This window comes from Natronomonas sp. (assembly GCF_046483325.1).
Classification (GTDB): Archaea; Halobacteriota; Halobacteria; order Halobacteriales; family Haloarculaceae; genus Natronomonas.
The window spans coordinates 1-49,049 of the sequence record NZ_JAWODL010000027.1; the positions used below are offsets into that span (position 1 = coordinate 1).

Sequence of the window (49,049 nt, forward strand, 5' to 3'; positions counted from 1 at the left end):
GATGCCAGCGATGCTTCCAAGCGACCCCGAAATGGCGAACTCGGTGATCTGGATCCGCTTGACTGGATATCCGATGGCACCCGTTCGGTCCTCGTTCTCACGGACCGCCTTCATCACCTTACCGAACGGTGAGTTGAGGAGCCGATACATCGCGCCGGTGAGTACCGCAAGTAACACGAGCGCGATGTAGTAGACGTTCTCCGGACCGGTGACGTTCATTCCCATAACCTGCGGGAAGATCACGATGAGACCGTCGTCACCGCCAGTGAATTCGGTCCACCTGAATGCGATTTCGTACAGGAACTGCGCAAAGGCGAACGTGAGCAGGGAGAAATAGATACCTCGTCCGCGGAGTGAGGCGACTCCCATGAACAGGCTGAAGACCAGCGCAGCCAACAGAGCGACGAGGATGGGGAGTAGCAGGCCGCTAGGCTCGAGTTGATCGAACGTGATCGCGACGCCGTACGCGCCGAGTCCAAAAAACGCGGCGTGCCCGAACGATGGGAGGTCAGTGAAGCCAAAAGCGAGATTGAACGCCATCGCGAAGAACGCGAGAATGAACACTCTCGTCAGAAGGTTGACCTCGAACGCGCCGATGAACGAGGGAAGTGCGAGGAAGGCGACGAACACGACGATTCCGACGGCGAGTATCGGTAGATCACTGCCACCACTGCTGAATCTATCGCGCACGCTCATTCCTCCATCACCCCCTTCACACCGAACAATCCACGCGGCTGTATGATCAATACCACGAGAAGGACGGCGATGATGGTGATACCGCTCAGTCGGAACGAAATATATCGTGCGACGAGAATATCGAGCATGCCGAGTCCGATCCCGGCCACGACGCTTCCTCGGTAGCTACCGAGGCCCCCGACGACGACGACTATAAATGCTTGGAGAAGGATCGAAGCTCCAGTCTCGGGACCGATACCCCGAATCGGCGTCATCAGCGCACCCGCGAGGGCAGCGATAGCGACACCGCTGGCGAACACGAAGGTATAGATCGCGGGAATGTTGTTCCCGAACGCCCTAGCCATCTCCTTGTCAGTCAAGCTAGCCCGAATGACGAGCCCCATTCGGCTGCGTTCGAGGAATATCCAGACACCGACGATGATTACCGTTCCGACGACCATAAGCACCAGCCGGTAGATCGGATAAGTGCTTCCGAGCACGCTCACCGATCCGGCGAACAGTTCGGGGATGGGGACACCTTTTGCTTGTTCACCCCAAACGAGAATAACGGCACCTTCGATTCCGAGTGCGACACCAACCATGATCAGTAGCTGTGTGACCGGACCGAAGTCGTACGACGGTTTGAGAAGCAACCGCTCGGTCAGTACTCCGAGTATAGCGACGACGAGTATCGCTGCAACGACACCGACGAGAAATCCGTATCCGGCTGTGACGGAAGCGAACACCACGTAGCCGCCGATCATATAGTACCCACCGTGCGCGAAATTAACGACTTCGAGGAAGCCGAAAATGAGGGTCAACCCCATCGCGATGAGTACGAGCATGATCCCCCAACTGAGCCCGTCGAGCAATGGCGTGATGAACAGCGGGGTCGTAGGCGTCATCACTGTACCCCCAAGTACTTTTCTTGGAGTTCTTGATCCGAACCGATGCTGTCCGCGTCGTCTTCATGCACGATCTGGCCGTTCTCGATAATGTATGCGCGGTCGGCCAGTTCGAGTGCTTCGTCCGTTTTTTGATCGGCGAGTATCATTGCGATGTCTTTCTCGGAAAGTTTAGCGACTGCGTCAGCGACATCGTCGACCAGCGAGGGCATTAATCCCTCGAAGGGTTCGTCGACCAACAGGAGGTCCGGATCGGCGACGAGCGCCCGCCCGATCGCGAGCATCTGCTGTTCACCGCCGCTCATCGTCCCACCTTGTTGATCGAGCCGTTCTTCGAGACGAGGGAAGAGATCGAAGACCTCCTGAAATCGGGATTTCCGCTGGGATTGATCCGTCAGCCCCATCTCGAGGTTTTCTTCGACCGAGAGGTTCGCAAAGATACGACGCCGTTCGGGAATCCAGGCGATTCCGTTCTGGTATATTTTGTCCGGCGACTGGCCCGTAATATCCGTACCGTTCATCGTAATTTGCCCCTCGATACGCGGTAAAACGCCCATTATTCCCCGACACGTCGTCGTCTTTCCAGCACCGTTCCGACCGAGTAGTGCGACGATCTCGTCACTGCCGACTTCTAAGGAGACGTCCTTGAGGATGTGGCTTTTGTCGTAATATCCATTGACTGAACGTAGTTTTAACATTATTCACCACCCAAATATACTCGTTGTACTTGCTTGTCAGCGGAGATTTCATCCGGGGTCCCCTCAGTCAGTACCGAGCCCTGGTGTAGCACCGTGATCTCTTCAGCAAGGTTCATCACCAGATCGAAGTCGTGTTCGGTAATGACGATCGTCAGCGAGGGATCGTTCGATAGATTCTGGAGTACAGACAGCATCTCCTGGCGCCCATCCTCGGACATTCCAGCGATCGGTTCGTCGAACAGAATTATATCCGGATCAGTGGCGAGTGCGATTCCGATCTCTATTTTCCGTTGGAGTCCGTGCGGGAGTTCATCGGCGGTGCGATCCCGTTCCTCTGAGAGGCCCAAGCGTTCTAGAACGTCTTCGGTTCGCTGGTTGACCGACGTCAGATCGCTCGCCTTCGACCACATGTTGAACGTGGTTTCGTTCGTCTGTGCCGCGATTCGGATGTTGTCAAAGACCGTGCTCTCCCCGTAAATATTTGACTTTTGATATGTTTTGACCAATCCGAGACGAGCGATTTCGTGTTCTTTTTTTTTAGTTATCGGTTCGCCATTGAGCATCATCTCACCGCTCGTCGGTGGAAACACACCACTGATGACGTTGAAGAACGTGCTCTTTCCGGCTCCGTTGGGTCCGATAATCGCCTTCGTTTTCCCTGCCTCGACGCTCCACGTCACGTCGTCGACGGCAGTCAGACTCCCGAACCGCTTCGTGAGGTCACGCGTCTGCAAGACGACCGAATCAGTCGTTGTATCCGACATGGCACCAGTGTTTACATCTGACACTCGACGTCCTCACACGGCGTGGTGTAATCGGCGCTGTCGACCTGTTCGATGATCTCGTGCGTGCCGAGACCGAGGTCGTCGTCAGCGCCGGTAACGCGCGCGATATAAAACGGCGGGATCCCCTGGTGGTCACACTCACGGATCGTGTTCTCACCGCGGGCACTCTCGAAACTAAAGCCCTCGAGTGCGCTCCGCGCCTCCGCCGGATCGAGAGTCTGCGCCTCGTTGAGACCCTCACCGAGGAAACGGCCAACCATGTAGCCGGTTTCAGAACTGTAGTTCGGGGGGTGGCCGTATTCGTTCTGGAACGCCTCGACGTGCTGGGCGTTCTGTTCGGTGTCGATCTCCCGCGTGTAGAGACAGGGGGTCCGGTAGAGTTCGCTGAACTGACTCATGATGTCCGAACCGACTTCCCCGGTCGCATACGCCGGGAGGCTCTGATTCCCCATCGGCATGTCGAAACCGCGGTTTGCGGCCTGGGTCAAGAACGCCGTCGACCCGCTACCCGTAATGCCGAACAAGAGCCAGTCGGCATCGCTCGATTGGATCTGATCGATAACCGACTGGAACTGCTGGTTTCCGAGCGGAACCGCGGCTTCGTCGACGATCTCGCCGCCCGCTCGTTCGATGCCGATACCGACGCCATCGCGCGTGGCTTGACCGTAACTGTAGTCCTGATACAGTACGAACGCCTGGTCGCCGAACTGCTCGGTACACCACTCACCGGCGAGGATTCCGGCCTGGTGGGTGTGGGGGTTCGGACGGTACGTCGTCATTCGGCAGTCCTCGCCAGTGGTCAGCGCACGATCGGCTGCTTGGATCAGCGAAAAGAGCATGCCCTGGCTGGTCGCGTATTCACTGAGAACGGACGCAACCGAACTGCTCGTTGCGCCAGCCATCAGGTCGATATCCTCTTGTTGGACTAGCCGACGTGCCTCGGAGAGTCCGGTGTCCGGATCAGTTTCCGTGTCACCGTTTACGACCTCCAGCGTCGTGTCCGGGAGGACGTCGTCGGATTCGTTGATCTCGTTGAACGCCAGCCGAAGCCCCTGATCTTGGAACTCGCCGGCAAAGCCGTACGCGCCCGACAATGGAGCCAACAATCCGACGGTAACCGTATCGGGGAGTCCGCCGCCCCCATTTCCTCCTCCGTTACCGCCTCCATTACCACCGTTCCCGTTCCCGTTCCCGCCGTTCCCGTTTCCAGCACAGCCCGCCAGGAGGGACGCAGCACCGCCGACGCCAAGCGTTTTGAGTACGTTCCGCCTCTTCGGACACTCTAGTCTGTCATTCTCTGTCATCGGGTGAACATCAACCCATACAAATATCAGTTATATAAACGTATCTATAAAATATTTGAACAAAACCGACAGGAGAGACGGGGCCGTCGAATACCCTATATAAAAACGAGGTGTAAGCAAGGGGGAGGCCTCAGGGAGTGACGACCAGTTTCCCGAAGAGCGATCGGTCGTCCATGTCGGCGAACGCTTGATCGGCGTTCTCGAGCGCGTACGTCTCGTTCACGACCGGGGCGAGGTCGCCGGCCTCGACGAGATCGACGAGGCGTTCGAGATCCGCTTGGGTACCCATCGTGCTTCCGATGACCTGTTTGTGATTCAAGAACAGATCGCCGAGCGTCAACTCCGAAGTCGGCCCTGCGGTCTGTCCACAGATGACCATTCGACCACCGCGTCTGAGAACGTTCAATCCGATATCGGAGAACGGTCCCCCGAGGTGGTTGATTGTCGCATCAACGCGTCCGATTTCGCGGACGGCCGCTCGGATATCTTCGGGATCACCGGACTCGATCGTGTAATCGACTCCGTGCTCTTCGAGCCGATCCAGTTTTTGTGCTGATGTCGACGTACCGATGGAGCGCGCTCCGAGGGAATCGATGAGCTGAATCGAGGCCACGCCGACTCCGCCGGTCGCCCCCGGAACGAACACGAGATCGCCAAGCCCGACGTCAGCGTGTTTGAGCATCCGAAGTGCGGTCATGTAGGCGACCGGAATGGCCGCCGCCTGAATTGCATCGACGTCGTCCGTGAGTTGGATGAGACGATTGGCCTCGACGAGCGCTTTCTCTGCGAGTCCACCGTGGTACAGACTAAACTGAGAGCAGTGGGTCTCGGGGCCGTCCCGACAGTATCGGCAAGAACCACAGGTCTCGTTGGGCGAGAGAAGCACGCGATCACCCACTTCCACGTCGGAGACGCCATCGCCGACGGCGGCAACGGTACCCGCGACATCCATCCCCGCGACGAACGGGAGGTCGTCCTCACCGTACCAGAGATCTCCGTTGAGTATCCAGAGATCGTGGTGGTTGAGCGCGCAGGCGGCGACGTCGATGACTGCTTCCCCTCGACCCGGATCAGGGTCGTCGAACGATTCTACCGAAACGTGTTCCGGGCCACCGAACCCGGTAAATGCTGCAGCACGCACAGGCGGAAACGTCGGTGACTCATTACAAATAACTATGGGTAGACGGGATGATTTGCGTCTCAACCCGTCGTTCCCGCCATTCATCGATCATATCCGGTGAAAGACCTTCGACCGGAGCGAATCAGGGTAAGGACTTTCAGCGACGCCGGGGATATGGATAGTGCATGTCAGACGTTATCAAATACGACGTCCGTACGGACGACGCCGTCGCACTACTCACGTTGAACCGCCCCGAAAAGATGAACGCGCTCAGCGACACCCTCATCACCGAACTTTGCGACGCTATCGAACGTGCCGAAGCGGATGACGACGTTCGCGTGATCGTGCTGACCGGTGCTGGTGACTCCGCGTTTTCAGCCGGCTACGATATCGAACCGAGTGGAGACGACGAGGATCCGATTCCGACGGTCGATACCCTCCTCGACACGTTCGAGGACTCTACAGTCCACGTACACGCGATCTGGGATTGCAACAAGCCGGTGATCGCGGCGGTAGACGGCTATTGTCTCGCCGGGGGCAGCGATATCGCGATGGCCTGTGATATCGTCATCGCTTCCGAGGACTCCGAGTTCGGTTACCCGGGGTTGCGGATGGCCGGCGTACCGCCGACGCTCATTTATCCGTTCGTCATGAATCTCCACGAGGCTAAGGAGATGCTCTTTTCGGGGAAAGTTGTCGATGCCGAGCGCGCGAAGGAGCTCGGGATGGTCAACCGGGTCGTTCCGAACGGGGACGTGCTCGAGGCCGTTATGGACGAGGTGAACGAGATACGGAAGATGCCGGGGAACAACGTCCGAATCCTCAAGCACATCGTCAACGGGGTGGCCGAGATGCAGGGTACAAAACCGATGTTGAAATACAGCGAACTATTCGACACGCTCGGCCACCACACGGAGTACGGAAAGGAGTACTACCGGATCGCCGAATCGGAGGGGATCGACGCGGCGCTGGAGTATATGAACGAGCAGAACAAGGGGATGAGCGATCCGGACGCGAACTAGCGCGAGGTTCGTAACTCACTCTCGCAGCTTGAATTTCTGAATCTTCCCGCTCGGGTTTCGTGGGAGTTCGTCGAGGAAGTGATACTGGCGCGGGCGCTTGAAGTTGGCGAGCTCGCCGTGGTCCCGACAGTACGCATCGAGTGTCTCGGCGTCGACGGTTTTACCGACCACATAGGCGACGACGCGTTCGCCCCACTCGTCGTCCTCCTCACCGACGACTGCCACTTCTTCGACCTCGTCGTGGTCGTAGAGAACGTTCTCGATCTCCGTCGGGTAGATGTTCTCCCCGCCGGAGATAATCATATCATCGATGCGGTCGACGAGGAAGAGGTAGCCGTCCTCGTTGAAGTAGCCTGCATCGCCGGTGAAGAACCACCCGTCACGGATCGCGTCAGCCGTCTTTTCGGGTCGATTCCAGTACTCGCTCATCATCGGTGGACCCTGAAGGATGATTTCGCCGGTGTCCCCTCGTGGAACCGTATCGATCGGTGTCACCGGATCGTCGGGGTCCTCCGTTTCGGTCGGTTCGACGATTCGAACCTCGTGGTTCGGAGCGGCCCGCCCGACGCTTCCCAACTGCTCGCGAACCTCGTCCGGTCGTATGAACGTCGCACACGGGCCCATCTCCGTCATCCCGTAGGCCGTGCCATAATCGTCACAGAACACATCCATACATTGTTCGAGAAGCGTCGGCGGCATCGGTGCAGCCCCGTACACACCGAGCTCGAGACTACTCCCGTCGAAGTCGTTCATCTCATCGGCGGCCGCAAGTAGTTCAGACCACGTTCGAGAGGCGATGAACAGATGCGTCGCACGTTCGTCGTCGATCATCTCGAGAACTCGCTTTGGGTCGAACTCGCGTAAGATAGCCGTCTTGGCCCCGAGGTTCACTCGCGGAAAGAGCCCACAGTTGAGTTCGGCGTTGTGATATAGCGGCATCGTCGAGATGCCCACGTCGCCGTAATCGAGGTCCATCCGACCGAAGTACATCAAGTTGTGATACGTGGCATCGCGGTGGGAGTGAATGACGCCTTTTGGCCGACCGGTCGTCCCCGACGTGTACATGATGGCGTATTGGTCCTCGGACGCGATCTCGACCGAGGGCGGTTGGTCACCCGCGCTCGCGATCGTCTCGTGAAATCCGTCGGCGTAGTTCGGCGTCGTATCGACGTCGTCGTCGATATAGAGATATCGTTCGACCGTCTCGAAGTCGTCTTTGCCGGCTTCGACCGTTTCGCGTGTCGATTCCTCGAACAGCAGCAGTTTCGAGGCCGAGTCGTCGAGAATGTACGCCACTTCACCCGGGGCGAGACGGTAGTTGATTGGATTGAACACGGCACCGGCGCGGAGCAATCCGAACACAGCGACGGCGAACTCGGCCGAGTTGTACATGAGAAGCGAGACGCGATCTCCGGGTTCGATCCCGGCGTCTCGGAGTGCATTGGCGAATCGGGTGACCCGTTCGTCGAACTCATCGTACGTCCAGCGAACGCCCTTTTCGGGATAGACGATCGCTGGACGATCCGGATACTTACGCGTCGTCCGTGTGAGCGTTTCGGGAACTGTCGGAAGGTAACCCATGTCACGAGCCAAGTCGGTCATCCGCTTAGACTTTTCGACGTCCTGTACGGGATCTACCCGACCGACCGTTTATTTCTCTTGCTCGATTCCTTCGTGAGCAGTGATCCGCTCGCGCCACGTATCCGGGATCGGTCTCGTCGTCTCACCGGCGGTATCGAGGACGACCTGCACCGTGCGTGCGGTCGCGGCAACATCGCCACTGTCGACGAACCGATACTCGAACGGGAAACTCGTCGTTCCGAGTTCGGGAACGCGGATCTGCACCCGCAGTTGACCACCGTATCGTACTTGCTTTTCGAATTCGATATGACTGCTCGCGAGAGCCATCTCGACGTCGTCGATACCGAGGTCGAGCACGTCGGTGAAATAATCCATTCGGGCTTGCTCCATGTACGTCGCGTACACGGAATTGTTGACATGTTTCATGTGGTCGAGGTCGCGAAGCCGGACTCGAAGAAGCGTCGCATAATTGAATCCCTCCTCGTCTTCGAACATATACGCGGTATCTGAGACGGGACGATACTTAGAGGTTGGTCACACGAAGTTTTAATAACGGAACTGTCGATCATGAACGTGGTATGCGAGAGTACGACAACCTGGATGTGAGTCTGGACGACGACGTTTTAACGATCGAGATCGACCGCCCCGACAACCTCAATGCGGTCAACGACCCGCTCCACGTGGAGCTTGCGACCGTGTTCGGCGACGCGTACGAGACGGACGCGCGCGTCGTCGTCCTAACTGGGAAGGGAGATGCGTTCTCGGCCGGTGGCGACGTAAACTGGATGAAACGTAACATCGAGAATCCCGAGAACTTTCAGCGGACCATGCGAGAGGGCGAACAGATCGTCGAGGACATCGTCAACCTTGAGAAGCCAATCATCGCGAAAGTCAACGGCGACGCGACGGGGCTGGGCGCGACCCTCGCGCTGTTCTGCGACATCGTCATGATGAGTGCGGACGCGCGTATCGGCGATCCCCACGTGAAGGTCGCGCTCGTCGCCGGAGACGGCGGAGCCGTCATCTGGCCGCTGTTGACCAGCCTCAACAAAGCCAAAGAGCTGTTGATGACCGGGGACCTCATATCGGCGGAGGAAGCGGGAGAGCTCGGGCTGGCAAACCACGTCGTTCCGGCGGACGAACTCGACGAGCGGACCGACGAGATGATCGACAAACTCGCGTCCGGACCACAGCCAGCGATCCGATACACCAAAAAGACGCTCAACAGCTGGCTCCAGCTCGGGAACAACCTGGCGCTCACTGAAGGTATCGCGCTCGAGGCGGTTGGCCAACAGCACCCCGACCACGAGGAAGCCGTCGACGCCTTCCTCGAAAGCCGACGACCGAACTTCCCGAGCGGCCGGGATCCGGACGACGACTGACTCGACGGCCCGCCGAATCCGCATCCTCCGTTCGGAAGGTACCGCGCCGTAACGCACCTACGGTTCGACGAGTATCTTGATCTGCTCGCTCTCGGGAGTCCGCAATGACTCGAATCCCTCCGGGACGGCCTCGAGCAATATCGTATCGGTGATCAGTTGCTCGGGGTCGAGTTGCCCGTCGTCGAGGAGTTTGATGATCGAGCGAAACTCGCTCCCGTTGCGGTCACCGGCGGTGTAGGACATCGTCCCCTCGATCGTTCGTTCGGCCATGACCACAGTGTTCGGGTGCGTCTCGACCGGCCCCTCGAACATGCTCACGACGACGACCGTTCCATCACGCCGGGTGCTCGTGATGGCGTCGTTGTACGTTTGTTCGATTCCCGCGACCTCGAACGCGATGTCGGTCCCACCGTCGGTCGCTCGCTTGATCCGGTGGATCGGAGCGGTGTCGGTCGGGTCGACGGTCGTCGCTCCGAGGTCGGCGGCTCGCTCCCGTCGAGCGTCCCGTGGCTCCGAGACGAACAGGTCGGTCGCACCGGCGGCACGGGCGAGTTGAGTGATCGCCAAACCGATTGGTCCGGCACCGAAGACGGCGACCGAATCGCCGGCCGTCAGATCCGCCTGTCGAACGGCGTGAAGCGCCACACTGAACGGTTCGACAAGCGCTCCGAGTCGAAGCGGGATGGATTCAGGTAGCGGAACGACGCTCTCGGCGGGAACGACCGACTGTTCTGCGAACCCGCCCCCGTTGGCGGAGACCCCAGTGAGCGCGATAGACGCACAGAGGTGCTGTTGGCCGGCAGTACAGTACCGACACGAGCCACAGTATCTGATCGGGTTGACCACGACAGGATCCCCGACGGCGTGTTCAGTCACGTCGTCGCCGACAGCCATGATCCTACCGGCGAACTCGTGGCCCATTCGAAGCGGAATCGAAGCACCCGTCATCGGGTGGGGATCTTCGGGCATGAAGATCGGACCCGCGGCGTATTCGTGAAGGTCGGAGCCACAGATCCCGGCCGCTTCGACGTCGATACGAACGTCCCCTGGACCGAGGGGCGTCGAATCGACCTCCTCGACGCGAACGTCCTCTCTACCGTGATATAACACTGCCCGCATGCGCCACAGTTGTGCGGATGAAGTGGTAACTGTTTCCCTCACAACCCCGCCTCCGCCACCCCCTGGCATTTATACGTGTACGGCGAAATCGATCGTACGATGAGCACACACAGCACAGTCGTCGTCACCGGTGGTGCATCTGGAATCGGCCGCGAAATCTGTCGAGCGTTCGGAGAGGCCGGGTCGAACGTCGTGGTCGCCGACGTCAAAAAGGAACCGTTCGAGGACGTCCCCTCCGTCGCGGAACTGTTCGAAGAGTTCGACGGCGAAGCCGCGTACGTCGAGACAGACGTCTCCGCGGAGTCGTCGGTCGAATCGATGTTCGAAACCGTGACGGAGCGATTCGGCGGTGTCGACACGCTCGTCAACAACGCCGGAGTCGCGCGGTTCGGATCGGTCACCGAGACGTCGGCGGAGGATTGGCAGGCCGAACTCGACGTGAACTTGACGGGAGTATTCAACTGCTGTAAACACGGCATTCCAGTGCTCACGGAGAACGAACGGTCCGCGATAATCAACATTTCGAGCGCGTACGGGATCCGGGGCGGCATCGGGAACTTCGGATACAGCACGACGAAAGGCGGCGTCGTCGCTGCGACCAAGCAGGTGGCGGCGGAGTTCGGGCGTGACGGAGTTCGGACCAACGCCATCGCGCCGGGATTTATCGACACACGAATGTTCCGGGAGGACACTCCCGACGGTACCGAGGAGTTTGCCGTCAAACAGACGCCGCAGCGCCGTCTGGGCAATCCCGGCGAGGTCGCACGCGTCGTACGCTTCCTCGCGTGCGAGGATGCGAGTTTCGTAAACGGACAGATTATCGCCGTCGACGGTGGGTTCACCATGACCTGATTGAGCGGCACTGCCCGGACGGTAGCAGCGCGACTTCTCGGACCGAGGTTCAGGGGGTAAATATATACCCCGGTATTGGTAATATATGACCAATGTCAGGGACGCTGTCAGCCGAACACAAAGCGGTACGCAAAGCGGTACGCGAGTTCGCCGAGGAGGAGATCGCCCCAGTCGCGAGCGAGTACGACGAACCCGGAGTGGTCCAGTTCCCGTGGGAAATATTCGAACGTGCCGCGGAACTGGACTTTCTCGCGCCTCACTATCCGGAGGAGTACGGCGGCTCGGGGATGGACTTCCTGTCGACGATCATCGTTCACGAGGAGTTCAACCGTGCGGATCCGGGGATCGGAACTGCGGTGCTCACCGGAAAATTCGGAACCGAAATGATCCTCGAGTACGGTGACGAGTGGCAAAAAGAGGAGTTCGTCAGACCCGTGCTGTCCGGGGAGATAGCGTGTGGTACGTCGATCAGTGAACCGGGGGCGGGCAGCGACGTCGCTGGGATGCGAACTACCGCCGAGTTGGACGGCGAGGACTACGTGCTCAACGGATCGAAAACCTGGGCCAGCACCAGCCCGGTCGCCGATTACATGACGGTGATGGCGAAGACGAATCCGGACGCGGGACACGGCGGCATCAGCGCGTTCATCGTCCCCACTGATACGGAGGGGTTCACCATCGAGAAGGACATCGAGAAGATGGGACTTCGCGCTAGCCCCACGGCGGAGATCAGTATTTCCGACGCCCGCATCCCGGAAGAGAACCTCGTCGGAACCGAAGACGAAGGGTTCTACCAGCTCATGGAGTTCTTCAACGAGAACCGGATCATGGTCGCTGCCAACGCATTGGGAGCGGCGGCGGGCGCGTACCGACACGCCTACCAGTACACACAGGAGCGGGAAGCGTTCGGGCAACAGATATCCGAGTTTCAGGGACTTCAATGGATGCTCGCGGATATGGCGACAAAAGTGGAGACGGCGCGCTCGACGATCTATCGGGCGGCCAACCGTCATATGACGGGCGAAGATCCGAGACAACTCGCCTCGATCGCGAAGTATTATGCGAGTGAAATCTGTGAGGACGTTTGTTCCGACGCGATCCAGATTCACGGCGGCTACGGCTACACTCGCGACTTCCCCGTCGAGAAGTTCTATCGGGACTCCCGCGTTCAGAAAATCGTGGAGGGAACGAGCCAGATTCAAAAGAACATCATCTACGACAGTATAGACGGGACCGAGTTGTGAGCCGAACTGGGAAAGGGCCCAGACCGAGCGTGTCTACTGTTCCGAGCAGCTCGTACTAACGAGGACCGTTGGGGTACGTTCGGGATCGATCCTCAATTCGACCGGGTAATGAGGAGGGTAGCGCCGATCCCGGCCACACCCACGAACGTGTAGGCAACGAGCGCTGTCGTCCAAGAGAACGCATCGATGAGCCAGCCGCCGACGGTGGGTGAGACGAGCGAGCCGCTGAACCCGACTGCTCCGAAAACAGCCAGAGCAGTCCCTCCCGTTCCTTTCTCTGCCAGCTCCTGGACGTACACGAAGTAGACCCCCATAGCGAACTGGAGAACGAATCCCACGAGAAGGAGACAGAGCGCGAAAATCAATAGCGTCGGAGCGCTCGTGATAGCAAGGAATGCGGGGAGCGTGACCGCGATGGCACCGACGATAACGTAGCGACGGGTCCCGAAATAGTCGGAGAGCCACCCACCTCCCGGACGACCGAATATACCCATTATGGGGACCAGAGCGGCTATCGCGCCGGCACGATTTATCGGGAGCGACAGAATTTCCACTCCGTAGGTCGGCATCCACGAGTTCAAAAAGAAATACAGAGAGTAACTACAGGCTGCCGAAATCGACATGAGAACGATACGACGGTCGGTTAAAACCCTGCGGATAACACCTGGTTCGACGTCGCTACCGCTGTGTATCGGCGTGGGTGTCGACGAATAAAACAGCGAGTAACCTATCGTCGAGACCACGGCGTACACGGCAAAAGAGGTGCTGAATCCGACTACGTTTACCAGACGTGGCGTCCCAAACTGACCGAGCGCGATGCCCATCGGTGCACTCGCGGTGAACACGGTCGTCGCGAATCCCTGCTTTGCGGGTGGGAACGTCTCCGTGATTACTTTCGCACCCATCGTGAACAGGAAAATCGCACAGATCCCGGCGGTGAATCTCGTGGCGAGCCACGTCGTATACGAGGTCACGATCAGGCCGACCATAGTCGTAAGAACGAATCCGACGAGCGCCCAGAACAGGAGCCGTCGGTTGTCGTACCGGTCCATGAGGAATCCGCCCGGAATCTGTAGCAGAACCGATCCCAATATGGGGACGCTTACTGCCAGCCCTGCAGTCGCCTTGTTGATCCCGTATATGTCAGTCAGAAGCGGAACGACGCTGGCTGGCGCGATAAAATAGGCGTTGATCCCCATCGAGATGATGAAACATCCGGCTAAGAGCCCGTACGGTCGGTGATCGCGTACTGATAGCCGACCTGCCGATGTTGATGTTGTCATCTCGGCTGCGTCCCGCTATCGGCACTCCTCCAACCGTCTCGAAGTCCTTGCACGTGAGTAGCCTGTTTGTCGGGTGACAAAAATCTTCGTGACGTGGCTCACCTCGCTGGCACGGTTTCGACCGCGAGTCGTTCTGCGGACCGCAACTCATATTATTCCAATCCGATGATGTATTGTCATGGGAGACATAGACAATGTCACGTTACCGCGTCTTTCGGACGAAATCAGGGATCGCTACTACGAACGAGATCACTGGTGCGACAAGACGCTCGTCGACCTGTTCGAAACGGCCATCGAGGAACGGCCGGACGCAAAGGTCATCGGCCCCCATCGGACGGTGACGTATCGCGAACTCGGTGAGGAAGTGAGACGGGTTTCAGCCGGGCTGGATGCGCTGGGTGTCGAAGCCGGCGACGTCGTCTCGTATCAGATCCCAAATTGGGTGACGACGAACGTACTTCATCTTGCGATCTCGAAACTGGGGGCCATCGCGAACCCGATCATCCCGATCTACCGACGCAGCGAAGTCTCGTACATACTCGAAAACTCCGGCTCGAAGTGCATCTTCATTCCTGACGATTTCAGAGGGTTCGATTATCCGTCGATGGTCGACGAGGTCGCTTCGGAACTATCAACGCTTGAACACGCCATCGTCGTCGGTGACGACCCGGGGCTGGAAAACGTCGAGTCGGGATCCTACAACGACCTGTGTTCGCTGGCCGATGGCGACGTTCGAGCTGCTGTCGAAGCGGACGACATCCACGCATTGTTGTATACGAGCGGCACGACCGGAAACCCGAAGGGAGTGCTTCACACGCACAACACGACGCTTTTCGAGCTTCGAGGGACTAATGAACTTCTCGGGCTCTCCTCGGAGACGACGGTGTTCATGCCGTCGCCGGTTACGCACGTGACCGGAATGCTCTACGCGCTCGAACTTCCGTTCACCCGTGGGATGGATCTCGTGTTGATGGATCAGTGGGATCCGGCAGAAGCGATCGCCCTCATCGACGAACACGACGCGAACATGACCGTCGGGGCGACGCCGTTCCTCCGTGGGATAACCGACGAAGCGCCCGATGAGTGGGACTCACCGCTCCGCGTGTTCGGCTGTGGTGGAGCGGACATTCCCCCGGAACTGATACGCGAGGCGACGGACGTCCTCGACTGTACGGTCCAGCGAATCTACGGCTCGACGGAGTATCCCACGGCGACGTGGCCGCCGCTCGACGCACCGCTGGAAAAGCTCTCCGAAACGGATGGTCCGCCGGCCCCCGGTGTGAAGGTCAAAATCGTCGACGTCGATACGAGAGAGGAACTCCCACCCGGGGATAAGGGCGAACTGCTTGCCCACGGTCCCGAACTGATGGTCGGCTATCTCGGCGACGATCTTAACGACGAGGCGTTCGACGGCGAGTGGTTCAAGACGGGCGATCTCGCGGTGATGGACGGAGACGGGTACATCAAAATCTCGGGTCGGAAGAAGGACATCATCATCCGCGGTGGGGAGAACATCCCCGTCAAGGACGTCGAAGACCGGCTGTACGAACACCCCGCAGTCGACGACATCGCCATTGTCGCGATGCCCGACCCGGAATTGCAAGAAAAGGGATGCGCGTACGTGAAAGTCAAAGAGGATCACGAGTTCACCTTCGAAGAAATGACAGCATACTTAGATGAACAGAGGATCGCGAAACAGAAGTATCCGGAACGGCTGGAGATCGTCGACGAGCTCCCGATGACCGCGAGCGGCAAAATCCAGAAGAACGTTCTCCGAGAGCAGATCGCCGACGAACTCGGACTGAAGCCGGTCACGCGGTAGACGGGCAATCTCGAACTATCCGTTATTAAGCCCCGTGAGCGTGTGGTGAACATTCAAGTCGGACGGCGAAGTTGAGCACGTATGACTGATCGGACAGCGATCGTTACGGGTGCGGCCTCGGGAATCGGGCGGGCGACCGCGCTCCGACTCGCTGCTGACGACACGATGGTGATCGTCGCGGATATGAACGAGGACGGAGGCGAAGAAACCGTCAAACGGATCAGTGAGGCTGGGGGAAACGCGAACTTCCACCGAGTGAACGTCGCGGACCGACGTCGGGTCGACGAGATGGTTGCCGACGTCACGGAGCGTCACAAACACATCGACGTGCTCGTCAACAACGCCGGGGTGCTCCGTCTATCACGGTTCGAAGAGACGCCGGAGTCGGATTTCGACCTGCAGACCGACGTGAATCTCAAGGGAGTCTGGAACGGATGTCAGGCAGTTATCCCGAACATGGTAGAACACGGTAGCGGATCGATCGTCAACACGGCGTCCGTAGATGGGATCCTCGGTGCGGCGTATCACGCACCCTACGGGGCCTCGAAGGCCGCCGTCATCAACCTCACTCGGTCACTTGCCGTCGAGATGGGACGAGATGGGATCCGGGTTAATGCAGTCTGTCCGGGTATCGTCGCGACGCCCCCAGTCGAGCAGTACATCGCTTCCCGGGACGACCCTGAGACGAAGCGGGAAGCGATGGCGGCGGAGAACGCTCTCGACCGTCTCGCGGATCCCGTAGAGGTGGCTGAGTGTATCGCGTTTTTGGCGAGCGACCACGCCTCGTTCGTCACGGGGGAGGATTTCGTCGTCGACGGCGGACAGCGATACCAGCGGGCAGACCACTTCCGGCCTTGAGTGATATCCCCAGTCGAGGAAAATGGCCGAAGGGCGTTCAGAGCCGCGGGAGGTCGCGGATAGCGCGTTCGATGTCTTCTTCCCCCGGCACCACCGCATCGACGAGCGACGGCGAAAACGGGACGGGTGTATCGTCGATGCCCAACACCGTCACCGGTGCTTCGAGGTGGTAGAACGCTTCATCTTCGATGACCCGAGCGATGTACGAGGCGGGGCCGTTCTGGATCAACGATTCGTCGGCGACGACGATGCGACCGGTTTTTTTTGCGCTTTCGGCGAGCGTCTCCCTGTCGAGTGGTTTCAACGTTCTCGGGCTGACGATCTCGACGCTTATTTCTCCCTCCAGAGACTCCGCAACGGAGAGTGCGTGTTGCAACTGTTGTTGTGTTGCGACGACGGTGACGTCCGCTCCCGATCGTTCCACCGCCGCTTCCCCGAGCGGGAGCGTGTACGACGTGTCGGGAACCTCACCTTCCCGGTTGTACGCTTGCATGTGTTCGAAAAACAGAACTGGGTCGTCGGATCGGATCGAGCTCTTGAGAAGCCCCTTCGAATCGTACGGCGTACTCGCCACGACGACCCGGACGCCGGCCATGTGCATGAACAGCCCGTGAAGGCTCTTCGAGTGCTGGGGCGCGGCGTTGAACGTCGGCCCGCCGTTCAGTGTCCGGACGGTCAGCGGCACAGATGTCTCACCGCCGAACATGTACCGAAATAGGCCGGCTTGATTCAGTATCTGATCGACCGCGAGCCCGATGAAATCGGAGTACATGATCTCCGCGATCGGTCGCGAGCCGGTCAGTGCGGCGCCGGCGCTTCCGCCCATGATCGCGGCCTCGCTGATGGGAGTGTCAATCACGCGGTCCTCACCGAACTGCTCGAGCAGACCGCGGGTGACGGCGAACGTCCCCCCGGCCTCGGCGACGTCCTCACCGATGAGGAACGTCGAATCGTCCCGCTCCATCTCCTCGACGAGGGCGTCGTTGATCGCCTCCCGCATCGATTTGACGGCCATCTCAGATCTCCTCCGAGTACACGTCTTCGAAGGCCGCTTCGGGGGACGGATACTCGCTTTGGCGGGCGAACTCGACGGCGTCGTCGATCCGTTCTGACGCTTCATCGTAGAACGCCTCGAGTCTCGACGGGGCGAGGGCGTAGGATTCGAGAAGCGACGCCTCGAGTGTCTCGATCGGATCCCGCTCCTTCCACGCCTCGAGTTCCTCCTCGGTTCGATAGCGCATCTGATCGCCCTCGTAGTGTCCGCGGTACCGATAGGTCTCACAGATGAGAAGCGACGGACCGTTGCCGGACCGGGCGCGTTCGACGGCGTCGCTCGTCGCTCGGTACACCTCGTCGACGGACATCCCGTCGACGGTTTCTGCGGGCATGTCGTAGACCTCACCGCGCGCTTCGAACCCCTCGACGTGGTGTTGCTCCTCGGCCGGTGTCATCTCCCCGTACTGATTGTTTTCGCAGATGAAGACGACGGGCAGGTCCATCACGCCCGCGAGGTTCATCGCCTCGTGTACCTGCCCTTCCGCCATCGCGCCCTCGCCGAAGAATGAGAGACACACCTGATCAGACCCCGAACGGCGGATCGAGAGGCCGGCCCCGGCGGCCAGCGGCTGTCCGGCGCCGATGATCCCGTTCGCTCCGAGCATCCCCTGATCGACGTCCGCGATGTGCATGCTCCCGCTCTTGCCGCCGCAGTAGCCGGTCTCCTTGCCGAACAGTTCGGCCATCATACGGTCGGGCTCGAGCCCCTTCGCGATCGCGTGTCCGTGGCCCCGATGGGTCGAAGTGATGTAGTCATCCGCCTCGATCGTCGAGCACGCGCCGACGGCGATCGCTTCCTGTCCGAGGTAGAGGTGGACGAATCCGGGGAGTTCGTTGTTCTCGAACAGCGTCTGGACCCTGGACTCGAACTCGCGAATGAGGATCATCTGCTCCAACTGCTCGAGCCGTCGATCAGAGTGTTCACTGGCATTGTTTGGCATGACTGAACGCCCTACCGGGACCGTGAAAAATCTATGCGTCCCGAACGAGTCGCGTGGTAACGATGATCAATGTTTTTATTATGGTTCGTCGAAGTGAACCCATCGATGGTACAGGCAATACGGATGCCGATGATGGGAAACACGATGGAGAGCGGGCTGCTCGATGAGTGGCGCGTCGGGGAGGGCGAGGAGATCGAAGCCGACGACGTGGTCGCCGTCGTCGAATCCGAGAAGGCGGCGGCCGACGTCGTCGCCGACCGCGACGGCATCGTCGCCCGAATCGACGTCGAGGAGGGCGAGGAGGTCGCGCCCGGGACGCTTCTCGGCGTGATCGTCGGTGAGAACGACGCTCTCTCGGAGGCGCCACCGCCCAGAAGCCGGATCGAGCCGGGAGGCGAAAACGCCGACGACGCCGCAACGGAGGGATCTGGCGACGGTCCCCCGAAGGCGGACAGGACGGACAGCGAGGAGGCCGGAGCTGAAACCAGGGGCGATCGGCCGGCGGAGGTCCCGGCGGCGCCCGGCGCGCGAGCGCTCGCGGCCGAACACGACGTGGATCTGGCGGCGGTCGAAGGAACCGGGCCAGACGGGGCCGTGATCATCGCGGACGTCGAAGACTACGTCGCGGTCCGCGACGCGGACGCCGGATCGGAAGCGAACGAATCGGACGATACTACTCGCGTGTTCGCCACCCCGAGCACTCGACGGCTTGCGCGCAATCTCGGTGTTTCGATCGACGAGATAGCCGGGAGCGGCATCGACGAGCGAATCACCGAATCTGACGTTCGGGCGGCCGCCGGGGAGATCGATCGAGCTCCCGATCGGTCGGCCGAACCGGCTCGAACTGACGCGGCGGAAAGCGAGGGGAAACGACGGCGTGATCCGGACGACTTCGGCGTCACGGTCGAAGAGGAGCGGAGCCTCTCGCCGATGCGGCGAACGATCGCCGAGCGGATGGCTCGGTCCGCGCGCGAGGCGCCGCACGTGACGAACAAGCGCGAAATTACCGTCGATCGTGCGTTAGAAGCCACCGACTCCCTCTCGGAGGAACTCGGACCCACGATCGGTTTTACCGACGTGCTCATAGCCGCCGTCACGCGTGCGCTAGCGGCTCATCCGGAGTTCAACGCGTGGTACGAGGGAGAGCGCATGCGGTTCATCGCTGAGCGCAACGTCGCCATCGCCGTAGATACGGACGCCGGACTCGTCACGCCGGTCATTCGATCGGCCGGCGATCGATCGCTCCGTTCGGTCGCGAGCGAGCGACGCCGGCTGACGGATTTGGTGCTGAACAGTGAGTATACGATGAACGCCCTGCAGGGCGGCACGTTCACCATCACGAACCTCGGGATGTTCGGCGTGGACTCCTTCGACCCGATCATCAATCCGCCGCAGGTGGCGATCCTCGGCGTCGGTCGCATTCGTGAGGGGGACGACGGACGGACGTGCGTTCTGTCGCTCTCGTTCGATCACCGCGCCGTCGACGGCGCGGACGCCGCCCGGTTCCTCGACACGATCGCTGAAGGGATCGAGTCGCCGGTCGTCCTTCGAACCGCCGGCGCCGAGGCGGACGACGAAGCGGCCGAACAGTCCGCGGCGCAATCGGACGGGCCGGCCGCTGACTCGGGGCGAGACGCGATCGGGTCGGCCATCGCGGACGACCTTCGCGAGCAGGCGCGTGAGATATCCGCCGCGCACGGATGGGAACTCCCCGAGTTCGACGTGCGAGTGGACGACACCGGGCTGTCGATCACCGTCGACGCACCGGCGGGGACGTCGCCGGCGACGATGCGGCGGCTCACACACGCTGCGTGTCGGGAATCGTCGTATCGCGCCTCGATCAGCGGTCTCATCGATCCGGAGATCACGCTCGCATGACCGCCGGGACCGCGGTCGGACACGTGGCGGAGACGGACGTCCGCGAGCGAGACCCATACGTCTATGACCTCCGGAATCCAGATACCGTGTGAACATGGCACGAACGGTGTTAGTCACGGGTGCCTCGGGCAGCATCGGGCGAGCGATCTGCGAGAACGTGGCCGGCGAGTGGGACGTGGCGGCCCACTATCACGCCGACAGTTCGACGGGCACCGAGGTGGTCGAGTCGGTCCGGAGTGAGGGCAGCGACGCCCGTTCGTATCGCGCCGATCTCGGGGACACCGAGGCGGCGGTGGGACTCGTCGAGTCGGTCGCCGACGATTTCGGACGGCTCGACGGGATCGTGAACAACGCCGGCGTGTTCTACGACGCCCCACTCGATGCGTACGATGACGACATGTACCAGCGGACCTTCGGCGTCAACGCGGACGGCGCGATCTACGCGACGCGGGCGGCGCTCTCGGCAATGGAGGCGAACGAACCCGTCGACGGTGTCCGCGGGCGGGTGGTGAGCATCGCGTCGACCGCGGGCGTCCATGGCGGGCCGAAAGACGCAATATACGCCGCGTCGAAGGGCGCGCTCATTGCATTCACGAAGAGTGTCGCGCGGTCGCGGGCGGCCGATTCGATACTGGCAAACGTCGTCGCCCCCGGGCCGACCGACACGGGGATGCTCCCCGAGGAGCGAAAGGAACTCGCGAGGGACGCGATCCCGCTGGGACGGCTCGCGACGCCCGAGGAGATCGCCGAGGTGGTACGGGACGGGCTCGAAACCTCGTTCATGACCGGGCAGGTCCTCGAACTCAACGGCGGACTCTACACGTGATCGGCGGCGTCACGCGACCGCGGCAAGCCACCGCGGCCGCGTGATCAACAGTTATATGCGACTCGTGGTAACTCGAACCATGACGATAGCAGTTCCCGAGACGATCGACTTCGGCGTCGACGACGGCGTCGCGACCGTGACCATCGACCGCCCGCCGGTAAACGCGCTCCGCTCCGAGGAGTACGTCGAATACGCGGCGTTTTTCGACGCGCTCTCGGAGCACGACGAGGCACAGGTCGTCGTCATCGAGACGGCGGGCGAGGACCGGTTTCTCGCCGGCCACGACGTGAACGAGTTCGTCGAACTCACACCCGAGACCGCGCGGACGCTCACCGAGCGCGCCCGGGCGTTCTTCCGGGCCATCGACGAAGTGGCCTGGCCGACGATCGCCGCCGTCGACGGATACGCGCTCGGGACCGGCCTGGCGGTCACGGCCGTGACCGACCTCCGCTACGCCACGGCGGACGCCGAGTTTGGGCTTCCGGAGGTGGATCGCGGCGTACTCGGCGGGTACAAATTCGCCCAGCGACACCTCCCGGAGGGTCGCGCTCGCGAACTGTTCTTCACCGGAGACACGATCACCGGGGAGACTGCATGCGAGGAGGGATACGTCCAGGCCTGTTTCGAGACGCGGGCGGAACTGCACGAGGCGGTCGCCGAAACCGCAGCGACGATCGCCGAAAAGAACCGCGAAACCATCCGTCTGGCGAAGGCGTCCGTCATCGAGACCGTCGACATGGAGACGCACGCGGGATACGAGCGCGAGTGTGCCTACACCGTCGAACTGCGCGGCGACGAGGGTGCACGTCGCTCCTCGGCGGCGTTCTTCGACGAGTGATCGCGAATGAAGAGTCGACCGCTACGGCGCGGTCGGTTCGAGCGAACCGATGAACGCATCCAGCACGCGGTTGAAGCGGTCCGGCTGCTCGAGAAACGGGCAGTGGTCGCTCTCGGAGAACCGTTCGAGTTCGGCGTCCGGGGTGTGATCTGCGACGTATTCGACGCTCCCCGCCTCCAGTACGGACTCACCTTCACCGAGGCAGACCAGCGTCGGGACGTCGACGGCTCCCAGAACGGACCGGTAATCTCGCACCGACTGATCGAACAGGATCGCGCTCTTTATTCCCGGCGGAACGCGGGCGATCTCGTCGAACACGAGCCGCTCGCGAGCTCCCTCCAGCGGGTTTTTAAACATCCGATCGGCGTACAGCTCGGCTATCGCGTGGGGTTCCGTCTGCACAAGTTCGAGCAACTCGGCGAGACCGTCGAGATCGAACGAACCGTATTCGTAGCCCTCCCGCTCGAGGTCGGCCGGCTGTTGTTCGACGACGACGAGCCCGCGGAGGCGGTCGGTCCCGAACCGGTCGACGTACTCCCACCCGACCAGCGCGCCCATCGACCACCCGACGAGTACGACGTTGTCGAGTCCCAGCGTCTCGAGGAACCGCTCGACGTCGGCGGCGTACGTGGGGAGCGTATGTCCCCGAGGGGTCGTCTCTGAGCGTCCGTGTCCGCGGAAATCGAGCGCGATCGACCGGTGGGCGTCGGCCAGCGCGTCCAGCTGTGGATCGAAGAACCGACAGCTCATCATGACGCCGTGGAGAAAGACGATCGGTGTCCCATCTCCCGACGTCTCGTAGTACAGCTCACAGCCGTTGACGGTCTCGGTGGGCATGGGTCACACCGCGTCGAAGGCCCGACCCGGGTATTCGATGTACTCGGCGAGCCGTTCGAGGAACGCCCCGGAGTCGGCGCCGTCGAGGACGCGATGATCGATCGTGAGGCTGAACGTGATCGCGCGTCGGAAAACTGTCTCGCCGTTCCGTTCGACGGGGACGTGTTTTCGGCGGCCGATGGCGAGGATCGCCACCTGCGGCGGATTGATGATCGAGTACGACACGTCCATGTCGAAGACCCCGACGTTGGTCACGGTGAACGTCCCGCCCTGCAGATCCGAGGGTGTATGCTCCGAAGCCAACACGGCGTCCACGAGTTCACGCCGACGCGACGCGAGGTCTCCGAGCGTCCGCTCGGGGACGTCCTCGATGACCGGAACGATGAGCCCCCGGTCACCGTTGACCGCGTATCCGACGTTCACCTCGTCGATGAGCCGGTGGGCATCGTCCTCGAAGTGGGCGTTGAACGCCGGGAGGTCCTCGAGCGTCCGCCCGACGAAGTGGAGAATGAGATCGTTCAAGGAGACCTCGAGCCCGCGTTCGTCGACCAGGCGGTCTTTGACCTCTTCGAGACGCTCGATCTCGATGTCCCGCGTCCCCATGACGTGCGGTTTGGTTCGGGCGCTTTCGCTCAGCCGTTCGGCGATCGTTCGCCGAACGCCGGTCAGCGCCCGCGAGTCCGTGACTGTCAGTCCGTCGGTCTCTCCGGCCGTGTCGGTCGACGCCGGTTCGTCGCCATCACCAGTCTCGGCCACGAACGACTCGATGTCAGACTCGGTGATCGCACCCTGCGGCCCCGTGCCGGTGACCTGCGCGAGATCGATGTCATCCTCGTTCGCCCGGCGTTTCGCCCGCGGCGTCGCCTTGACGTCCGTCGGTGAATCGCCGTCCGATGGACCCGTTTCAGCCTCGGCCGCGAAGGACTCGACGTCGGACTCAGTGATCGCGCCCTCCGGCCCCGTGCCGGTGACCTGTGTGAGATCGACGTCATCCTCGTTCGCCCGCCGCTTCGCCCGCGGCGTCGCTTTGACGTCCGTCGAATCGGTCTTCTGTTGCGCTGCCCCCTCGTCGGAACTCCCACCTGCCTCCGCTGGAGCGTTGCCGTCGTCCCCGGAGATCTCGACTCCATCTTCCGAGATCTCCGAGAGGGGTGGGACTGACTCACCCTCCTGGCCGATCACGGCGAGGGGTTTCCCGACCTCGATCTCGATTTCAGTCCCCTCGTCGACGTACTGGCCCAACAGCACGCCATCCGTCGGCGCTTCGATCTCGGCGCTGGCCTTCTCTGATTCTAAAATAGCGATGACCGTTCCTTCGGACACGTGCTCGCCTTCGTCGACCTCCCATGAAACGAGGTCACCGTAGTCACTCAGCCCCAGTTTCGGGATTCGAACTACCTCTACCATGCGAAGTGGTTTCACGCGGTGGGATACTTAACTTCTGGGAGGGAGGGTTTTCGGGAGTACGACGGGACGGTGGGTCTCGACGCGTCACCGGCCGGGGTCGTACTCCTCGAACGTGTGGAGAATCGGATCGTCGACGTTGTCGAGAACGAAATCGAATTTTAGTACGTACCCGGAAATCGGAGAGTTCGGTGCAAACCGGTACAACGGATCGGCCGCGGATCGATCGAACGAAACCTCCGCGTCCCCGGTCAGCGCCCACTCGACGTCGATATCGCGCGTTTCGCTCACCGTGATACGGTCGACGGCGGGCGGTGCGTCCTTCGCCGCCGAGGGGATCCGCTTCCAGTAGGCGTTCCGGGCGGCGTCGTGGGTCATCGGGTGATCGTCGATGTACGCGTCGCGACGGACGGACGCCGAAACCACTTCGATACCGTTGCGCTCGTACGTCGCCGTCTGAAGGTTCCCCGCCCGTTCGAGCGTGACGTTGCCGAACTTCTTCCCGGTGCCGTGTATTTCTCGTCCCGCACAGATGGGAATCTCCGAGTCGAGGCCCTCGTACGCGACGTACATGAGGTGTTCACTCTGGTAGGTCGCGTTGATGCCGACGACAACTTCGTTGTACGCGCCGGGCCCGTTGGTCTCCGGATACTCCAAGAACCACAGCGACACGTTGGGATCCCCGCCCAGCGTCAGCGGTTCCGGGAGGACACCACGTGCGAGGTCATCGTCCACTGAATAAAACACGGCGAGCACCGTCGAATCGGAATACTGGTAGGGGCCTTCCGGGTACAGCGGTGAGATGTGTGGGGAACTGTACGCCTCGTACATCTCGTCACCGAGCTTCATGAAAAATGATACCATTCATCAATAGTTATCGATTCCGATCTGACAGAGATAGACCAGGCGCAGATCAGTACGTTAGCAACGGTGATGCGTCAGCGTCGTTGACATCGGGCTAACGGAAGCGAAACGGCCACGCTCAAGCGCGCTCACGACGCGCGTGTGGGCCGTGACACCCCCAGCGTTCCAGAATAGGGGCCGGCATTGTCTCGATCTAGCGCACGGTCGGAATCCTCGACATCAGTGACGTCCGAGAGCTCAAATCAGCATCCACCCGGGAGTACCACGGTCATAGTTAACAGAACACTTATTATCGAAGGGGAGAGAAGGCGTTGAGAAACAGTCAGGAAGCCGATTCAGAAGAGATCGCCATGAGTATCCCAATCGAAACCCTATCCGAAGACGACGTCGAGTCCCTCGCCAGGATGCTTCACACGAGTGTGACAGATACGGAAGCAGCGGCATTCGCCGAGCAGATAAACAACGGCCTTCACTGGTACGAAACGCTCGATTCGTACGGTCATGCAGGGACCGAAGCGAATCGGGTCCATCCGACGGATCTCCAGTTCAATCCGGGGGCAAAAGCGGACCCGTTGAACGCGTTCATCTCGAAATTTTCGCTGCGGGATACCGCGAGCGAAGACGGGATTCTGAGTGGGTTGTCGGTCGCGGTCAAGGACAACACGGCCGTCGCTGGCGTTCCGCTCACGTGTGGGTCGCGCATCTTCGAGAGCGTCATCCCGCGACAAAACGCGACCGTCGTCGATCGGCTCTTGGACGAAGGTGCAGAGATCGTCGGGAAGACGAACATGGACGAACTGGCCTACGGACCGACCGGCGAGACGAGTCAGTTCGGGCCGACACGACACCCGATGGATCGAAACCGGGTTTCCGGGGGGTCGTCGTCGGGTAGTGGGGCCACCGTTGGAGCGGGAACCGTCGATGCGGCACTCGGCAGTGATACTGGGGGAAGCGTTCGTATTCCCGCCGCCTTTTGCGGTGTCGTCGGCATGAAACCCTCGTGGGGAGTCGTTCCGCGGTCCGGGGTCGTAGAACTGGCGTACACGCTCGATCACGTCGGATCACTCGCGACGGACGTCGAGACGACAGCTGCCGTGCTCGATGCGATCACCGGCAGGGACGACCGTGATCTATCGTCGGTTCGTGCGGAGTTCCTTTCGGACCGCTCGTTCAGGAGCGCAGTGGAGAATCCGCCGGACCTCAAGGAACTTACGATCGGGGTACCCGAAGAATTCTTCGCCGAGGACGTGGAGGACGGCGTCGCTGAAACCATTTACGCCGCGCTCGGTCGATTCGAGGAGGCCGGAGTCACGGTCACCGAAACGTCGATTCCGACGGTCGAAGATGCAGTTGCCGTCTCGAACGCGATCATGGTAAGCGAATTCGCCGCAGCGATTCGCTCCCGTGGGATCCCGTTCCAACGGAACACGTCATACGATACGGTGCTCCAAGACGCCCTCGCAACGGCACTGTCGACGCATGGACACAAGCTCGGCGACATCGTGAAACGGAAGATGGTCGAGGGGGAGTATCTCCTCGATCGGTATCAGGGGCGACATTACGTTCGGGCCAAGAACGCCCGTCGACGGCTCGAGACCGAATTCGAAGCGGCGCTCGATGAGACAGACGTGTTAGTCACACCGACGCTTCCGACGGTCGCGACAGAACTCGGGGAGTGGTCCGCAGATGGGTACGGGGAGAACGTTCCGCTCGCGGTCAATACGCGTCCGATAAATCTCGTCGGGCTTCCCGCGGTGACGCTTCCGGCGGGTACCCACGACGACCTTCCCGTCGGCCTGCAATGTATCGGATCCACCATGGAAGACATCTCGACGCTCGCGATCGCTCGGACATTCGAACGGGCGCTGGAAACCACGAGTTGATCCTTCGATCAGCGTCTATATTCTATCGATTGGTCCCGAATACTGAGGCTTCCCGAGTAGTCTCGCGTTATAATTACACTACCGTGGGCAGCCCGTGTGTCTTGAGCACACGTGCGATCTGGTTTTTCTGGATTTCATCGGTTCCAGCGGCCAAACGTCGTCCACGCGCGAAGCGATAGAGGTACTCCAGCGGATGACCTCGCTGATATCCGTTCGCGCCGTGGATTTGAAGGGCTTCGCTCACCACGCTCTCGACCATTTCACCGGAATAGAGTTTCGCCAGCGACGCCTGCAGTCGGTTCGGTGGGCGACTTCGTTGCTCGGATTCGATAGCCGCCCGATACGCCAACGTTCGTGAAGCCTCGAGCTCTTTGATCATCTCCGCGAACTTCCACTCGATACCCTGGAAGTCGGCGATTTCTCGGCCGAACTGTTCGCGCTGTTGTGCGTACTCGAGGGCTTTCGAGACCGCACACCGCGCGATCGAATTCGCGAGCGTCGCACTCCCGACTCGCTCCCAGTTGAGCGCCTGCAGCTGTTTTTTGAATCCCTCTTTCCCACGGGTTAACACGTGAGTCTCCGGGAGTTCGACGTCTTCGATGTAAAAATGAGACTGTGAGCCGCCGTGCATGTTCGTGTAGTGCTCTTGGATCTCGACACCGTCCCAGTCGAAATCGATGACCGCCGATCCCAACCCCTCCGGAAACCGCGCCCACACGACGGCCGCAGTTGAGTGCGGGACGTGGCTGACCCACGTTTTCTCGCCGTCGAGGACGAGCCGATCGCCGTCGTCCTTGACACGCGTGTTCATCGAGCCGACGTCGGATCCCGCTTCGGGTTCGGAGATACCGATCGCGATGGTTTCCTCGCCGTCGGTTACACCCGGTAAATATCGTTCCTTGACCTCCTCACTCCCGAACATCTCGATGGCTCGTGGGGCCACCAGTTGCTGATTGTAGAGATACTCCGCGGTGTCCGGGCATACTTCGCCAACCACCTCGATCGTCAGCATGGCTTCGAACTCACCCATCCCACCGCCCCCGTACTCCTCTGCGATATTGATCCCGAGGAATCCTCGGTCAGCTAACGTTCGTATATTTTTTACGGGTCTTTCGTCGTCGTCCGTAAATGCGTTCTCAGCGAATTCGTTCGCCGCGAGGTCGCCCAACGCCGAGATCACCAACTCTTGTTCTTCCGACAGTTCGAGCATGTATTGACATAAAAAGGTATCTAGTTAAAGCCACGGTCTAATTAAACCGCGATGTTACCTTGACCAAAGAGCGGTGGGTTTCTGCGTGCTTATGCGCAAAGTCGACTGTCTCAACGGGAATACCGGCTGGATTGTCGTAGGGTTTGTCGAGCGAGAGCGGACACCCGAACAGATCGTTGAGATGGCTATCCAAGCGCGTTATATTTCAATTTAATATACTGAACAAGATATTTACTATTTGGGCGTCATGGGAAGTTAGATCGCCACTCGAAACTGGGTGTAGAAAGCCGATGTTCAGCCGAGCAGCGATGCCGAGTCGGATCACCTCGCGATCAACGAACGGTGGGAAACGCAACGGCGAACGTCACTGGCTGTACGGTACGGTCGATCCGGGGACCAAACGTATTCCTGGATATTCGCCTGTCTCAGACCACAAGTACGCAACTAACCGCACACAGTTTCTCCGTGAACTCACGCAGAAAGTGCCGACGACTCGGGCTGTGGTCCTCGTCGATGATGCTCGTCACCGCAAAGCGGCAGTATGTCGACTCGACCTCGGATTTCAGACGCGTCGACGCGGAAACCGAACTGTCTTCAAACATATATCTAAAAATACAAAATAATCGAAATGATTGCTTTCAACGCACTGTCTAGATAAGCCAGTTTGAGAAACGAGCAAATCAATCGTTTAGGTGCTCATGCTCTACCAAGATCTGCTCAAAGAAGCGTTAGATACGGCGAATCTTGAATGTTGGGAGCGAGAGCGGACGGCGACGTTCTCAAGAGCTTCGCTCTTGTACAGCCCATCAGAAATCTTTGATTTCTGAGGACGCCCGTCAGGGCGTTTGCCGTCCGGCTCCATGCGACCGGTTGTTCACTCAGAGAGACACAAGAGATTCTTCGACTCTTCGGCGTAGAACGCTCTCATCAAGCAATCTGGCACTGGGTACATCACGTCGCTAACAGCGTTCCAGACCCGCCTGAGGCGAAGCCGAAGCGGGTCGCTGTTGACGAAACCGCTGTCAACATTAACGGCGAGCTGTGTTGGGTGTATGCTGCAATCGACCTTGACTCAAAGCTTGTTCTCGATGCTGAATTGTTTGGACGACAGGGCACTGATCCGGCGGCTGCGTTTCTTCATCATCTTGCCGAGAAACACGATCTCTCCGAGACCGTGTTTATCGTCGACGGCTTCGGTTATCAGACTGCCCTCGCTCGATTAGGATTGAGCGGTCGGCGGAACTATACCGATCGAAACCTATCGAAAAGTGGTTTCAAACATTGAAACAACGCATCGACCGCTTTTATCACTCATGGGTGGGCAGTCGGCGGAGCGTTCGCCAATGGATTGAACAGTTCGTACACTATTATAACCACCAGCGACCGCATCAATCACTCGAAAATCAACCGCCAGCTGAAAATATCGTTAACTATATAGTGTCATATATATTATGTATAAGCTCATAAATATCTCGGGTTTCTACTAACTAGACCCGATCCCAGTCGATCCACGTCTGCTCCCACCCCTTCCGTCGCTCGGCTGCTCGGCGGGCGTACTCTCGGTCTTCACGATAGGTCCGGTTTCGCTCGATCGTATCGGCCTGCTCGCCGTCGACGAGCATCGGGTGGAAGGCGACGGTTCCGTGCTCGATCCGCTCACCCGCCTCTATAGCGACGAGTTCCTGGGTCGCACCGCCCAGCGGCATGACGAGCCGACCCTCGGGGGCCAACTGCTCGAGGAGCGCCCGCGGCGGTTCGACGGCGGCAGCCTCGACCAGGATTCGATCGTAGGGTGCGTACTCGGGCAGGCCACGAGCGCCGTCGCGGCGGTCGACGAGGACGCCGCCGTAGCCGGCCGACTCGAGGTTCGATCGGGCCTCGTAGACGATTCGGCGGGCGATGTCGACCGCGTGAACGTTGGCCTCGTCGGTGAGTTCGGCGAGTACCGCGGCGGTGTACCCGACGCCGACGCCGACGACGAGGACGGTGTCGTCCGGCCGCACGTCGAGCGCCTCGAACAGGCGGCCGGCCGCGCTCGGCGAGAGGACGCGGGTTCCGAGTCGCTCGAAAGAGCGGTCGGCGTAGGCTGTGGCGTCGTCCTCGACGAACGGCTCCCTCGGGACCGTTCGCATGGCGACGCTGACCCGCTCGGATCCGACCACGGCCTTGGCCTCGTGTTCGAGGCTGTCGACCATGTCGTCTCGGAGCACCACGGGATCCATACGCCAGGGTCCGTGCCCGAGCCTCTTGAATCGAGCGGCCGGCGACGGTTCGGCCGGCGACGGTCGACTCGTGGCGAGGCTACTGGCTACCCTGCATCGAGACGAACCGAACGTCCCCGTGAGTCCGACGCTCGACGCCTTCGTCGGTCCGGACGAGTTCGACGAGCGTTTGTCGCCCCGTCCCGATCGGCGCGAGGAGTCGCCCGCCGACGCGGAGCTGGTCGAGCACGGCGTCGGGAAGCTCCCGCGCGGCGCAGGTAAGGTACGCGCCGTCGTAGGGGGCGTGTTCGGGCCAGCCGTCCCGACCGTCACCGAGGCGGACGCTGATATCGCCGTATCCGAGCCGATCGAGCCGTCGTTCAGCGGCGGCGGCGAGCGAATCGACGTACTCGACGGTGTACACGTGCTCTGCTCCGACGAGTTCGGCGGTCACGGCAGCGTGATAGCCGCAGCCGGTGCCGATCTCGAGTATCTCGTCGCCTGGCTCTGGCGCGAGCAAATCGCACATCATGCCGACCATGTGCGGGGCGGATATCGTCTGACCGGCACCGATCGGCAGCGGTCGGTCGCGGTAGGCGGCGGCGCGACGCGAGTCGGGCACGAACTCGTGACGCGGGACTGCCCGGAGCGCGTCGGCCGTCGCCTGCCGCTCGATGCGCCCGGATTCGACGAGGGCGTCGACCATCCGTTCGCGTGCCGTCTCGAAGTCGGGGGGCTCGCGATCGCCTTCGTCCGAATCACGCCGAAACACGCCCGATCACCCCGCGCTCACCAGCCGGACCACGCGCGTGTCTTGGCGTCCTCGTCGCGCGCGTAGATCCGCTTTATGTCCTTTGCGAGCACGGAATCGCCGGCGAAATCGAAGTCCTTGCGCTCGTAGTCGGTCGCGTCCTCGCGGACGAGAATCCGTTCGACGCTGAACTCCTCGCCGCCGTACTCGTGCGTTCGACCGATGACGAACGACTCGTCGCCGGGCACCTGGATGCGGACGCTCCTCGATTCGTCGTAGGTCCCCTCCTTCGGATGCAACGTCAGATTGACCGTGACGTTGCCGACCGCGCGGGCCCAGATCGTCTTGACGTCGGTCACGTCGGCCCCGTCGCCCCGGGAGCCGTCGGCCTTCTCGAGCGAAGTGATCCGGGCGGTCAGGATCGCTTCGTCGGTCTCGACGAGGAACTCGTCGCCGACGACGAGCCGCTCCTCGGGCGGGATGTCGACCCGGGCGCTGATCGATTCGTCGCCCTGCGAGACGACGACACGACGGTCGACGGTCGCCTCCTCCTCGAGCGTGGTTTTGTGGACCTGTCCGCACTCGCTGCACCTGACGGTGACGCCGCCCCCGCGGTTCAGTACCTCGTGTACCGTCTCCTCGACGGGCGAGCAGGACGGACATCGAACCGCGACGCGCTGTTGACTCATTGGGCGGAGTTGACCGTCCAGCCGTATAAGGCCGTGGCTCCGATCCGCCGAACCCTGTTTCAGGCCGCGGGGGAGGGCAGTTCGATCGCCTCGCCGTCGACGTACACCGTCGGCTCCCGGAGGATGCCGTCCATGTGGATCGGCGCGTCGGTGTCGCCGCCGATGCCGGCGTCGTCGCCGAAGGCGATGTGAACCGTGCCCGCGGCCTTCTCGTCCAACAGGACGCTCCCGACGAGTTCGGTGACGCCGAGGTTCGTCCCGATGCCGAGTTCCGCGAGGTTGTACGCCGCATCGCCCGCCCGTTCGGCGGCGGCCTCGGCGTCGGCGCGGATAGCGTCATCGGAGATGTGCGTGAGATAGCCGTCCTCCACGTCGATCGTGACGGTCTGCCCCTCGTCGAGCAGGCCGTGGGGGCGGATCGTTCCGTCGACTACGTAGGTTCCGGTCGCGGACTCGGGGCTGACGAACACCTCGCCGGCCGGCAGGTTCGAGAAGGAGCCGGGATCGTGGACGATGCCGGTGTCCTCGTTCCAGGGGCGATCGCCCAGTTCGAAGGTGACGTCAGTCCCCTGCGGGGAGGTGACGCGGACCTCGTCGGCATCCTCGACCGAATCGAGCATCGCGTCGCACTCGGCGGCAATCGCGTCGTAGTCGGCGTCGAGGCCGACGGTGAACACCTGCTCAGTGATCCCGGGAAGCGTCGCGCCGCGCGCGCCCTCGGCCGTCGCGTTCGAGCGCGCTCGGGTGTGGCTGATGCTCTTCGTCGTCGGCGCGAGGAAGGCGTCTGCCTCGCGGATCGCGGCGGCGACCGGCTCGGGGGGTTCGGCACCGTGTTGGGGCCCCGGCGGATACCGGACGATCACCGCATCGTCAGTCGCGTCGAGGGCGGCCGAGTAGAGGGCCTCGCCGATCTGTTCACGCTTGTCGTCGGTTACGATGACGCAGGTTTCGTCCGGCGAAACCGCCAGACACTGCTCGATCGCCGTCCCTGCCGCGGCCGAGACCGCGTTCGAATCCTCGATCACGATCGGATCGTTCCCGTTCATGCACAGCGGTTCGGTCGGCGGCCGGAAAGCCGTTCCTGTCCGGTCTCGTCGACCCACCGGCTGTGCTCCCGATGGATGGGGAGAGAAACGGTTATTCCGATGGCGTGACCACCCACGAACATGACCATTCAGGTCGCGGTCAATGGGTACGGGACCATCGGCAAGCGGGTCGCGGACGCCGTGGCGCTACAGCCGGACATGGAACTGATCGGGGTCGGAAAGACGCGCCCGAACCACGAAGCCGAACTGGCCATCGAGAACGGCTACCCGCTGTACGCGGCCATCGAGGAGCGGATCGAGCTGTTCGACGAGGCGGGGCTCGAACTCGCCGGCACCGTCGAGGAGATGGTGGCAGCCGCCGACATCGTCGTCGACGCCTGTCCGTCCGGAATCGGCGCTGACAACAAATCGCTCTACGAGGCGTACGACACCCCGGCGCTGTATCAGGGCGGCGAGGACGCCGACCTCGTCGACGTCTCGTTCAACGCCCGCGGGAACTTCGAGGCCGCGACCGACGCGGATCACGTCCGCGTCGTCTCGTGTAACACGACTGGGCTCTCGCGGCTGCTTGCTCCGCTCCAAGAGGAGTACGGCGTCGAGAAGGCGAGAGTCACGTTGGTCCGACGCGGCGGCGACCCCGCCCAGACCGGCCGCGGCCCGATCAACGACATCCTGCCGAACCCCGTGAGCCTCCCCTCCCACCACGGCCCCGACGTGAACACGATCTTTCCCGATTTGAACATCGACACGCTCGGGCTGAAGGTGCCGGCGACGCTCATGCACACCCACTCGGTGAACGTGACGCTCGAAGCGACGCCGGACGCCGACGAGGTCCGCGACGCGCTCGACGAACAGATGCGGATCTTCCTGATTCCCGAAGGCGCCGGCATCGACGGCGCGGGGGCGCTCAAGGAGTTCGCGATGGATCGCGGCCGCCCGCGCGCCGACATCTGGGAGAACTGCATCTGGTCGGAGTCGGTGTCGATGAAGGGCGACGATCTGTACCTGTTTCAGGCGATCCACCAGGAGTCCGACGTCGTCCCGGAGAACGTCGACGCGATCCGGGCGGTCCTCGGGACGGCCGACGCCGCCGAGTCGATCGAGCGGACGAACGGGACGATGGGCATCGGCTTCTGAGCGCCTCGGCGCAACCGCAGCGTCTGACGTCGACAGAAGGCTTTTGATGGTCTCGGTCCTACCGATGGATGTACAATGCGCCGTGATGACCGCGACGATCCGTTCGACGACATCTTCAGCGAGATAGAGCGAATGATGGAGGGGATGGCGGGCGGCATCGACGCGGCCGATTCCGGCTTCGGCGGCGACGCCCACGTGTCGGTGTACGAGGCCGACGACGAGATCCGCGTCGTCGCGGATCTCCCAGGCGTCGACAAAGACGACCTCCGGATCAAATGCGACGGCCGGAACGTCACCGTCGCAGCCACGACCGCGACGAGCGAGTACGAGGAGCGAATCCAACTGCCAGGGCGCGTCGACGAGCACTCCGCGTCGGCGTCGTTCAACAACGGCGTCCTCGAGATCACGCTCGATCGGACCGATAGCTCGGCGAACATCGATCTCTCCTGACCGCCCGCGATCCGCTCGGAACGTACGCGATCGAGATGGATGGCGATTTATAAATCAATTCGGACCGAACGACCCGTATGGACGAACGTGTACGCGAACATGCCGACGTGTTGGTCGGGTGGAGCGCGCGGATCGAACCGGGCGACGACGTCGTCGTCGACGTCGGGGAGGGAGCCCACGACCTCGCGGTCGCCGTCGCCGCGCGACTCGGCGAGGTCGGCGCGAACCTCGCCGTCACGTACGGGTCCGAGGAAATGACGCGGGCGTATCTTCGCGCCCACGACGACGAGTTGACAGCGAGCGACGGTGAACTGGCGTTATTCGAGAACGCCGACGTCTATCTCCGATTGGGCGGCGGCCGAAACACCGCCGCGACGGCCGACGTGGACGCCGACGCGCGAGCGGCCTATCGCCGTGCCCGCAGTGAGATTCGAGAGGCCCGAATGGACACGGATTGGGTCTCGACGGTGCACCCGACGCGCAGCCTCGCCCAGCAGGCCGGAATGGCCTACGAGGAGTATCAGGACTTCGTGTACGACGCCGTGCTGTACGACTGGGAGACGCTGGCCGAGGAGATGGCGCGGGTGAAGACCCGGCTCGACGAGGGCGAGACGATCCGGATCGTCAAAGAGCGCGACGACCAGCCGCGGACTGATCTGACGATGTCGATCGCCGGACGGATCGCGGTCAACTCCGCGGCGTCGGTCGCCTACGATTCACACAACCTCCCCTCCGGCGAGGTGTTCACCGCGCCGTACGGGACGGGGGGCGAGGTCTTCTTCGACGTGCCGATGACGATCAACGGCCGCCGGGTCCGGAACGTTCGGGTCGTCTTCGAGGACGGGGAGGTCGTCGATTTCGATGCCGAACAGGGCGAAGACGCCATCGAAGCCGTCCTCGATACCGATCCAGGCGCGCGACGGCTCGGCGAGTTGGGGATCGGGATGAACCGCAGCATCGACCGCTTTACCGACAACATCCTCTTCGACGAGAAGATGGGCGACACCGTCCACCTCGCGCTGGGTCGCGCCTACGACTCGAACGTCCCCGAGGGGGAGTCCGGCAACGAATCGGCGGTCCACGTGGATCTGCTCACGGACCTCTCGACGGCATCGCGAATCGAGGTCGACGGCGAGACGATCCAACGCGACGGGACGTTCTGGTTCGAGGACGGCTTCGAGGGCTAACGTCGGCGTCCGAACGCGCCGCTCTCGGCTTCGAGACGGCTGAGGAGAGTAAGCCCCCTTCTGTTTCGACCCGGCATTCGGCTGAGCGCCCGCCGCGTCTCCGGGCTACCAGTTGCGACGGGCTTGCACCGGTGAGGATTCGCCGTTCCACCCGTTCCCGCTCGTCGGCGCGCGGCGTCGGCCGCGCACAGGTGGCGATGGGATCATCCGAAGACGATCGCTATCGCCCGGCCCTCGGCGGGTTAACTCCCTTCCCTCTCGGGTCGGTTCGCGCGTTCGCGGGTGGCCCCGCGGACGCCGCCGGCCGTGTCAACGGCCGACGCGCCTCATCGGTCGGAGCGGGTGGTCCCGTTTCTGTTCCAGTGCCGGCGGTCTCCCGCCCCGGGCTTGCGCCCGGTCACCTGCCCGGAGGGTGGGGGGACTTTCCTCATAGGTCCGACGGCGACGCCGCCGACCCACGGGAACCGGGCTTCCTCTGCCGGTTGTCGGTAGGCCAGTCGGCGGTTTAAGCCGTTCGGTGGGCGGAGGGTGGATTCGAGCGATCGGTTTTTCCCCGCTCACGACGGGGAGTACGTATGGTAGACACCGACCGCATCCTCGACGTCCTCCCACACTACATCGTGTTGTTGCTCTTGGTGTTTCTCGTGCTCGCCGTGGTGCGCGAGTTCGTCGGCGATCTCGGGTTCGCGGTCGAACTCCTCATCGTGCTCGCGGTGACGTTCGCGTACCGTCCCGTGGTACAGCGACTCGGCGTCGCACCGGATTCGTGGGCGAACCGATAAACCGTCTCGCGTCGTGACGCTGGTATGCGAATCGAACGGATTCCGGTCGACGTGCCGACGCGGGCACCGGCCGGCCGGACTGCCGCTTACGTCGTCGGACGCGAGGACACCCTCCTCGTCGATCCCGCCGCGAGCGACGACCGCATCGACGCCGAACTCGACCACGTGGCCCACGTCGCGGTCACCCATCACCACTCGGATCACGTCGGAAGCGTCGCGGCGTACGCTGACGCGGCCGACGCGACGGTGTGGTGTCGGTACGGTCGTGAGGCGGCGTTCGAAGACGCCACGGGAATCGAGCCGGACCGAACGTTCCGAGATGGGACCGAGATACCGATCGGCGACGGCGCGGTTCGAGTGCGGGAAGCGCCGGGACACGCGGCCGAACACGTCGCGTTCTCGGCTGGAGAGTCGCTCCTCGTCGGCGATCTCGCCGTCGCCGAGGGGAGCGTCGTCGTCGGTGCGCCCGAGGGGGACATGCGCGCGTACCTCACCTCGTTGCGGCGGGTTCGGGCGATGGCCCCAGAACGGCTCTATCCGGCGCACGGACCAGTGATCGACGCGCCGCGGTCGACGTGTGAGCGGTTGATCAGGCATCGACTCGAGCGCGAACGGCGGGTGTTAGCGGCCCTCGAGGACGAAAATCGATCCGTGGCCGGGATCCTCGATTCGGCCTACGAGAAGGATCTCACGGGCGTTCGCGACCTCGCGGGGATGACGGTCCGAGCCCACTTGGACAAACTCCACCACGAGGGACGGATCGAGTGGGACGGCTCGCGGGCAACGTTCGTGGCCTGAGGACTACCGTGGCGTTACGCCTCGAATCGACACTCGACAAGCTCCGCGACCGCGCCGGTGACGTATACCTCGCCCGGCTCGACGGCGCGGAGCGTCAGGTTCCCTTGATCTCACACTCTCTCGACGGTCGGATCATAGTACGCACCGTCGGCCGAGACGTACGACTCGCCGATACGCCTCCCGGAGATAGATTCGATCGGCCTCGTACCGGCCGTCGAGCGCGGCATCGATCTCGTCCCGTACGTCGTCGGGGAGCTCCTCGTAGTGGATGATCTCCCGGGGACACTCTTCGTACCGCCGACCGTCGGAGCTGTCAGGCGTCTCGGATGCTGGCTCCCCGGTACCGTAGGGCGTGTCAGTGGCGGGCGCGTCCCCGGCGGTATTCGAAAGGCAGCCGGCAAATCCCAACATTCCAGTCGCCAGTAGCGTCCGTCGTCGCATACCGGGCGTTTTCGGATCGGTTCGAAAGTGGTTCGTGGAACGTCAAACCGGCGTTTGTCCCACGACAGGTCACGGTGGATACATTACCAATCCAGATACCAGACCCATCAACAATATCAAAAGTAGAAATAAAAAAGCCCAGAGGTGAAAAATAAGACTAGTAATATTAGGAATTATAACCTATATATCCAAATAGTTTATCTGATATTACCGAGACGCACAGAACAAAGATGATCGATCGACGCATCGAAGACATCGACCCGGAGTTCGCCCCGGTCGTTCGACCGGAAACGCCAGTCACTGATATCGCGGAGCTGCTGTGTGATCCCGACGCTTCGGCGGTCGTCGTCGTCGAAAACGAGGCGATCGCCGGAATCGTCACCGGATCGGATATCGTGGCCATGGTCGCAAACACTGAGCGCTATCCGACCGCCCGATCGATCATGTCGTCGTCAGTCGTCACGGTGTCCCCCAGTACGACGCTCGTCGAGGCAGCCGAACTGATGCGATCGGAGGGCGTCCGTCATCTCGCGATCGACGACGGGACGTACCGCGGCGTGGTGTCGACGACGACGCTCGCCCCGTACCTCTCGCGGCACCGACTCGACATCGAGTGGCACGGAGAGCCCTCGACCGTCACGGCGGACGGGGGCGGAACGCTGGTCGCGGAGAACTGATAGCGCAACCGAGTACGATAATCCATATAAGCCGGCGCGCGAAAAGCCGTATCAATGACCGCACAGACCGCCGAGCAGCGTGACCTTGCGGCCGTCATCGGACTCGAGGTCCACGTCCAGCTCGAAACGGCGACGAAGATATTCTGCGGCTGTTCGACGCAAGCCGACGACGACGAGGAGCCGAACACGCGGACCTGTCCCGTCTGTCTCGGCCTCCCGGGCGCGCTGCCGGTGCTCAACGAGGGGGCTGTCGAGGCGGCCATCAAGGTCGGTAAGGCGCTCGGCTCGGCGATCCCCGAAGAGACCCGCTTTCACCGGAAGAACTACTACTACCCCGATCTGCCGAAGAACTTCCAGATCACCCAGTATGACGCGCCGATCTGTGACGGCGGCTCGATCGAGTTTGGCGTCGACGGCGAGCGCCGGACCGTCGAGATCGAGCGCGCGCACTTAGAGGAGGATCCGGGCAGCCTCTCGCACGCCGGCGGCTCGATCGACACCGCCGAGTACACCCTTGTCGATTACAACCGCGCCGGCACGCCGCTCATGGAGATCGTCACCGCACCCGATTTCCGGAGCGCCGCCGAGGCCCGCGCCTTCCTCGCGAAGCTCACTGAGGTCCTGGAGTATCTCGGCGTCTTCGACGTGACGCGAAACGGCAGCCTCCGCGTCGACGCGAACCTCTCGATTGTCGACGCCGAGGAGGTCGACGACGATGGCTCGATTCGCACGGAGACCCTCGAATCCGCGAACCGAACTGAAGTGAAGAACATCTCCAGTCACAAGGGCGCCGAAAAGGCGCTCGCCTACGAGGAGACGAGACAGAAGAACGCGATCCAGCGAGGTCGCGAGGTCGAACAGGAGACCCGTCACTGGGACGAATCACGCGGCATCACCGTCTCGATGCGCTCGAAGGAGGCCGAAAAGGACTATCGGTACTTCCGCGAGGCCGATCTGCCGCCGCTTCGGGTGTCGAGCTGGAAAGAAGAGATCGAGATTCCGGAGCTCCCCGACGTCCGCCGCGAGCGCTTCCGCGAGGAGTACGATCTCGATGGCGAGTCCGCGGCGAAGCTCACCTCGACGAAACAGGTCGCGGACTTCTACGAGCGGATCGCCGAACGGTTCGATCCGGATCTCGCCGCGACGTGGGTCGCCGACAATCTGCTCGGCGAACTCCACTACCGCGACATGGCGATTACGGACGTCGAGGACCGATTCGGGGAGTTCACGCGGCTCGTCGAGCTGGTCGACACCGACGAGATCACGGTCAAAAACGCCGAGGAGATCGTCCTCCGCCGAATGCTCGACGACGGGCTCGGTCCCGACGAAATCGTCGACGCTGAAGGGCTCGGCAAGACGGACGACGACGCGGTCGCCGCCGCGGTCGGCGACGCGATCGAGGAAAACCCCGACGCGGTCGAGGACTACCACGCCGGCGAGGGCGGCGCGCTGAACTTCCTCGTCGGCCAGGTAATGGCGAAGACGGGCGGGTCGGCCGATCCGGGGACGGTCAACGAACTTCTCCGCGAACGGTTGGACCAGTAGGCTTCCGGTCGCGTTATTCCGGGTCTCCTGCGTATTCGCGTCCGTTCTGTCTCCCGCGCGCGCGGCGTGTGCGGGCTGGTACGCCCGTAGGCGCTTTGTACTGCGGTTTGAAGATGGTTCCGACGAAAGGTTGAAACCCGGAGTCGGCGTACTCCGAGCCAACTGTGGAACTCATCGTCACCGAAAAGGACAATGCGGCGCGCCGGATCGCGGAGATCCTCTCCGGCGACAGCGCATCGACAGACCGCCAAAACGGCGTCAACGTCTACCGCTGGGGCGGCACGCGCTGCGTCGGGCTGTCCGGGCACGTCGTCGGCGTCGATTTCCCGCCCGAGTACGCCGACTGGCGCGACGTCGAACCGGTCGAGTTGGTCGAAGCCGACGTGGTGAAGACGCCGACCCAAGAGAACATCGTCCGAACGCTCAAGCAACTGGCAGCCGACGCGAGCAAGGTCACGATCGCGACCGACTACGACCGCGAGGGGGAGTTGATCGGCAAGGAGGCCTACGAACTCATTCGCGAGGAGACCGACGCGCCGATCGACCGGGTCCGGTTCTCCTCGATCACCGAAAACGAGGTTCGAGAGGCGTTCGCCAACCCCGACGAACTCGACTTCGACCTCGCGGCCGCCGGGGAGGCCAGACAGGTGATCGACCTGCTTTGGGGCGCTGCACTCACCCGGTTTCTCTCGCTGTCAGCGAAGCAGTTGGGCGAGGACTTCATCTCCGTCGGCCGCGTCCAGTCGCCGACGCTGAAGCTCATTGTCGACCGCGAACGGGAGATTCAGGCGTTCGACCCGGAGGACTACTGGGAGCTGTTCGCGGAACTGCTGAAAGACGACGCGGGCTTCGAGGCGCAGTACTTCTACGAGGATCAAGACGGTAACGAGGCCGAACGGGTCTGGAACGAGGCCGACGCGACCGAAGCGTTCGAGCAATTACGTGGAGCTCGGGACGCGATCGTCGAGTCGGTTCGTCGCCGCAGCCGGACCGACGAGCCGCCGAACCCGTTCAACACGACCCAGTACATCAGCGCGGCCGGATCGCTCGGCATGTCCGCCCAGAAGGCGATGAGCGTCGCCGAGGAGCTGTACACCGCGGGATATATTACCTACCCGCGGACGGACAACACCGTCTACCCCGACGATCTCGATCCCGAGGAACTCCTCTCGGCATTCACCGATCACTACCTCTTCGGCGAGGGCGCCGAATCGCTGCTAGCGGCCGAAGAGATCGAGCCGACCGCGGGCGACGAGGAGACGACGGACCACCCGCCGATTCACCCGACTGGAGAGATCCCGGCGAAAGAAGATCTCTCCGATGACGAGTGGGAGGTCTTCGAGCTCGTCGTGCGGCATTTCTTCGCGACCGTTGCCGAGCCGGCCGAGTGGGAGCACCTGAAGGTGATCGCCGACGCGAACGGCTGTCTCCTGAAAGCAAACGGGAAACGGCTCGTCGAATCGGGATACCACGAGGTGTATCCGTACCGGTCGACCGCCGAGAATCACCTTCCGGACGTCGAGGAGGGAGAAGTTCTTGGCATCGACGATGTCCGGATCGAGGCGAAACAGACCCAGCCGCCGCGCCGTCGCGGCCAATCGAGACTCATCGAGGAGCTCGAATCCCGCGGGCTCGGGACGAAATCGACGCGCCACCACACGATCGAGAAGCTGTACGATCGTGGCTACATCGAGGGCGATCCGCCGCGGCCGACGAAGCTCGCGATGGCAGTCATCGAAGCCGCCGAGAAGTTCGCCGACCGGATCGTCGACGAGGAGATGACGGCGCAGTTGGAGGCCGACATGAAAGCCATCGTCGACGGCGAGAAGGGGTACGAGGAGGTCACCGACGAATCGAGGGAGATCCTCGAAGCGATCTTCGGGGAGCTTCACGACTCCAGAGAGGAGATCGGTGAGCACCTCCGGGAATCGATGAAGGCGGATCGAACTCTCGGCCCGTGCCCCGAGTGTGGCGAAAGCCTGCTCATTCGCCGATCGCGTCGCGGCTCGTACTTCGTCGGCTGTGACGGCTTTCCGGACTGTCGGTACACGCTTCCGCTCCCGAACAACGGCGAGCCAACGGTCACCGACGAGACGTGCGAGGAACACGATCTCAAACACGTGAAGATGCTCGCCGGGCGCAGTACGTACGTCCACGGCTGTCCGCAGTGTAAGGCGGACGAGGCCGACAAAGCGGAGGACGAGATCATCGGGCCCTGTCCCGAGTGTGGCGAGGGCGCGGCGTCGAAGACACCGAGAGGCGAAGACGGCGACGCCGTCGAAGCGCACGGCGGCGAGTTGGCGATCAAAACGCTCCGAAACGGCTCGCGGCTCGTGGGGTGCACTCGCTATCCCGACTGTGAGTACTCGTTGCCGCTGCCGCGGCGCGGCGAGATCGAGGTGACCGACGAGATCTGCGACGAGCACGGCTTGCCCCACCTGCTCGTCACCAACGGCGAGGACGACGACGATCCGTGGGAGCTCGGCTGTCCGATCTGCAACTACGCCGAGTATAGAGAGCGGCAGACGGCCTCCGAAATAGAGGATCTCGACGGCGTCGGCTCGAAAACCGCCCAGAAGCTCGCGGCGGCGGGGATCGAATCGCTCGACGATCTGCGAAACGCCAACGTGACCACGGTCGCCGCCGAGGTACAGGGCATCTCCGAGGACCGGCTTCGCGAGTGGCAAGCCCAAGCGAACGCCGGCGCCGTCGCGGAGTGAAATGTCGAAGCGGTTTTAGCTACCCACCGAGACAGAGGGTGTATGAGCGCGCCGTGGGCAGCGTGGGATCACGTCGTCAAGATCGATCCCGACAAGACGCTCGTTGAGGGCGAGACGTTCGAGGACATCTGTGCGACCGGAACGGACGCCCTCGAGATCGGCGGCACCACAGGGATGACCGAGGAGAAGATGGCCCGCGTCGTCGAGGCCACCACGGCCTACGACGTGCCGGTCTACATCGAGCCGTCGAACGTCGGATCGGTCGTTCACCGCGACGGGCTGGACGGGTACCTCGTTCCGATCGTCCTCAACGCCGGAGACCCGTTCTGGGTGACTGGCGCGCACAAGGAGTGGACGCGACTGGACTGCGAGATCGATTGGGACGTGACCTATCCGGAAGCGTACATCGTCCTCAACCCCGACTCATCGGTCGCGACGTACACCGAGGCCGACTGCGATCTCGGCGTCGACGAGGTCGCCGCCTACGCCGAGGTGGCAGAGCAAATGCTCGGCCAGCGGATCGTCTACATCGAGTATTCGGGGACGTTCGGCGACCCCGACGTGGTTCAGGCCGCGGCCGGCGCGGTCGACGACGCGTCAGTGTTCTACGGCGGCGGTGTCGGTGATTACGAGTCGGCCTATGAGATGGGCCAGCACGCGGACACGGTCATCGTCGGTGATCTGGTGCACGACGAAGGGGTCGAAGCGGTCAAAGAGACCGTCGCGGGCGCGAAGGACGCGAGATCCGAGCCGATCGAAGGCGTCTGATACGGACTGTTGTGGTCTTGTACCGGTTATCGCCGATGAGGCCATCCCGCCAACGCTTAAGCCGACGGGTTCGAATTTATCTATAATGTTCGACGCTGACGACCTCGAAGAGATCCGCGAGGGGCGTGACCGGTGGGAATCCGACACGTACGGCCCGACCGTGGATCGCTTCGGGGAGCGAAAGGAGGATTTCACCACCGATACGGGCGGACAGAACGTCCAACCGCTGTACACGCCCGACGACGTAGCCGACATCGACTACGGAACCGACACCGGATTCCCGGGCGAGGAGCCGTACACGCGCGGCGTGTACTCGACGATGTACCGGGGACGGCTGTGGACGATGCGACAGTACGCCGGGATGGGAACCGCCGCCGAAACCAACGAACGCTTTAATTATCTGCTCGACGAGGGACAGACCGGCCTCTCGATGGCGTTCGATCTGCCGACGCAGATGGGCTACGACTCCGATTCGTCGATGGCCGAAGGAGAGGTCGGCAAGAGCGGCGTCGCGATCGACTCACTCGACGACATGGAGACGGTCTTCGGCGACATTCCGCTCAACGAGGTCTCCACGTCGATGACGATCAACGCGCCCGCGTCGGTGCTGTTGGCGATGTACATCGCGGTGGGTGACAAACAGGGCGTCGAGAGAGAACAGCTCCGCGGGACGATACAGAACGATATCCTCAAAGAGTACATCGCGCGGAACACCTACATATTCCCACCGGAGCCGTCGATGCGGATCATCACGGACATCTTCGAGTTCTGTGCGGAGGAGATCCCGAACTTCAATACGATCTCGATATCAGGCTACCACATCCGCGAGGCCGGCTCGACGGCGGCCCAGGAGATCGCGTTTACCCTCGGTGACGGGCTCGAATACGTCGAAGCCGCGACCGAGGCCGGGCTCGACGTGGACGACTTCGCCCCGCAGCTTTCGTTCTTCTTCAACGCGCACAACAACGTTCTCGAAGAGGTCGCGAAGTTCCGCGCCGCCCGCCGCATGTGGTACAAGCTCATGGACGAGCGCTTCGACGCTGAAAAGCCGGTTTCGAAGCAGTTGAAGTTCCACACCCAGACCGCGGGATCGACGCTGACCGCCCAGCAGGTGGAGAACAACGTCGTCCGCGTCGCCTACCAGGCGCTCGCGGCGGTCTTGGGCGGAACCCAGAGCCTGCACACGAACGGAAAGGACGAGGCGCTCAGTCTCCCGACCGAACAGTCCGTCCGGACGGCGCTTCGAACGCAACAGATTCTCGCCCACGAATCGGGGGCGGCTGACACGATCGATCCGCTAGCGGGGTCGTACTACATCGAGAGCCTGACCGACGAACTGGAAGCCGAGGCGTTCGAACTGCTCGAAGAAGTCGACGAGCACGGCGGGATGCGACAGGCCGTCGAAGACCGATGGGTCCAACGGCAGATTCAGGACACCGCCTTCGAGCGCCAACGCGAGATCGAGACGGGCGAGCGAATCATCGTCGGCGTCAACGAGTTCAAAGTCGACGAGGAACCGCAGGAAGATATCGAAGAGGTCAGCGAACAAGAACAGCGCGAACAGCGCGAGCGAGTCGAAGAGATACGCGAAACCCGTGACAACGAAGCCGTCGAGGACGCACTCGCGGAGCTGAAAACCGCCGCCGAAGGGGACGAAAACGTCATGCCGTCGATCATCGATGCGGTGAAGGCGTACGCGACGACCGGCGAGATATGCAACGCGATGCGGGACGTCTTCGGCGAGTACCAGGGCTGACGCGGCGTCGAACCAGCGGGGAAGCTACCCGAGCCGAACCGCAGTCCCGTACGCGAGAACCTCGGCACCGCCGTCGACGACGGTTGACGTTTCGAGGCGCAGGTTGACGAGCGCGTCCGCGCCCATCTCCTCCGCATCGGCCTCGGCGCGGGTGATCGCCTCGTCGCGCGCCTTCGAGAGCAGTTCCGAGTAAGCTTTCATCTCGCCGCCGACGAGATTGCGGAGACTCTGCGTGAAATCGCGACCGACGTTTCGGGCCTCGACCGTGTTTCCGCGGGCGACGCCCAGAATCTCGACTATATCGCCGTCCGGAACGGTGTCCGTCGTGGTGGTGTACATCGTTGGATGGTGTCTCTCGCGGGGCAAATAAGCCTTCCCGCGCGCTTTTAGTCCCGCCGACCGAGAGATCGGTATGCGCTTCGATCACGCCGGCGTCGCGACCGACGACGCCGAAGGACTCGCGTTCCTCTATGAGGACCTGCTAGGCTGTGAGATAGCCCACGAAGAACGGTTTCAGGAGCTGAAGGTCATCTTCCTCGAACTCGAGAACGGCTACTTCGAACTCCTCGAACCGCAGGACGGCGGAACCATCGCACGCTATCTCGAACGGAACGGATCGGGACTGCACCATATCGCGCTGGAGACCGACGACATCGAGGCGACGCTCGAAACCGCAGCCGACATCGGCGTCGAGTTGATCGACGAGGAGCCGCGACGGGGGGCGTGGGGACACCAGGTCGCTTTCCTCCACCCGGCGTCGACCGGCGGCGTGCTGATCGAGTTCGTCGAACACTGACGCTACCGGAGGGGCGAGCAGGCGGCACACTTCCCGTCCGCGGCCCGGATGCCGCACTCCAGTCCGGTCGGACCGCGGGCGTCTCTCAGCGCATGGGGTGGCTGGCCGCGTATTCGTATGTAAATCGTCGGGACAGCGGACGGTTCGTCGCTCAGCCGAAGTTCTCGGCTTTCGCCGCGTCGGGATCGCCGCCGGCGGCTTCGATCGCCGCCTCGGCGTCGGCGAGGAAATCTGCGAACCCGTAGATGAACGCTCGCTCGCCGTCGTCGTTGGTGAGTACGTCGGCGACGGCGTCGGTGAGATCGGTCTCGGCAGCGAGAACGAACACGTCGGCACCGCCGGCCGAAAGCGTGGCGAGTCGATCCTCGTGGAGCGGTTCGTCGTCGCGATAAACGACGGCCGCCTCGTGTCCGTCGGCGAGTGCACGTTCAGCGATCGCGACGGCCGGGCCGATACCGGGGCCGCCGGCGAGGACGACGACGCGCGGCTCGCTCTCGTAGTAGTCGTCGCCGAACGGTCCGGTGATGGTGATCGAATCGCCGGGGGAAAGAGAGAGCAGGTACTCGCTGAAATCTCCGCCTTCGTCGGGATCGTAGCTGACGGTGAGTTCGAACGATTCCTCGGTATCGCGCGAAGAGACGGTGTAAAAACGGGCGGCAGTCTCGCCATCGATCGTCGCCGAAATCTTGACGAACTGGCCGGGGAGAGCCGAAAACGCAGACGGTGTCGTAATCTCGATGGCGACTGCATCGGTGCCGATATCGCGAATAGCGGCAACGGTCGTCTCGATAGGTTCCATACGCGGTATGGGTCGCTCCGACCGCAAGGCGCTTTCGAAGCGAATCGTCGAGAGAGTGTTCGGCAGGTGACGAACCCGTCGGAGTGGATTTCTCCGCGCTGAAATCGAATAGATACAGCCGTATTCAGAAGGCTTAACGTTCGTCGTGTTGAACCCCGACGTAGCATGCCAGAGGACCTAAACTGGGCCGTCGGCGGCGAAGCCGGCGACGGGATCGACTCGACTGGGAAGATCTTCGCCCAGGCGCTCTCCCGTGCGGGGCGCCACGTCTTTACCTCGAAGGATTTCGCATCGCGGATCCGGGGCGGGTACACCGCTTATAAGGTTCGGACGTCGGTTGACCGCGTCGAGAGCGTCGTTGATAGACTCGACATCCTGATCGCACTCACGGAACGAACCGTCGACGAGAATCTTGACGAGCTACACGGGGACTCCATCATCATCTACGACGGCGAACGATCGATGATGTCGGACTTCGAAACCCCGGGGGAGATGACGGGTCTCGACGTGCCGCTGAAACGGCTCGCCGAGGACGCCGGCGGAGCCATTATGCGCAACATCGTCGCGTTGGGCGCCGCCTGTTCCGTCTCCGGATTCAACATCGAATACCTCGACGAGTCGCTCGAAAAGCGCTTCGGCGGCAAGGGTGAAGCGATCGTCGAGAACAACAAGAAGGCCGCGAGACTCGGCGCGGAGTACGTCGAGGAGGAGTACGGCCTCTCGACGCCGTACGACCTCGAAACGACGGACAACGACTACGTTCTGCTGAACGGCGACGAAGCGATCGGGATGGGCGCACTCGTTGCCGGGTGTCGGTTCTACGCTGGCTATCCGATCACGCCGGCGACGGACGTGATGGAGTATCTGAAAGGACGGATCGAACGGTACGGCGGGATCGTCGTACAGGCCGAGGACGAACTGTCGGCCGTGAACATGGCGCTGGGCAGTGCCCGTGCGGGTGCGCGCTCGATGACGGCGACGTCCGGACCGGGGGTCGACTTGATGACGGAGACGTTCGGTCTCGTCGCCACCTCCGAGACGCCGCTCGTCATCTGTAACGTCATGCGGTCGGGTCCCTCGACGGGGATGCCGACCAAGCAGGAACAGGGCGACCTCAACCAGATGCTCTACGGCGGACACGGCGAGATTCCTCGGTTCGTCCTCGCACCAACGAACATCGCCGAGTGTTTCCACAAGGCGATCGAGGCGTTCAACCTCGCCGAGAAGTACCAGACGCCAGTCTACCTGACTGGCGACCTCGCGCTCGCGGTCACGGAGCAGACGTTCGCTCCCGAGGAGTTCGACATGGACGCGGTCGAGGTCGACCGCGGGAAGCTCGTCGACGAGGAGACGATCGACGAGTGGCAAAACGAGAAGGGCCAGTTCCAGCCGCACGCGCTCACCGACGACGGGATCAGTCCCCGGGCGTTCCCCGGGACGGCGGGTGGTGCCCACATGTCGACCGGCCTCGAACACGACGAGTTGGGTCGTCGGACGGAGGACACGGACATGCGGATCAAGCAGGTCGACAAACGCGAGCTAAAAATCGAGACAGCCCGCGAACAGGAGAATTGGAGTTACCGCGAGTTCGGTAACCCCGATTCGGACACGCTCGTCGTCTCGTGGGGATCCAACGAAGGCGCGATGCGAGAGGCCATCGAGATGTTGGACGAGGAGGGGATCGACATCCGGTTCATCTCGGTGCCGTACATCTTCCCCCGCCCGGATCTGACCGAGGACATCGAAGCGGCCGACGAGACGATCGTCGTCGAGTGTAACGCGACCGGGCAGTTCGCCGACCTCATCGAGCACGACGCGCTCACCCGCGTGAAACGCATCAACAAGTACAACGGCGTCCGATTCAACGCGGACGAGCTCGCCGAAGAGGTCAAATCGATTCTCGGCGAGGCCGCGGAAGTGGAGGCTTAACATGAGTTCTAACGTTCGATTCACCGACTTCAAATCCGACAAACAGCCGACGTGGTGTCCCGGGTGCGGCGACTTCGGGACGATGAACGGGATGATGAAAGCGCTGGCGGAGACGGGCAACGACCCGGACAACACCTTCATCGTCGCCGGCATCGGCTGTTCGGGAAAGATCGGGACGTACATGCACAGC

The 49,049-nt window shown here is 62.0% G+C and carries 45 protein-coding genes, 1 other RNA gene and 2 pseudogenes; 24 read left to right on the forward strand and 24 right to left on the reverse strand.

Features of this window, described 5'->3' with window-relative positions; genetic code table 11:
* The 6 genes from R6U53_RS08870 to R6U53_RS08895 all read right to left on the reverse strand — a co-directional run.
* Positions 1 to 690 (reverse strand): branched-chain amino acid ABC transporter permease (locus tag R6U53_RS08870; RefSeq protein WP_410322006.1); only part of this gene is annotated, 690 nt, incomplete at its 3' end.
* A gap of 2 nt (positions 691 to 692) precedes the next feature.
* Positions 693 to 1,580, reverse strand: coding sequence for a branched-chain amino acid ABC transporter permease (locus R6U53_RS08875; protein ID WP_410322007.1), 888 nt, complete (start codon positions 1,578 to 1,580; stop codon positions 693 to 695).
* Positions 1,580 to 2,278, reverse strand: coding sequence for an ABC transporter ATP-binding protein (locus R6U53_RS08880; RefSeq protein ID WP_410322008.1), 699 nt, complete (start codon positions 2,276 to 2,278; stop codon positions 1,580 to 1,582). Before R6U53_RS08880 ends, R6U53_RS08875 begins: the two co-directional genes overlap by 1 nt.
* Positions 2,278 to 3,042, reverse strand: a complete 765-nt coding sequence (locus tag R6U53_RS08885) for an ABC transporter ATP-binding protein (protein WP_410322009.1) — start codon at positions 3,040 to 3,042, stop codon at positions 2,278 to 2,280. The genes R6U53_RS08880 and R6U53_RS08885 overlap by 1 nt, the downstream gene beginning before the upstream one ends.
* Before the next feature lie 11 nt (positions 3,043 to 3,053).
* On the reverse strand, positions 3,054 to 4,367 hold the full coding sequence (locus R6U53_RS08890) for an ABC transporter substrate-binding protein (protein WP_410322010.1): 1,314 nt from the start codon (positions 4,365 to 4,367) through the stop codon (positions 3,054 to 3,056).
* Between the two features lie 130 nt (positions 4,368 to 4,497).
* Positions 4,498 to 5,508, reverse strand: coding sequence for an alcohol dehydrogenase catalytic domain-containing protein (locus R6U53_RS08895; protein ID WP_410322011.1), 1,011 nt, complete (start codon positions 5,506 to 5,508; stop codon positions 4,498 to 4,500).
* A 164-nt stretch (positions 5,509 to 5,672) separates the two neighbouring features.
* Between R6U53_RS08895 and R6U53_RS08900 the strand changes: the two genes are divergently transcribed.
* Entirely contained in the window at positions 5,673 to 6,509 is an 837-nt protein-coding gene (locus R6U53_RS08900) for an enoyl-CoA hydratase/isomerase family protein (RefSeq protein ID WP_410322012.1), read from the forward strand.
* Positions 6,510 to 6,524: 15 nt separating this feature from the next.
* Here R6U53_RS08900 and R6U53_RS08905 read toward each other — a convergent pair whose 3' ends face one another.
* Together R6U53_RS08905 and R6U53_RS08910 are read right to left on the reverse strand one after the other, a co-directional pair.
* On the reverse strand, positions 6,525 to 8,090 hold the full coding sequence (locus tag R6U53_RS08905; protein WP_410322013.1) for a long-chain-fatty-acid--CoA ligase: 1,566 nt from the start codon (positions 8,088 to 8,090) through the stop codon (positions 6,525 to 6,527).
* Between the two features lie 69 nt (positions 8,091 to 8,159).
* Positions 8,160 to 8,585 carry an acyl-CoA thioesterase gene (locus tag R6U53_RS08910; RefSeq protein ID WP_410322014.1) on the reverse strand — a complete coding sequence of 142 codons (426 nt, stop codon included), beginning with the start codon at positions 8,583 to 8,585 and terminating at the stop codon, positions 8,160 to 8,162.
* Between the two features lie 83 nt (positions 8,586 to 8,668).
* Between R6U53_RS08910 and R6U53_RS08915 the strand changes: the two genes are divergently transcribed.
* Positions 8,669 to 9,472 (forward strand): enoyl-CoA hydratase/isomerase family protein, encoded by an 804-nt coding sequence (locus tag R6U53_RS08915; protein WP_410322015.1) that lies wholly within the window; start codon positions 8,669 to 8,671, stop codon positions 9,470 to 9,472.
* Positions 9,473 to 9,529: 57 nt separating this feature from the next.
* On the opposite strand, the gene R6U53_RS08920 is transcribed toward R6U53_RS08915, so the two are convergent.
* On the reverse strand, positions 9,530 to 10,591 hold the full coding sequence (locus tag R6U53_RS08920; protein WP_410322016.1) for a 2,3-butanediol dehydrogenase: 1,062 nt from the start codon (positions 10,589 to 10,591) through the stop codon (positions 9,530 to 9,532).
* Between the two features lie 99 nt (positions 10,592 to 10,690).
* Between R6U53_RS08920 and R6U53_RS08925 the strand changes: the two genes are divergently transcribed.
* Positions 10,691 to 11,443: an SDR family NAD(P)-dependent oxidoreductase gene (locus R6U53_RS08925; RefSeq protein ID WP_410322017.1), complete on the forward strand. Its 753-nt coding sequence runs from the start codon at positions 10,691 to 10,693 to the stop codon at positions 11,441 to 11,443.
* A 92-nt stretch (positions 11,444 to 11,535) separates the two neighbouring features.
* Positions 11,536 to 12,687: an acyl-CoA dehydrogenase family protein gene (locus R6U53_RS08930; RefSeq protein WP_410322018.1), complete on the forward strand. Its 1,152-nt coding sequence runs from the start codon at positions 11,536 to 11,538 to the stop codon at positions 12,685 to 12,687.
* 92 nt (positions 12,688 to 12,779) lie between these two features.
* Here R6U53_RS08930 and R6U53_RS08935 read toward each other — a convergent pair whose 3' ends face one another.
* A complete protein-coding gene (locus R6U53_RS08935; RefSeq protein ID WP_410322019.1) occupies positions 12,780 to 13,886 on the reverse strand; it encodes an MFS transporter in 1,107 nt (368 codons plus the stop codon).
* A 262-nt stretch (positions 13,887 to 14,148) separates the two neighbouring features.
* Between R6U53_RS08935 and R6U53_RS08940 the strand changes: the two genes are divergently transcribed.
* On the forward strand, positions 14,149 to 15,792 hold the full coding sequence (locus R6U53_RS08940; protein ID WP_410322020.1) for an AMP-binding protein: 1,644 nt from the start codon (positions 14,149 to 14,151) through the stop codon (positions 15,790 to 15,792).
* A gap of 81 nt (positions 15,793 to 15,873) precedes the next feature.
* Entirely contained in the window at positions 15,874 to 16,650 is a 777-nt protein-coding gene (locus R6U53_RS08945; RefSeq protein WP_410322021.1) for an SDR family NAD(P)-dependent oxidoreductase, read from the forward strand.
* Positions 16,651 to 16,687: 37 nt separating this feature from the next.
* On the opposite strand, the gene R6U53_RS08950 is transcribed toward R6U53_RS08945, so the two are convergent.
* Positions 16,688 to 17,665, reverse strand: coding sequence for an alpha-ketoacid dehydrogenase subunit beta (locus R6U53_RS08950; protein ID WP_410322022.1), 978 nt, complete (start codon positions 17,663 to 17,665; stop codon positions 16,688 to 16,690).
* Between the two features lies 1 nt (position 17,666).
* Positions 17,667 to 18,647, reverse strand: coding sequence for a thiamine pyrophosphate-dependent dehydrogenase E1 component subunit alpha (locus R6U53_RS08955; protein ID WP_410322023.1), 981 nt, complete (start codon positions 18,645 to 18,647; stop codon positions 17,667 to 17,669).
* A gap of 105 nt (positions 18,648 to 18,752) precedes the next feature.
* On the opposite strand from R6U53_RS08955, the gene R6U53_RS08960 reads away from it, so the two are divergent.
* The 3 genes from R6U53_RS08960 (at position 18,753) to R6U53_RS08970 (ending at position 22,189) form a co-directional block, all read left to right on the forward strand.
* Complete coding sequence (locus R6U53_RS08960; protein ID WP_410322024.1) at positions 18,753 to 20,525, forward strand: 2-oxo acid dehydrogenase subunit E2; 1,773 nt, start codon at positions 18,753 to 18,755, stop codon at positions 20,523 to 20,525.
* A gap of 94 nt (positions 20,526 to 20,619) precedes the next feature.
* Positions 20,620 to 21,351 carry an SDR family NAD(P)-dependent oxidoreductase gene (locus R6U53_RS08965; RefSeq protein ID WP_410322025.1) on the forward strand — a complete coding sequence of 244 codons (732 nt, stop codon included), beginning with the start codon at positions 20,620 to 20,622 and terminating at the stop codon, positions 21,349 to 21,351.
* A 79-nt stretch (positions 21,352 to 21,430) separates the two neighbouring features.
* A complete protein-coding gene (locus R6U53_RS08970; RefSeq protein ID WP_410322026.1) occupies positions 21,431 to 22,189 on the forward strand; it encodes an enoyl-CoA hydratase/isomerase family protein in 759 nt (252 codons plus the stop codon).
* A 21-nt stretch (positions 22,190 to 22,210) separates the two neighbouring features.
* Here R6U53_RS08970 and R6U53_RS08975 read toward each other — a convergent pair whose 3' ends face one another.
* The 3 genes from R6U53_RS08975 to R6U53_RS08985 all read right to left on the reverse strand — a co-directional run bounded on the left by R6U53_RS08975 (position 22,211) and on the right by R6U53_RS08985 (position 25,279).
* Positions 22,211 to 23,026, reverse strand: a complete 816-nt coding sequence (locus R6U53_RS08975; RefSeq protein ID WP_410322027.1) for an alpha/beta fold hydrolase — start codon at positions 23,024 to 23,026, stop codon at positions 22,211 to 22,213.
* A gap of 3 nt (positions 23,027 to 23,029) precedes the next feature.
* On the reverse strand, positions 23,030 to 24,433 hold the full coding sequence (locus R6U53_RS08980; RefSeq protein WP_410322028.1) for a dihydrolipoamide acetyltransferase family protein: 1,404 nt from the start codon (positions 24,431 to 24,433) through the stop codon (positions 23,030 to 23,032).
* A gap of 84 nt (positions 24,434 to 24,517) precedes the next feature.
* Positions 24,518 to 25,279 (reverse strand): acetoacetate decarboxylase family protein, encoded by a 762-nt coding sequence (locus R6U53_RS08985; protein ID WP_410322029.1) that lies wholly within the window; start codon positions 25,277 to 25,279, stop codon positions 24,518 to 24,520.
* A gap of 365 nt (positions 25,280 to 25,644) precedes the next feature.
* Between R6U53_RS08985 and R6U53_RS08990 the strand changes: the two genes are divergently transcribed.
* Positions 25,645 to 27,177: an amidase gene (locus R6U53_RS08990; protein ID WP_410322030.1), complete on the forward strand. Its 1,533-nt coding sequence runs from the start codon at positions 25,645 to 25,647 to the stop codon at positions 27,175 to 27,177.
* A gap of 73 nt (positions 27,178 to 27,250) precedes the next feature.
* Here R6U53_RS08990 and R6U53_RS08995 read toward each other — a convergent pair whose 3' ends face one another.
* Positions 27,251 to 28,387 carry an acyl-CoA dehydrogenase family protein gene (locus tag R6U53_RS08995; RefSeq protein WP_410322031.1) on the reverse strand — a complete coding sequence of 379 codons (1,137 nt, stop codon included), beginning with the start codon at positions 28,385 to 28,387 and terminating at the stop codon, positions 27,251 to 27,253.
* A 698-nt stretch (positions 28,388 to 29,085) separates the two neighbouring features.
* Between R6U53_RS08995 and R6U53_RS09000 the strand changes: the two are divergent.
* Positions 29,086 to 29,854 (forward strand): annotated as a pseudogene (locus R6U53_RS09000) (IS6 family transposase).
* Positions 29,855 to 29,874: 20 nt separating this feature from the next.
* Here the strand turns inward: R6U53_RS09000 and R6U53_RS09005 are convergent.
* The 4 genes from R6U53_RS09005 to R6U53_RS09020 all read right to left on the reverse strand — a co-directional run bounded on the left by R6U53_RS09005 (position 29,875) and on the right by R6U53_RS09020 (position 33,074).
* Positions 29,875 to 30,609, reverse strand: coding sequence for a protein-L-isoaspartate O-methyltransferase family protein (locus R6U53_RS09005; RefSeq protein ID WP_410322032.1), 735 nt, complete (start codon positions 30,607 to 30,609; stop codon positions 29,875 to 29,877).
* 79 nt (positions 30,610 to 30,688) lie between these two features.
* Positions 30,689 to 31,360, reverse strand: a complete 672-nt coding sequence (locus tag R6U53_RS09010) for a protein-L-isoaspartate(D-aspartate) O-methyltransferase (protein WP_410322033.1) — start codon at positions 31,358 to 31,360, stop codon at positions 30,689 to 30,691.
* Positions 31,361 to 31,377: 17 nt separating this feature from the next.
* Positions 31,378 to 32,028 carry an HVO_0476 family zinc finger protein gene (locus tag R6U53_RS09015; protein ID WP_410322034.1) on the reverse strand — a complete coding sequence of 217 codons (651 nt, stop codon included), beginning with the start codon at positions 32,026 to 32,028 and terminating at the stop codon, positions 31,378 to 31,380.
* 59 nt (positions 32,029 to 32,087) lie between these two features.
* Positions 32,088 to 33,074 carry an aminopeptidase gene (locus tag R6U53_RS09020; RefSeq protein WP_410322035.1) on the reverse strand — a complete coding sequence of 329 codons (987 nt, stop codon included), beginning with the start codon at positions 33,072 to 33,074 and terminating at the stop codon, positions 32,088 to 32,090.
* A 120-nt stretch (positions 33,075 to 33,194) separates the two neighbouring features.
* Between R6U53_RS09020 and R6U53_RS09025 the strand changes: the two genes are divergently transcribed.
* The 3 genes from R6U53_RS09025 to R6U53_RS09035 all read left to right on the forward strand — a co-directional run bounded on the left by R6U53_RS09025 (position 33,195) and on the right by R6U53_RS09035 (position 35,848).
* Positions 33,195 to 34,211 (forward strand): type II glyceraldehyde-3-phosphate dehydrogenase, encoded by a 1,017-nt coding sequence (locus R6U53_RS09025; RefSeq protein ID WP_410322036.1) that lies wholly within the window; start codon positions 33,195 to 33,197, stop codon positions 34,209 to 34,211.
* Positions 34,212 to 34,286: 75 nt separating this feature from the next.
* Complete coding sequence (locus R6U53_RS09030) at positions 34,287 to 34,661, forward strand: Hsp20/alpha crystallin family protein (RefSeq protein ID WP_410322037.1); 375 nt, start codon at positions 34,287 to 34,289, stop codon at positions 34,659 to 34,661.
* A gap of 77 nt (positions 34,662 to 34,738) precedes the next feature.
* Positions 34,739 to 35,848 carry an aminopeptidase gene (locus R6U53_RS09035; RefSeq protein ID WP_410322038.1) on the forward strand — a complete coding sequence of 370 codons (1,110 nt, stop codon included), beginning with the start codon at positions 34,739 to 34,741 and terminating at the stop codon, positions 35,846 to 35,848.
* A 37-nt stretch (positions 35,849 to 35,885) separates the two neighbouring features.
* On the opposite strand, the gene rnpB is transcribed toward R6U53_RS09035, so the two are convergent.
* Positions 35,886 to 36,328: RNase P RNA component (rnpB, locus tag R6U53_RS09040), an RNA gene on the reverse strand.
* A 95-nt stretch (positions 36,329 to 36,423) separates the two neighbouring features.
* Here rnpB and R6U53_RS09045 point away from each other — a divergent pair.
* The gene (locus tag R6U53_RS09045; protein WP_410322039.1) at positions 36,424 to 36,630 is read left to right on the forward strand and encodes a hypothetical protein; all 207 of its coding nucleotides are present in this window, start codon (positions 36,424 to 36,426) and stop codon (positions 36,628 to 36,630) included.
* Between the two features lie 24 nt (positions 36,631 to 36,654).
* On the forward strand, positions 36,655 to 37,428 hold the full coding sequence (locus R6U53_RS09050; protein ID WP_410322040.1) for an MBL fold metallo-hydrolase: 774 nt from the start codon (positions 36,655 to 36,657) through the stop codon (positions 37,426 to 37,428).
* 132 nt (positions 37,429 to 37,560) lie between these two features.
* Here the strand turns inward: R6U53_RS09050 and R6U53_RS09055 are convergent, their stop codons facing one another.
* Positions 37,561 to 37,869, reverse strand: coding sequence for a hypothetical protein (locus tag R6U53_RS09055; protein ID WP_410322041.1), 309 nt, complete (start codon positions 37,867 to 37,869; stop codon positions 37,561 to 37,563).
* Between the two features lie 230 nt (positions 37,870 to 38,099).
* On the opposite strand from R6U53_RS09055, the gene R6U53_RS09060 reads away from it, so the two are divergent.
* The 5 genes from R6U53_RS09060 to R6U53_RS09080 all read left to right on the forward strand — a co-directional run bounded on the left by R6U53_RS09060 (position 38,100) and on the right by R6U53_RS09080 (position 45,335).
* Positions 38,100 to 38,546, forward strand: coding sequence for a cyclic nucleotide-binding/CBS domain-containing protein (locus tag R6U53_RS09060; protein ID WP_410322042.1), 447 nt, complete (start codon positions 38,100 to 38,102; stop codon positions 38,544 to 38,546).
* A gap of 54 nt (positions 38,547 to 38,600) precedes the next feature.
* Positions 38,601 to 40,091 carry an Asp-tRNA(Asn)/Glu-tRNA(Gln) amidotransferase subunit GatB gene (gatB, locus tag R6U53_RS09065; protein ID WP_410322043.1) on the forward strand — a complete coding sequence of 497 codons (1,491 nt, stop codon included), beginning with the start codon at positions 38,601 to 38,603 and terminating at the stop codon, positions 40,089 to 40,091.
* A gap of 164 nt (positions 40,092 to 40,255) precedes the next feature.
* Positions 40,256 to 42,811 carry a DNA topoisomerase I gene (locus tag R6U53_RS09070; protein WP_410322044.1) on the forward strand — a complete coding sequence of 852 codons (2,556 nt, stop codon included), beginning with the start codon at positions 40,256 to 40,258 and terminating at the stop codon, positions 42,809 to 42,811.
* A 42-nt stretch (positions 42,812 to 42,853) separates the two neighbouring features.
* Complete coding sequence (locus tag R6U53_RS09075; RefSeq protein ID WP_410322045.1) at positions 42,854 to 43,579, forward strand: phosphoglycerol geranylgeranyltransferase; 726 nt, start codon at positions 42,854 to 42,856, stop codon at positions 43,577 to 43,579.
* 85 nt (positions 43,580 to 43,664) lie between these two features.
* Positions 43,665 to 45,335 carry a methylmalonyl-CoA mutase gene (locus R6U53_RS09080; protein ID WP_410322046.1) on the forward strand — a complete coding sequence of 557 codons (1,671 nt, stop codon included), beginning with the start codon at positions 43,665 to 43,667 and terminating at the stop codon, positions 45,333 to 45,335.
* Between the two features lie 24 nt (positions 45,336 to 45,359).
* On the opposite strand, the gene R6U53_RS09085 is transcribed toward R6U53_RS09080, so the two are convergent.
* Complete coding sequence (locus R6U53_RS09085; protein WP_410322047.1) at positions 45,360 to 45,674, reverse strand: YbjQ family protein; 315 nt, start codon at positions 45,672 to 45,674, stop codon at positions 45,360 to 45,362.
* A 73-nt stretch (positions 45,675 to 45,747) separates the two neighbouring features.
* On the opposite strand from R6U53_RS09085, the gene mce reads away from it, so the two are divergent.
* Complete coding sequence (gene mce / locus R6U53_RS09090; protein WP_410322048.1) at positions 45,748 to 46,131, forward strand: methylmalonyl-CoA epimerase; 384 nt, start codon at positions 45,748 to 45,750, stop codon at positions 46,129 to 46,131.
* A 151-nt stretch (positions 46,132 to 46,282) separates the two neighbouring features.
* Here the strand turns inward: mce and R6U53_RS09095 are convergent, their stop codons facing one another.
* Positions 46,283 to 46,930 (reverse strand): FAD-dependent oxidoreductase, encoded by a 648-nt coding sequence (locus R6U53_RS09095; protein ID WP_410322049.1) that lies wholly within the window; start codon positions 46,928 to 46,930, stop codon positions 46,283 to 46,285.
* Between the two features lie 165 nt (positions 46,931 to 47,095).
* Between R6U53_RS09095 and R6U53_RS09100 the strand changes: the two genes are divergently transcribed.
* Complete coding sequence (locus R6U53_RS09100) at positions 47,096 to 48,859, forward strand: 2-oxoacid:acceptor oxidoreductase subunit alpha (protein WP_410322050.1); 1,764 nt, start codon at positions 47,096 to 47,098, stop codon at positions 48,857 to 48,859.
* A gap of 1 nt (position 48,860) precedes the next feature.
* A pseudogene (locus R6U53_RS09105) lies at positions 48,861 to 49,049 on the forward strand (2-oxoacid:ferredoxin oxidoreductase subunit beta); the annotation flags it as partial.

Coding starts and splice junctions, on each gene's coding strand:
- R6U53_RS08955 (WP_410322023.1), bottom strand. CDS start 18,647: ATGCCAAACAATGCCAGTGAACACTCTGATCGACGGCTCGAGCAGTTG.
- R6U53_RS08985 (WP_410322029.1), bottom strand. CDS start 25,279: ATGAAGCTCGGTGACGAGATGTACGAGGCGTACAGTTCCCCACACATC.
- R6U53_RS08990 (WP_410322030.1), top strand. CDS start 25,645: ATGAGTATCCCAATCGAAACCCTATCCGAAGACGACGTCGAGTCCCTC.
- R6U53_RS08890 (WP_410322010.1), bottom strand. CDS start 4,367: ATGACAGAGAATGACAGACTAGAGTGTCCGAAGAGGCGGAACGTACTC.
- R6U53_RS09035 (WP_410322038.1), top strand. CDS start 34,739: ATGGACGAACGTGTACGCGAACATGCCGACGTGTTGGTCGGGTGGAGC.
- R6U53_RS08880 (WP_410322008.1), bottom strand. CDS start 2,278: ATGTTAAAACTACGTTCAGTCAATGGATATTACGACAAAAGCCACATC.
- R6U53_RS09095 (WP_410322049.1), bottom strand. CDS start 46,930: ATGGAACCTATCGAGACGACCGTTGCCGCTATTCGCGATATCGGCACC.
- R6U53_RS08930 (WP_410322018.1), top strand. CDS start 11,536: ATGTCAGGGACGCTGTCAGCCGAACACAAAGCGGTACGCAAAGCGGTA.
- R6U53_RS08885 (WP_410322009.1), bottom strand. CDS start 3,042: ATGTCGGATACAACGACTGATTCGGTCGTCTTGCAGACGCGTGACCTC.
- R6U53_RS09085 (WP_410322047.1), bottom strand. CDS start 45,674: ATGTACACCACCACGACGGACACCGTTCCGGACGGCGATATAGTCGAG.
- R6U53_RS08980 (WP_410322028.1), bottom strand. CDS start 24,433: ATGGTAGAGGTAGTTCGAATCCCGAAACTGGGGCTGAGTGACTACGGT.
- R6U53_RS09020 (WP_410322035.1), bottom strand. CDS start 33,074: ATGAACGGGAACGATCCGATCGTGATCGAGGATTCGAACGCGGTCTCG.
- R6U53_RS08915 (WP_410322015.1), top strand. CDS start 8,669: ATGCGAGAGTACGACAACCTGGATGTGAGTCTGGACGACGACGTTTTA.
- R6U53_RS08965 (WP_410322025.1), top strand. CDS start 20,620: ATGGCACGAACGGTGTTAGTCACGGGTGCCTCGGGCAGCATCGGGCGA.
- R6U53_RS08975 (WP_410322027.1), bottom strand. CDS start 23,026: ATGCCCACCGAGACCGTCAACGGCTGTGAGCTGTACTACGAGACGTCG.
- R6U53_RS09025 (WP_410322036.1), top strand. CDS start 33,195: ATGACCATTCAGGTCGCGGTCAATGGGTACGGGACCATCGGCAAGCGG.
- R6U53_RS08970 (WP_410322026.1), top strand. CDS start 21,431: ATGACGATAGCAGTTCCCGAGACGATCGACTTCGGCGTCGACGACGGC.
- R6U53_RS08905 (WP_410322013.1), bottom strand. CDS start 8,090: ATGGGTTACCTTCCGACAGTTCCCGAAACGCTCACACGGACGACGCGT.
- R6U53_RS08940 (WP_410322020.1), top strand. CDS start 14,149: ATGGGAGACATAGACAATGTCACGTTACCGCGTCTTTCGGACGAAATC.
- R6U53_RS08910 (WP_410322014.1), bottom strand. CDS start 8,585: ATGTTCGAAGACGAGGAGGGATTCAATTATGCGACGCTTCTTCGAGTC.
- R6U53_RS08920 (WP_410322016.1), bottom strand. CDS start 10,591: ATGCGGGCAGTGTTATATCACGGTAGAGAGGACGTTCGCGTCGAGGAG.
- R6U53_RS08960 (WP_410322024.1), top strand. CDS start 18,753: ATGGTACAGGCAATACGGATGCCGATGATGGGAAACACGATGGAGAGC.
- R6U53_RS08900 (WP_410322012.1), top strand. CDS start 5,673: ATGTCAGACGTTATCAAATACGACGTCCGTACGGACGACGCCGTCGCA.
- R6U53_RS09050 (WP_410322040.1), top strand. CDS start 36,655: ATGCGAATCGAACGGATTCCGGTCGACGTGCCGACGCGGGCACCGGCC.
- gatB (WP_410322043.1), top strand. CDS start 38,601: ATGACCGCACAGACCGCCGAGCAGCGTGACCTTGCGGCCGTCATCGGA.
- R6U53_RS08945 (WP_410322021.1), top strand. CDS start 15,874: ATGACTGATCGGACAGCGATCGTTACGGGTGCGGCCTCGGGAATCGGG.
- R6U53_RS09015 (WP_410322034.1), bottom strand. CDS start 32,028: ATGAGTCAACAGCGCGTCGCGGTTCGATGTCCGTCCTGCTCGCCCGTC.
- R6U53_RS09005 (WP_410322032.1), bottom strand. CDS start 30,609: ATGGATCCCGTGGTGCTCCGAGACGACATGGTCGACAGCCTCGAACAC.
- R6U53_RS08935 (WP_410322019.1), bottom strand. CDS start 13,886: ATGGGGATCAACGCCTATTTTATCGCGCCAGCCAGCGTCGTTCCGCTT.
- R6U53_RS09045 (WP_410322039.1), top strand. CDS start 36,424: ATGGTAGACACCGACCGCATCCTCGACGTCCTCCCACACTACATCGTG.
- R6U53_RS09075 (WP_410322045.1), top strand. CDS start 42,854: ATGAGCGCGCCGTGGGCAGCGTGGGATCACGTCGTCAAGATCGATCCC.
- R6U53_RS09030 (WP_410322037.1), top strand. CDS start 34,287: ATGCGCCGTGATGACCGCGACGATCCGTTCGACGACATCTTCAGCGAG.
- R6U53_RS08925 (WP_410322017.1), top strand. CDS start 10,691: ATGAGCACACACAGCACAGTCGTCGTCACCGGTGGTGCATCTGGAATC.
- R6U53_RS08995 (WP_410322031.1), bottom strand. CDS start 28,387: ATGCTCGAACTGTCGGAAGAACAAGAGTTGGTGATCTCGGCGTTGGGC.
- R6U53_RS09080 (WP_410322046.1), top strand. CDS start 43,665: ATGTTCGACGCTGACGACCTCGAAGAGATCCGCGAGGGGCGTGACCGG.
- R6U53_RS09060 (WP_410322042.1), top strand. CDS start 38,100: ATGATCGATCGACGCATCGAAGACATCGACCCGGAGTTCGCCCCGGTC.
- R6U53_RS08875 (WP_410322007.1), bottom strand. CDS start 1,580: ATGACGCCTACGACCCCGCTGTTCATCACGCCATTGCTCGACGGGCTC.
- R6U53_RS09100 (WP_410322050.1), top strand. CDS start 47,096: ATGCCAGAGGACCTAAACTGGGCCGTCGGCGGCGAAGCCGGCGACGGG.
- mce (WP_410322048.1), top strand. CDS start 45,748: ATGCGCTTCGATCACGCCGGCGTCGCGACCGACGACGCCGAAGGACTC.
- R6U53_RS08950 (WP_410322022.1), bottom strand. CDS start 17,665: ATGGCCGTCAAATCGATGCGGGAGGCGATCAACGACGCCCTCGTCGAG.
- R6U53_RS09055 (WP_410322041.1), bottom strand. CDS start 37,869: ATGCGACGACGGACGCTACTGGCGACTGGAATGTTGGGATTTGCCGGC.